The organism is Pseudarthrobacter kochi, from assembly GCF_055412805.1.
Genome location: NZ_JBVAYV010000014.1, coordinates 1 through 55,931 on the forward strand (window position 1 = coordinate 1; position 55,931 = coordinate 55,931).

The 55,931-nt window shown below is 68.5% G+C and carries 52 protein-coding genes and 3 pseudogenes (1 of these 55 running past the window's edge); 20 read left to right on the forward strand and 35 right to left on the reverse strand.

The features are described from left to right. Positions 1-393 precede the first annotated feature (393 nt). The 5 genes from ccsB to ACZY0Y_RS09080 are packed head-to-tail and all read right to left on the reverse strand — an operon-like array spanning position 394 to position 5,453. Positions 394-1,503: a c-type cytochrome biogenesis protein CcsB gene (gene ccsB, locus ACZY0Y_RS09060; protein ID WP_463883719.1), complete on the reverse strand. Its 1,110-nt coding sequence runs from the start codon at positions 1,501-1,503 to the stop codon at positions 394-396. After that, positions 1,503-3,392: a cytochrome c biogenesis protein ResB gene (gene resB, locus ACZY0Y_RS09065; protein ID WP_463957537.1), complete on the reverse strand. Its 1,890-nt coding sequence runs from the start codon at positions 3,390-3,392 to the stop codon at positions 1,503-1,505. The genes ccsB and resB overlap by 1 nt, the downstream gene beginning before the upstream one ends. After that, a complete protein-coding gene (locus ACZY0Y_RS09070) occupies positions 3,392-4,147 on the reverse strand; it encodes a cytochrome c biogenesis CcdA family protein (RefSeq protein ID WP_160663846.1) in 756 nt (251 codons plus the stop codon). Before ACZY0Y_RS09070 ends, resB begins: the two co-directional genes overlap by 1 nt. Before the next feature lie 17 nt (positions 4,148-4,164). After that, a complete protein-coding gene (locus ACZY0Y_RS09075) occupies positions 4,165-4,785 on the reverse strand; it encodes a TlpA family protein disulfide reductase (protein ID WP_160663844.1) in 621 nt (206 codons plus the stop codon). Between the two features lie 2 nt (positions 4,786-4,787). Then, positions 4,788-5,453 carry a histidine phosphatase family protein gene (locus ACZY0Y_RS09080; RefSeq protein ID WP_463957539.1) on the reverse strand — a complete coding sequence of 222 codons (666 nt, stop codon included), beginning with the start codon at positions 5,451-5,453 and terminating at the stop codon, positions 4,788-4,790. Positions 5,454-5,664: 211 nt separating this feature from the next. Here ACZY0Y_RS09080 and ACZY0Y_RS09085 point away from each other — a divergent pair, with 211 nt between their 5' ends. The 3 genes from ACZY0Y_RS09085 (at position 5,665) to ACZY0Y_RS09095 (ending at position 8,182) form a co-directional block, all read left to right on the forward strand. Further along, positions 5,665-6,213, forward strand: coding sequence for a YceI family protein (locus tag ACZY0Y_RS09085; protein ID WP_463883714.1), 549 nt, complete (start codon positions 5,665-5,667; stop codon positions 6,211-6,213). 251 nt (positions 6,214-6,464) lie between these two features. Beyond that, a complete protein-coding gene (locus ACZY0Y_RS09090; protein ID WP_463957541.1) occupies positions 6,465-7,151 on the forward strand; it encodes a hypothetical protein in 687 nt (228 codons plus the stop codon). A 212-nt stretch (positions 7,152-7,363) separates the two neighbouring features. Further along, the gene (locus tag ACZY0Y_RS09095) at positions 7,364-8,182 is read left to right on the forward strand and encodes a hypothetical protein (RefSeq protein ID WP_463957543.1); all 819 of its coding nucleotides are present in this window, start codon (positions 7,364-7,366) and stop codon (positions 8,180-8,182) included. Positions 8,183-8,265: 83 nt separating this feature from the next. Here ACZY0Y_RS09095 and ACZY0Y_RS09100 read toward each other — a convergent pair whose 3' ends face one another. Together ACZY0Y_RS09100 and ACZY0Y_RS09105 are read right to left on the reverse strand one after the other, a co-directional pair. Further along, positions 8,266-8,961 carry a redox-sensing transcriptional repressor Rex gene (locus tag ACZY0Y_RS09100; RefSeq protein ID WP_024365613.1) on the reverse strand — a complete coding sequence of 232 codons (696 nt, stop codon included), beginning with the start codon at positions 8,959-8,961 and terminating at the stop codon, positions 8,266-8,268. Positions 8,962-9,051: 90 nt separating this feature from the next. Then, a complete protein-coding gene (locus ACZY0Y_RS09105) occupies positions 9,052-9,312 on the reverse strand; it encodes a glutaredoxin family protein (protein WP_463957545.1) in 261 nt (86 codons plus the stop codon). A gap of 108 nt (positions 9,313-9,420) precedes the next feature. Here ACZY0Y_RS09105 and ACZY0Y_RS09110 point away from each other — a divergent pair, with 108 nt between their 5' ends. Further along, positions 9,421-10,239 carry an HAD family hydrolase gene (locus ACZY0Y_RS09110; RefSeq protein WP_160663833.1) on the forward strand — a complete coding sequence of 273 codons (819 nt, stop codon included), beginning with the start codon at positions 9,421-9,423 and terminating at the stop codon, positions 10,237-10,239. Between the two features lie 278 nt (positions 10,240-10,517). On the opposite strand, the gene ACZY0Y_RS09115 is transcribed toward ACZY0Y_RS09110, so the two are convergent. The 4 genes from ACZY0Y_RS09115 to ACZY0Y_RS09130 all read right to left on the reverse strand — a co-directional run bounded on the left by ACZY0Y_RS09115 (position 10,518) and on the right by ACZY0Y_RS09130 (position 13,266). Next, positions 10,518-10,616: a 30S ribosomal protein bS22 gene (locus ACZY0Y_RS09115; RefSeq protein ID WP_003792170.1), complete on the reverse strand. Its 99-nt coding sequence runs from the start codon at positions 10,614-10,616 to the stop codon at positions 10,518-10,520. A gap of 199 nt (positions 10,617-10,815) precedes the next feature. Next, positions 10,816-11,028, reverse strand: coding sequence for a helix-turn-helix domain-containing protein (locus ACZY0Y_RS09120; protein WP_024365616.1), 213 nt, complete (start codon positions 11,026-11,028; stop codon positions 10,816-10,818). A 189-nt stretch (positions 11,029-11,217) separates the two neighbouring features. Continuing rightward, positions 11,218-12,330: a 3-deoxy-7-phosphoheptulonate synthase gene (locus ACZY0Y_RS09125; RefSeq protein ID WP_463957547.1), complete on the reverse strand. Its 1,113-nt coding sequence runs from the start codon at positions 12,328-12,330 to the stop codon at positions 11,218-11,220. Between the two features lie 246 nt (positions 12,331-12,576). Further along, on the reverse strand, positions 12,577-13,266 hold the full coding sequence (locus ACZY0Y_RS09130) for a FadR/GntR family transcriptional regulator (protein WP_463883705.1): 690 nt from the start codon (positions 13,264-13,266) through the stop codon (positions 12,577-12,579). 137 nt (positions 13,267-13,403) lie between these two features. On the opposite strand from ACZY0Y_RS09130, the gene ACZY0Y_RS09135 reads away from it, so the two are divergent. Next, positions 13,404-14,732, forward strand: coding sequence for an alpha-hydroxy acid oxidase (locus tag ACZY0Y_RS09135; RefSeq protein ID WP_463883704.1), 1,329 nt, complete (start codon positions 13,404-13,406; stop codon positions 14,730-14,732). A gap of 33 nt (positions 14,733-14,765) precedes the next feature. Here ACZY0Y_RS09135 and gdhA read toward each other — a convergent pair whose 3' ends face one another. Beyond that, positions 14,766-16,103 carry an NADP-specific glutamate dehydrogenase gene (gdhA, locus tag ACZY0Y_RS09140; protein WP_463883702.1) on the reverse strand — a complete coding sequence of 446 codons (1,338 nt, stop codon included), beginning with the start codon at positions 16,101-16,103 and terminating at the stop codon, positions 14,766-14,768. 141 nt (positions 16,104-16,244) lie between these two features. Further along, on the reverse strand, positions 16,245-16,805 hold the full coding sequence (locus ACZY0Y_RS09145; RefSeq protein ID WP_463957549.1) for an ArsR/SmtB family transcription factor: 561 nt from the start codon (positions 16,803-16,805) through the stop codon (positions 16,245-16,247). 162 nt (positions 16,806-16,967) lie between these two features. Between ACZY0Y_RS09145 and ACZY0Y_RS09150 the strand changes: the two genes are divergently transcribed. Then, the gene (locus ACZY0Y_RS09150) at positions 16,968-17,474 is read left to right on the forward strand and encodes a hypothetical protein (protein ID WP_463957551.1); all 507 of its coding nucleotides are present in this window, start codon (positions 16,968-16,970) and stop codon (positions 17,472-17,474) included. Positions 17,475-17,491: 17 nt separating this feature from the next. Here the strand turns inward: ACZY0Y_RS09150 and ACZY0Y_RS09155 are convergent, their stop codons facing one another. Beyond that, positions 17,492-18,715, reverse strand: a complete 1,224-nt coding sequence (locus tag ACZY0Y_RS09155) for an acetoin utilization protein AcuC (RefSeq protein WP_160663821.1) — start codon at positions 18,713-18,715, stop codon at positions 17,492-17,494. Between the two features lie 103 nt (positions 18,716-18,818). Between ACZY0Y_RS09155 and ACZY0Y_RS09160 the strand changes: the two genes are divergently transcribed. Next, a complete protein-coding gene (locus tag ACZY0Y_RS09160; protein WP_463957553.1) occupies positions 18,819-20,249 on the forward strand; it encodes a TrkH family potassium uptake protein in 1,431 nt (476 codons plus the stop codon). Positions 20,250-20,289: 40 nt separating this feature from the next. Further along, positions 20,290-20,928, forward strand: coding sequence for a potassium channel family protein (locus ACZY0Y_RS09165; RefSeq protein ID WP_463883722.1), 639 nt, complete (start codon positions 20,290-20,292; stop codon positions 20,926-20,928). Positions 20,929-20,961: 33 nt separating this feature from the next. Here ACZY0Y_RS09165 and ACZY0Y_RS09170 read toward each other — a convergent pair whose 3' ends face one another. The 7 genes from ACZY0Y_RS09170 to ACZY0Y_RS09200 form a co-directional block, all read right to left on the reverse strand. Further along, positions 20,962-21,546, reverse strand: a complete 585-nt coding sequence (locus tag ACZY0Y_RS09170) for an HhH-GPD-type base excision DNA repair protein (protein ID WP_463957555.1) — start codon at positions 21,544-21,546, stop codon at positions 20,962-20,964. 54 nt (positions 21,547-21,600) lie between these two features. Then, the gene (gene proC / locus ACZY0Y_RS09175; RefSeq protein WP_463883692.1) at positions 21,601-22,434 is read right to left on the reverse strand and encodes a pyrroline-5-carboxylate reductase; all 834 of its coding nucleotides are present in this window, start codon (positions 22,432-22,434) and stop codon (positions 21,601-21,603) included. A gap of 232 nt (positions 22,435-22,666) precedes the next feature. Continuing rightward, on the reverse strand, positions 22,667-23,008 hold the full coding sequence (locus ACZY0Y_RS09180; RefSeq protein WP_463883691.1) for a YciI family protein: 342 nt from the start codon (positions 23,006-23,008) through the stop codon (positions 22,667-22,669). A gap of 115 nt (positions 23,009-23,123) precedes the next feature. After that, complete coding sequence (locus ACZY0Y_RS09185; protein WP_463957557.1) at positions 23,124-24,167, reverse strand: Ppx/GppA phosphatase family protein; 1,044 nt, start codon at positions 24,165-24,167, stop codon at positions 23,124-23,126. Between the two features lie 63 nt (positions 24,168-24,230). Continuing rightward, positions 24,231-24,680 carry an SseB family protein gene (locus tag ACZY0Y_RS09190; protein ID WP_463883687.1) on the reverse strand — a complete coding sequence of 150 codons (450 nt, stop codon included), beginning with the start codon at positions 24,678-24,680 and terminating at the stop codon, positions 24,231-24,233. A gap of 59 nt (positions 24,681-24,739) precedes the next feature. Continuing rightward, a complete protein-coding gene (gene topA, locus ACZY0Y_RS09195; RefSeq protein ID WP_463957558.1) occupies positions 24,740-27,478 on the reverse strand; it encodes a type I DNA topoisomerase in 2,739 nt (912 codons plus the stop codon). A 181-nt stretch (positions 27,479-27,659) separates the two neighbouring features. Beyond that, positions 27,660-28,340 carry an ArsR/SmtB family transcription factor gene (locus ACZY0Y_RS09200; RefSeq protein WP_463883685.1) on the reverse strand — a complete coding sequence of 227 codons (681 nt, stop codon included), beginning with the start codon at positions 28,338-28,340 and terminating at the stop codon, positions 27,660-27,662. Positions 28,341-28,529: 189 nt separating this feature from the next. On the opposite strand from ACZY0Y_RS09200, the pseudogene ACZY0Y_RS09205 reads away from it, so the two are divergent. Beyond that, positions 28,530-29,654: pseudogene (locus ACZY0Y_RS09205) on the forward strand (MFS transporter); the annotation flags it as partial. A gap of 90 nt (positions 29,655-29,744) precedes the next feature. Here the strand turns inward: ACZY0Y_RS09205 and ACZY0Y_RS09210 are convergent. Both ACZY0Y_RS09210 and ACZY0Y_RS09215 read right to left on the reverse strand, forming a co-directional pair. After that, entirely contained in the window at positions 29,745-31,415 is a 1,671-nt protein-coding gene (locus ACZY0Y_RS09210; RefSeq protein ID WP_463957560.1) for a DUF7059 domain-containing protein, read from the reverse strand. 36 nt (positions 31,416-31,451) lie between these two features. Continuing rightward, positions 31,452-32,186 (reverse strand): annotated as a pseudogene (locus ACZY0Y_RS09215) (MerR family transcriptional regulator); the annotation flags it as partial. A gap of 256 nt (positions 32,187-32,442) precedes the next feature. On the opposite strand from ACZY0Y_RS09215, the gene srmL reads away from it, so the two are divergent. The 3 genes from srmL (at position 32,443) to ACZY0Y_RS09230 (ending at position 34,859) form a co-directional block, all read left to right on the forward strand. Continuing rightward, the gene (srmL, locus tag ACZY0Y_RS09220; protein ID WP_463883681.1) at positions 32,443-33,600 is read left to right on the forward strand and encodes a PheS-related mystery ligase SrmL; all 1,158 of its coding nucleotides are present in this window, start codon (positions 32,443-32,445) and stop codon (positions 33,598-33,600) included. A gap of 93 nt (positions 33,601-33,693) precedes the next feature. Next, a complete protein-coding gene (locus ACZY0Y_RS09225; protein ID WP_463883679.1) occupies positions 33,694-34,197 on the forward strand; it encodes a DUF6023 family protein in 504 nt (167 codons plus the stop codon). A gap of 122 nt (positions 34,198-34,319) precedes the next feature. Continuing rightward, complete coding sequence (locus tag ACZY0Y_RS09230) at positions 34,320-34,859, forward strand: DUF6023 family protein (RefSeq protein WP_463957562.1); 540 nt, start codon at positions 34,320-34,322, stop codon at positions 34,857-34,859. A 48-nt stretch (positions 34,860-34,907) separates the two neighbouring features. Here the strand turns inward: ACZY0Y_RS09230 and trhO are convergent, their stop codons facing one another. After that, the gene (gene trhO / locus ACZY0Y_RS09235; RefSeq protein ID WP_463883676.1) at positions 34,908-35,801 is read right to left on the reverse strand and encodes an oxygen-dependent tRNA uridine(34) hydroxylase TrhO; all 894 of its coding nucleotides are present in this window, start codon (positions 35,799-35,801) and stop codon (positions 34,908-34,910) included. A 198-nt stretch (positions 35,802-35,999) separates the two neighbouring features. On the opposite strand from trhO, the gene ACZY0Y_RS09240 reads away from it, so the two are divergent. Continuing rightward, entirely contained in the window at positions 36,000-36,692 is a 693-nt protein-coding gene (locus tag ACZY0Y_RS09240; RefSeq protein ID WP_160663798.1) for a GNAT family N-acetyltransferase, read from the forward strand. Between the two features lie 81 nt (positions 36,693-36,773). Then, a complete protein-coding gene (locus ACZY0Y_RS09245; RefSeq protein WP_463957564.1) occupies positions 36,774-39,161 on the forward strand; it encodes a DEAD/DEAH box helicase in 2,388 nt (795 codons plus the stop codon). A 53-nt stretch (positions 39,162-39,214) separates the two neighbouring features. Here the strand turns inward: ACZY0Y_RS09245 and ACZY0Y_RS09250 are convergent, their stop codons facing one another. The 7 genes from ACZY0Y_RS09250 to ssd form a co-directional block, all read right to left on the reverse strand. Beyond that, positions 39,215-39,601, reverse strand: a complete 387-nt coding sequence (locus ACZY0Y_RS09250; protein ID WP_463883673.1) for an Rv3654c family TadE-like protein — start codon at positions 39,599-39,601, stop codon at positions 39,215-39,217. Beyond that, complete coding sequence (locus ACZY0Y_RS09255) at positions 39,598-39,981, reverse strand: TadE family type IV pilus minor pilin (protein WP_463957566.1); 384 nt, start codon at positions 39,979-39,981, stop codon at positions 39,598-39,600. The genes ACZY0Y_RS09250 and ACZY0Y_RS09255 overlap by 4 nt, the downstream gene beginning before the upstream one ends. A 119-nt stretch (positions 39,982-40,100) precedes the next feature. After that, positions 40,101-40,400, reverse strand: coding sequence for a DUF4244 domain-containing protein (locus tag ACZY0Y_RS09260; RefSeq protein ID WP_463957568.1), 300 nt, complete (start codon positions 40,398-40,400; stop codon positions 40,101-40,103). A 147-nt stretch (positions 40,401-40,547) separates the two neighbouring features. Continuing rightward, on the reverse strand, positions 40,548-41,159 hold the full coding sequence (locus ACZY0Y_RS09265) for a type II secretion system F family protein (RefSeq protein ID WP_463957570.1): 612 nt from the start codon (positions 41,157-41,159) through the stop codon (positions 40,548-40,550). Next, positions 41,156-41,983 carry a hypothetical protein gene (locus tag ACZY0Y_RS09270; RefSeq protein ID WP_463957572.1) on the reverse strand — a complete coding sequence of 276 codons (828 nt, stop codon included), beginning with the start codon at positions 41,981-41,983 and terminating at the stop codon, positions 41,156-41,158. Before ACZY0Y_RS09270 ends, ACZY0Y_RS09265 begins: the two co-directional genes overlap by 4 nt. Beyond that, positions 41,980-43,302: a TadA family conjugal transfer-associated ATPase gene (locus tag ACZY0Y_RS09275; protein WP_463957574.1), complete on the reverse strand. Its 1,323-nt coding sequence runs from the start codon at positions 43,300-43,302 to the stop codon at positions 41,980-41,982. Before ACZY0Y_RS09275 ends, ACZY0Y_RS09270 begins: the two co-directional genes overlap by 4 nt. Further along, positions 43,299-44,444: a septum site-determining protein Ssd gene (ssd, locus tag ACZY0Y_RS09280; RefSeq protein ID WP_463957576.1), complete on the reverse strand. Its 1,146-nt coding sequence runs from the start codon at positions 44,442-44,444 to the stop codon at positions 43,299-43,301. The genes ACZY0Y_RS09275 and ssd overlap by 4 nt, the downstream gene beginning before the upstream one ends. A gap of 117 nt (positions 44,445-44,561) precedes the next feature. Between ssd and ACZY0Y_RS09285 the strand changes: the two genes are divergently transcribed. Together ACZY0Y_RS09285 and ACZY0Y_RS09290 are read left to right on the forward strand one after the other, a co-directional pair. Next, on the forward strand, positions 44,562-46,283 hold the full coding sequence (locus ACZY0Y_RS09285) for a bifunctional 3'-5' exonuclease/DNA polymerase (RefSeq protein ID WP_463957578.1): 1,722 nt from the start codon (positions 44,562-44,564) through the stop codon (positions 46,281-46,283). Between the two features lie 56 nt (positions 46,284-46,339). Next, positions 46,340-46,513 (forward strand): annotated as a pseudogene (locus tag ACZY0Y_RS09290) (YegP family protein); the annotation flags it as partial. Positions 46,514-46,557: 44 nt separating this feature from the next. Here ACZY0Y_RS09290 and ACZY0Y_RS09295 read toward each other — a convergent pair. The 3 genes from ACZY0Y_RS09295 to ACZY0Y_RS09305 all read right to left on the reverse strand — a co-directional run bounded on the left by ACZY0Y_RS09295 (position 46,558) and on the right by ACZY0Y_RS09305 (position 49,523). Continuing rightward, positions 46,558-47,256, reverse strand: a complete 699-nt coding sequence (locus ACZY0Y_RS09295) for an NUDIX hydrolase (protein ID WP_463883657.1) — start codon at positions 47,254-47,256, stop codon at positions 46,558-46,560. After that, on the reverse strand, positions 47,253-48,023 hold the full coding sequence (gene nth, locus ACZY0Y_RS09300) for an endonuclease III (protein WP_463957625.1): 771 nt from the start codon (positions 48,021-48,023) through the stop codon (positions 47,253-47,255). The genes ACZY0Y_RS09295 and nth overlap by 4 nt, the downstream gene beginning before the upstream one ends. Positions 48,024-48,161: 138 nt before the next feature. Further along, entirely contained in the window at positions 48,162-49,523 is a 1,362-nt protein-coding gene (locus tag ACZY0Y_RS09305) for a hypothetical protein (RefSeq protein WP_463957580.1), read from the reverse strand. Positions 49,524-49,965: 442 nt separating this feature from the next. Between ACZY0Y_RS09305 and acs the strand changes: the two genes are divergently transcribed. The 4 genes from acs to ACZY0Y_RS09325 all read left to right on the forward strand — a co-directional run bounded on the left by acs (position 49,966) and on the right by ACZY0Y_RS09325 (position 54,766). Beyond that, on the forward strand, positions 49,966-51,996 hold the full coding sequence (gene acs / locus ACZY0Y_RS09310; protein ID WP_463957627.1) for an acetate--CoA ligase: 2,031 nt from the start codon (positions 49,966-49,968) through the stop codon (positions 51,994-51,996). 384 nt (positions 51,997-52,380) lie between these two features. Beyond that, on the forward strand, positions 52,381-52,692 hold the full coding sequence (locus ACZY0Y_RS09315; protein ID WP_463957582.1) for a hypothetical protein: 312 nt from the start codon (positions 52,381-52,383) through the stop codon (positions 52,690-52,692). A gap of 515 nt (positions 52,693-53,207) precedes the next feature. After that, positions 53,208-53,681, forward strand: a complete 474-nt coding sequence (gene aroQ, locus ACZY0Y_RS09320) for a type II 3-dehydroquinate dehydratase (protein ID WP_160663776.1) — start codon at positions 53,208-53,210, stop codon at positions 53,679-53,681. Between the two features lie 2 nt (positions 53,682-53,683). Continuing rightward, complete coding sequence (locus tag ACZY0Y_RS09325; RefSeq protein WP_463957584.1) at positions 53,684-54,766, forward strand: DUF2332 domain-containing protein; 1,083 nt, start codon at positions 53,684-53,686, stop codon at positions 54,764-54,766. 3 nt (positions 54,767-54,769) lie between these two features. On the opposite strand, the gene ACZY0Y_RS09330 is transcribed toward ACZY0Y_RS09325, so the two are convergent. Continuing rightward, positions 54,770-55,931: the 3' portion of a MarP family serine protease gene (locus ACZY0Y_RS09330; protein WP_463957586.1), read on the reverse strand. 23 nt of this gene lie beyond the right edge of the window; 1,162 of the gene's 1,185 nt are visible here — the last part of the coding sequence; its start codon lies beyond the right edge, outside the window; its stop codon occupies positions 54,770-54,772.

A 55,931-nucleotide genomic window follows, 5' to 3' on the forward strand; every position in this document is an offset into this window, starting at 1 on the left:
TCGATGAAGTGTGGCGGGCCGACGCAGGCCTGGAAAGCACCCCCGGACCGAACCCACCGTTGCTTCCGGACGCAGCCCCCATGCTCCGCCACCCATCTGACGCAAATGGCCCCTACCCAAGAATCCCATCACCCACCTGACGGGAATGGCCGCTAAGAGGGGCGTTGTAGCGGCCACTTGTGGTGAATGGGCGCTGAACGGGGTGGCATAACGGCCATTCGTGGCAAATCGATGAAGTGTGGCGGGCCGACGCAGGCCTGGAAAGCACCCCCGGACCGAACCCACCGTTGCTTCCGGACGCAGCCCCCATGCTCCGCCACCCATCTGACGCAAATGGCCGCCAAGCGGGTTGCTTAGCGGCCACCTGTGGCGAATCGACGGAGGTGGTGCGGGCTACAGCCCCGAGTAGGAGTGCAGGCCGTTGAAGAACTGGTTCACGATGGTGAAGTTGAAGACCACGCAGAGGTAGCCGACGATCGACAGCCAGGCCGCGCGGGTGCCGGTCCAGCCCCGGGTGGCGCGGGCGTGCAGGTATCCGGCGTAGACCACCCAGATCACGAAGGTCCAGACTTCCTTGGTGTCCCACCCCCAGAACCGGCCCCAGGCTTTCTCGGCCCAGATGGCGCCGAACATGAGCGTGAAGGTCCAGCCGACGAACGCGATGGCGTTGATCCGGTAGGAAAGGTTTTCGAGGCTCAGCGCGGACGGCACCAGGCGCATGAAGCCCAGCTTGTCCCCGCCGCCGGCAGCGATGGTCTTCTGCCGGTGCGACTGGACCAGCTGCAGCGCGGACATCGCGAAGGTCAGGGTGAACAGTGCGGAGGACATCACGGCGATGGAGACGTGGATGATGAGCCAGTAGCTCTGCAGTGCGGGAACGAGGTGTCCCACCGGCGTCCAGTAGGCCACCGAGGCAGCCACCAGCATGATGATCGCCAGGCCCACCACGAAGGTGCCCAGGAAGCGCAGGTCGCGGCGGATGAGGACCAGCAGGAAGACGGCCACGGCCACAAACGCGCCGGTGGTCAGGAACTCGTACATGTTGCCCCACGGCACCCGGCCCGCGCCGAGGGCCCGGGTAATGACACCGGCCGCGTGGATGGCGACACCCAGCACCGTCAGGGCGACGGCCACCCGGGCGGGCGTCCGGCGCTCGGCGGAGTAGCGCATGGCGCCGTCGGCGGTCTGGCCGATGCCTGCCGCGTTGCCGCCGACAGCCCCCGCCACGGACGACGTCGGGCGCTCGGCCCGGCCGATCGGTCCGGCAACGTCGGACTCGGCCCGGTCAACGGCCCCGCCGGAGGCCCCTACGCCGGCAGCGACCGGAACCCGGGCGGCCGCGGCACCCGACAGCTCGGCCGCCTTCAGGTCCACCGCACGCAGCGTTTTGCTGCTCTTGGCCAGGTCCCACGCGAAGGCGATAAAAGCCACCGTGTAAGTGCCGGCCGCGAGAAGCATGAACAACTCGCTGTACTGGCCCATGGTTTCGTTGATTGGGAACATTACTGATCCTTCTTTGACTCGGAAGAGCCTGCTGTGGACTGGATGAAGTCTGCTGCGGGGTGGTCCGGGGAGGCCTGCTCAGCACCGGCACCGGGCAGCCTGGTATCCGCCCGGTCATTATCCGCCCTCCCGCTGGGAGCCGACTGGGAGCCGTCGTCGAGTTCCCAGGCGGCGGTGAGCAGTTTGCGGATCGCGGTCGCCTCGCCGGCAAGCCGGTGGTCCTCGCCGCGGGCCAGGAGGCCGTATTCGACCATGGTGCGGCCGTCCTCGTGGGACCCGGTCCGGACCCAGACGCGGCGGCGGTTCACGTACAGCGAGGTGACCAGGCCGGCCACCGCCAGGAGCGCGAAGATCAGGGCGTAGAGCTGGCCCGGGTTGTGGTGGATATCGACGCCGACATAGCGCTTCACGCCGTCGAAGCTGATGGTCCCCTTGCCGTCCGGCAGGGTGTGGGTGGCCCCCGGCGTCAGGACAATGCCCTTGGTGTCGAGGTTCCTGGCGTTGAGCGGGGTCAGCTTCTTGACGTCGAGTTCGAAGACGTTCTGCGGGGCTCCGTCGTCCAGGCCGAGGTCCCCGTAATAGGAGTTCAGGGTCAGCTGCGGGTTGAACAGCTCAGGATCGCCGCTGAAGGAGACGCCCTCATCGGTGACGAAGGCCGTAGGCAGGAAGAAGCCGGCGAAGGCGAGCTGCTCCGGCTTGGCGTCCGGGACCTTGATGACCACGGAGGAGTAGTAGTTGTCGCCCTGGAGCTTGGCGACCACGGGGCCCTGCATGGCGATGTTCCCGGCGCCGTCGCGGACGGTCACGACGGGGGCGTAGCCGTTGCCCGTGAGGTACATGCTGGTGCCGCCCAGGGTGAGCGGGTCGTTGACTTTGAGCACCTCTTTTTTGGCCGGGGCGTCCGGGGTTTCCTTCGTGGTGACATCGGCCTTGAAGTCGATGGGCTGGCCGAACTTGCCCTTGGACTCGCGGTCAAAGGTGATCTGGAACTTGTCCAGCTGGACCGAGTACGGCTGCAGCTGGCTGCTCTGGAAGTTGGTGCCCGGGGTGAACTGGTCGTAGCCGACCAGCGTGTTCACGAAGGTATCGCCCTCCACCAGGATCCGCTGCCCGCTGTAGCCGAACAGGCCGCCAACCGCCACCGAGACCAGCACACCGATCAGCGAGGTGTGGAAGAGGAGGTTGCCGACCTCGCGCAGGAAGCCGCGCTCGGCTCCCACTGACGGTCTGGCACCGTCGCGGTCGCGGACGTCGACGCGGTAGCCGCGCTTCTTCAGCAGCCCGGCGGCATCCGTAATGGCGCGCGACGCCGGGATCCCGGCGTCGGCGGGAATCACCAGCGTGCCGTATTCGGGCAGCCGCGACAGCCGTGCGGGCGTCCGCGGCGGCTGGGACCGCATGGCCTTGTAGTGCGCGATGGCGCGCGGGACCACACAGCCGATCAGCGAGATGAACAGCAGGATGTAGATCGCGGAGAACCACGCCGAGGAGTACACATCGTAGAGCTGGAGCGAGTCGAGGATTTTGCCGTAGTCCGGGTGGTCCTTGATGTACTGCGTGACGATCGAAGGGTTGGCGGGCCGCTGCGGGAAGAGCGAACCGGGAACCGCGGCCACTGCCAGCATCAGCAGCAGGAACAGCGCGGTGCGCATGCTGGTCAGCTGGGTCCAGGCCCAGCGGAGCATGCCCAACGGGCCAAGCGTGGGAAGGACAGCTTCAGCCTTTGCAGCGGCGACAGGGCGGGCGGCGCCGGACCTGCCCGACTTGCCGGACTTGCCGGACTTGCCGGACTTGCCGCCCGGCGTGCCCTGTTGGGCCTCAGGGTCGGTGCCGCCAGGGGTGGTGCCGGGGGCCGGGGACTTCTTCTCTACGTTCACTCGCTCGCTCATCAGATCGGCAATTTCACATCGGTTTGGAACCAGTACTGCAACTCGGAAACCCAGGTTCCCCACACGCCGGTGGCCATCAGCAGGCCAAGCCCCACCAGGATTCCGCCGCCAATGCGCTGGATGGCGAGGCGGTGCTTGCGGAAGAAGGACATCACGCCAATGCCCCGGCGTACAGCCAGGGCGATCAGCAGGAAGGGAATGCCCAGGCCAAGGCTATAGACAAACGCCAGGAACGCCCCCTTGGCCGCCGAGGATCCGCCGGAGAGGCTCAACAGCTGGACCGCGGAATAGGTCGGGCCGATGCAGGGTGCCCAGCCGAGGCCGAAGGTGATGCCGAGCAGCGGCGCGCCCCACAGCCCGGCGGGCGGCTTCGACTGGATCTTGGCGTCGCGCTGGAGCCAGCCGAAGCCGCCCATGAACACCACGCCCATGATGATCACGAGGATGCCCAGCACCTGGGTGATCCAGGCGTTCTGCGAGCCGGTGATCAGCGTCCCCAGTTGCCCGAATGCCCCGCCGAGCAGCACAAAGATGACCGAGAAGCCCAGGACAAAGAGCCCGATCCCGGCCAGCATGCGGCCGCGCTTCTGCTTCTCGAGGTCGACGCCGGTCAGTCCCGTGACGTAGCCCAGGTACCCCGGGACGAGGGGAAGGACGCACGGGGAAAGGAAGGAGACAAAGCCGGCGAGCAATGCCACGGGGATGGCAAGCAGCAGCGAACCGCTCAGGATGGCTTCGGCGAAGGGGCTGTTCACGGTGGCTGGCCTGTCCGCTACTCGGCCACAGCAGCGGCGATGAGGGACTTGAGGGTGCCCTTCTGGATCTCGCCGAGGACACGGGACGCCACGCGGCCCTGCTTGTCGAGCACGAGGGTGGTGGGCACGGCCCCCGGCGGAACCAGGCCGGACACGGCCAGCAGCACGGCGCCGTCCTTGTCATTGAAGCTTGGGTAGGTCAGGTTGAACGTCTTGTCGAATGCTTCTGCGGTGGCCTTCTCGTCCCGGAGGTTGACCCCGAAGAACTGCACACCCTGGCTCTTGAACTCCTGGTGCAGCTCCTCCAGCGAGGGCGCCTCCACCCGGCACGGCGCGCAGGCCGCGAACCAGAAGTTGAGCACGGTCACCTGGCCCTGGAAAGCCTCGGCAGTCACCGCGGTGCCGTCGAAGAGCGTGCCCTTGATGGCAATGGGGCTCTTGCGGTCCGCCACGGCGAATTCCGTCACCGAACCGTCGCCGGCCACATAGTTCTTGTTATCGCCGGCCCTGGCCTGCTGGGCCAGGGCATCCTCCTGGGCGCAGCCCGAGAGACCCAGTACGACGGCGAGCGCCGCACCGCCCGCGGTCAGGACGCTGCGGCGGGAGACGGGTGACGCGTTTTCCTTGTTTCTGGTCATGCTCAAGCTCCGGGGGTGCTGGAGGCACCGGGAAGAAGGGCGGCCGCGGGCTCGCTGTACTCGACCCGCAGGAGGGTTCCGGCGTCGTCGAAGACCAGGGAGGTGACCGAGGTGAGGGTGCATTCGCGTTTGCGCGGATCATGCCACAGGGGCTTGCCCTCGGCGCTGAGCCGGGTGGCCCAGATGGGCAGTTGATGGCTCACGAGGATGGCCTCCGCGCCCTCGCCGCCGAGTTCTATGGCGCGCAGCCGGGCGTCCTGAACCGCGGCGATGACCCGGGCGGCCTGGTCCTTGTAGGGCTCGCCCCAGGAGGGCCGGAACGGGTTGCGCAGCATGGGCCAGTGCTTCGGCTTGAGGATCTCGGCCTTGTCGACGTGGAGGCCCTCGAAGTAGTTGGCGGCCTCGATGATCCGGTCCTCGGTGGTGACCTCGAGGTTGAGCGCCTCGGAGACGGGCTGCGCCGTCTCCTGCGCGCGGGTCAGCGGAGAGGCGGCAAGGTGGACGATCTTCGCTCCCTGCGCGGACCGGGCGCTGAAGTGCTCCGCCAGCATCCGGGCCATCTCCCGGCCGAGCTCGGACAAGTGGAATTCGGGCAGCCTGCCGTACAGGACGCCATCGGGATTGTAGACCTCGCCGTGGCGGAGCAAATGGACAGTGGCTTGGGGCATGTGTACCAGTTTCTCAAAGGGCAGGGGTAATGACGAAATCTTCTACAGGAAGTAGAACTCGAGAGTTTTCAGAAATGTTCCCCGGAGTTGGAATAAAAGATGCAAATGCATGTTTATACTGGGTGAAGCAGTTGGTTGAGACTTCAACAAATGAGGCTTCAACTGACGATTAGACCCACCGCACGACCCACCCGACTCAAGGAGCAACACCATGGCACTTCCCACCAACGTCACCACCGGCACCTGGACCCTCGACAACTCCCACAGCGAAATTGCCTTCACCGTCCGCCACGCGGGCATCAGCAAGGTCCGCGGCCAGTTCAAGGATGCAGAAGCCACCCTGGACCTCGCCGAGAACGTCGCGGACTCGAAGGTCAACGCCACGATCAAGACCGCGAGCTTCGACTCCGGCGACGCCAACCGCGACGGCCACGTCCGCGGCGAAGACTTCTTCGACGTCGAGAAGTTCCCGGAAATCTCCTTCGTTTCCAACAGCATCGTCCCCAAGGGTGACGTGTACGAGCTCCAGGGCGAGCTCACCATCAAGGGCGTTACCCGTCCGGTGGCCCTTGAGACCGAGTTCAACGGCGTTGCCGTCGACCCGTTCGGCATGACCCGCGCCGGCCTCTCGGCTGAGACCACCATCAGCCGCAAGGACTTCGGCCTGACCTGGAACGCGGTCCTCGAAGCCGGCGGCGTGCTCGTCAGCGACAAGGTTGCCGTCAACCTCGAACTGGCCTTCATCGCCCCCGCAGCCTAGTCGGCGACGCTTGGCCGGCCGGTCCCCAGGACCGGCCCGGCCGGCGGCTTCCGGCCGCCGGGCACCCCGCTCCGTCCGTGTGACGGAGCGGGGTTTTGCGTTTAACGGGGAGCTGCTGCCGCCACGGCAAATGCGTCTTCAGCGGCGCCCGGCAGGCCCGCGTCCAGGTGCGGGCCCGGGCACCCCGACATGCCCCGCAACATGCTCAAATTCCCTCGATACCGGCACATTCGCGGTCTACAGTGAGAGCCATGAGCAACCCTAATGAGGTACCTCCACCGCATCAGCCGGGTGCCCAGCCCCCGCAGGCGGGCAATGTTCCACCGGCAGGTTCCGAGCCGCCGCCAGTCACGCCCCCGCCGGGCTATCAGGCACCCCCGCCGGGCTATCAGGCACCGCCGCCGGGCTATCAAGCACCGCCGCCGGGCTATCAGACACCGCAGCCCGGCGGATTCCGCTTTGAGCTGCCCACGGACCGGCCGCAGAACTTCAACGACGTGATGCCCCGCGGCGGATTCGCCGGCATGTTCACGGTCACCTGGCTGCCGACCGAGCTGAAAGTGTCCTACTGGATCTGGCTCATCGGCGGGCTGCTGGGTTTGCTCGGCGGAGTGATCGGCCTCTTTGGGTCGTTCGTGCTCCTGGCCGTCGTTCCGGGCCTGGGGTTCGTGGTGCTCCTGCTGGTGCTGGTGGCACTGGCCCTTGCGGCGGCTCAGGTCATCCTGGCCATGAAGATGAAGGAGGGCCGCGAGTGGGCCCGCTTCGCCCTCACAATTGTTGCCGGCATTTCCTTGCTGCTTGCCGTCCTCAACACCAGCGCGGCGGAAGGCCGGGGCGGAGGCAGCTGGCCGAGCTTCATCGTCAGCCTGGCGGCCGCCGCACTGATGTGGATGCCCAACTCCCAGGCGTGGTTCGCCTCGCTCCGGGGCCGCATCTGATCCGCGCCCGCCCCGCGCCGGATCTAAGTTCGACCTGGGCCTGACCTGCCCTTGTGCAGCATCAGGCACCCGCCCCTTGTTCGCCGAGAATACTCCTGCGGAATGATCCGCGCGGGCGCCGGCCCGCGGTACGGTGGGAGTAAACCATGCTGGGGGCAGGGCAGGAATCTGTTTCCGGTATCCGAACCTGACCGCCACGCAAAGGAACGCCCATGAGCATCCCGCCAGTCCCGCCGTCGAACCCGGACTCCCCCGAGCCGGGCGCGCAGCCCGCACCCCGTTACGGCCAGAACGCACCCCAGTACGGCGAGCAGCCGCCCGCCGCCCCGCAGTACGGCCAGAACGCCCCGCAGTACGGGCAGAACGCCCCCCAGTACGGGCAGAACGCCCCCCAGTACGGGCAGAACGCCCCCCAGTACGGGCAGAACGCCCCCCAGTACGGGCAGAACGCCCCCCAGTATGGGCAGCAGGCCCCCCAGCCTCCGCAGTACGGCCAGAACCCGCCGCAGTACAACCAGCCCGCCTACGGCCAATCCCCCTATGCCCAGTACCCCTCGGGGCAGCCGCAGGCCGCGCCCGGCATGCCCAAACTCGTGAACACGGCCTTTTGGCTCATCGTTGCGTCCGGCGCGGTATGGGTCATCTCGCTGCTGCTGGCGATCGGAACGCTGGATTCCCCCGCCATGCGGGACATGTTCGAACAGCAGATGGCCGCGAGCGGTGCTGAAATACGGTTCGAGGACCTCCGGGGTGCCCTCGTCGGGAGCATCGTCGTGTTCGCTGTGATCAGCGCCGGACTCTACGCCCTCGTTGCCTTGAACGTGCGCAAAGGCAAGAACTGGGCACGGATCCTGGGCACGGTCTTCGCCGCCCTGTCCATTTTCAGCCTCTACCCGCTGAGCCTCGGCACGCTGGCAGTTCTCCTCGGCATCGCCGGCATCGTGATGCTGTACCTGCCGGCAACGTCGCCGTACTTCAGCAAGCAGCAGCCGTTCGCCAACCCGTACGGGCAGCCGGGCGGACCGTACTAACGGTCGACACCAAGTAGCCAGGCACCGGCAAGTAGCCAGGCACCGGCGCAGAGGGCGCGGGAGCCGGACGGGCTGACTGAAAGCTAGTCAGCATCCTCCGGGTCCTGCGCCCTTTGTGCGTGATAGGCGAGGATCTGGAGTTCGGTGGCCATATCCACCTTGCGCAGGTTGACCCCGGGCGGCACCTGCAGCATCACCGGGGCAAAACTGAGGATGCTCCGCACGCCGGCGGCAATCACCCGGTCGCAGACGTCCTGCGCCACGGCGGCCGGCAGGGCGAGCACCACCATGTTGGCGCCCGTCCGTTGCAGCACCGGTTCCAGGTCGGCAGCATCGCTGACACGCAGCCAGCCCACCTCGCTCCCGACCACCATCTGGTCGGCATCGAAAATTGCGACAATGTCGAAGCCCCGGGATTCGAAGCCGCCGTACCGGGCCAGCGCCTTGCCCAGGTTGCCGGCACCGACGATGGCGACCTTCCAGTCATGCGTCAGGCCCAACGCCGCGGCGATGTGCCGGTTGAGGTACTGCACTTCGTAGCCGACGCCACGGGTCCCGTAGGAGCCGACATAGGAAAGGTCTTTGCGGAGAGTCGAGGAGCTGACGCCCGAGGCCTCTGCCAGGGATTCGGACGAAACCCGGTCAACACCCTCGGCGAGCAGGGTGGTCAGGGCGCGCAGATAGATGGTCAGCCGGGACACGGCCGCGGGCGGAATCTGCTTGGCGGCAGTCCCGGATCCCCCCGGCATCGCGTCGGGGGATGAGTCCAGCGAAGTCACTATCTGCTCCATTGAGTCGCGTTGTGACTTCCACTCTAGGGCCCCCGGAGTTCGCCGGACAAAGCAGCCGGCTCCAACTGCCCCGGCCGGTCAGGCCTGCCGGCCCAGCGCCCGCCGTAACGTTCGCTCCAGCCGGGCTTCGTCGATCTTCCAGAAGTCCCGCTGGACACCATCCACCAGCACCACGGGAATCTCCTCGGCGAAGCGTTCCCGCAGTTCGACGTCGTTGTCCACCGGTTCCTCCCGCCAGCCGATCCCGAGGTTCTTTGTGACGCGGTCGACGGCGTCGCGCGCCGCCGAGCAGAGGTGGCAGTCAGCTTTGGTGATGAGGACGACGTCGGGGCGTGGCATGGTTCCACGGTAGCCCGGCGGCCCGTCCGGCGTCGACGCGCCGCAGCATCCGGGCGCCGCCGCGGCCCGGGGGACGGGACTGGCTCCGGCGTTGACTAGACTCGTGGCATGTCCGAAGAGAAGTACGCCGCTGTGGTCACAGATCCTGTTGCAGCACCACAGCACGGCGAAGCCGCGTTCTTCGACGTCGACAACACCCTCATGCGCGGGGCCAGCCTGTTCCATGTGGCCCGCAAGATGCACCAGCGCGGGGCCTTCACGATTCCGCAGGCGGCGGGGTTCGCCTGGAAGCAGCTGATGTTCGTGCTCCGCGGGGAAAACATGGACGACGTCCATGCTGTCCGCGACACCGCCCTGGCGCTCGCATCCGGCATCACCGTTGAGGACATCGAAGCCCTCGGCGAAGAAGTCTATGACGAAATGATTGAATCCCGGATCTGGCCGGGGGCCAAGGCGCTGGCCGAGCAGCACCTCCGGGTGGGCCGTAAGGTCTGGCTCGTGACCGCCACGCCGATCGAGGTGGCCTCGGTGATCTCCACGAGGCTGGGCCTCACCGGTGCCCTCGGCACGGTGGGCGAAATAATGGACGGCTCCTACACCGGACGGCTGGTCGGCGAGATCCTGCACGGCCCCGCCAAGGCCGTGGCAGTCACCGCCGTGGCCGAGGCCGAGGGACTGGACCTGGCGCGGTGCTGGGCGTACAGCGATTCGCACAACGACATCCCGCTGCTGAGCATGGTGGGACATCCCGTGGCCATCAACCCGGACTCCCGGCTCCGCCGCCATGCCCGTGATCACAACTGGCCGGTCTACGATTTCCGTTCCGGACGCCGCGCGGCAACCCTGGGCCTCAAGGCCGCCACCGTCGGAGGGGCGATCTACGGCCTCTGGCGGGGCTTCTCCCGCTTCCGCGGCCCCACGGTCTGACCCGCACGCCAGCTCGCCCGCCTCTTTCCGCTACGCTTTCGGCCGGGCGCTACGCTTCCTGCCAAGCGCTACGCGGATCCGCGTAGCGCCGGCCCAAACGCGAGTCGACGGTCCGAAAGCGCGTCCCTGGTCCGAAAGTGCGTCGCCCGTCCGAACGAGCGTCGTCAGCCGGACCGCGCGTCGCCCGTCGCCCGCACGCGCGTCCGCACCCGCGGCGAAGCCAAAGAAAATGCCCGCTGCCTGGAAGGCAACGGGCATTCACATGATGTGAAGTATCTCTACTTCTTATTGCGACGCTGGTGGCGCGTCTTGCGAAGCAGCTTGCGGTGCTTCTTCTTGGCCATACGCTTGCGACGCTTCTTAATAACTGAACCCACGAAAGTTCCTTACCGGCTAGATGCAGTACCTGCCTGTTGGAAAGGGTCCGCGGGCTAAGCAGCAGACTGTACAACTGACAGGTTCTTACAATGACGTAAAACGTTCCTTAACAGGGTACCGCCTAACGGGGGCACACCACGACCGCAGGCCGCGCTGGGCGCCTGCAGATTGTTATTCCGGCGTACAAGACGCGAAGAATCAGGCTGTTTCCGTGTGCCCGTCGACTACAGCACCCTTGAGGTACTGCTCGACGGCGGTTTCCGGCACCCGGTAGGAGCGCCCGAAACGGACAGCCGGCATCTCGCCGGAATGAACAAGACGGTACACGGTCATTTTGGACACGCGCATCACATCCGCGACCTCAGCCACGGTCAAGAAGCGCGCATTGGAGAAGTTAGCCTCCGAAGACATTTCCCTATTCCTTTACTCAAGCGAACGGCAGCCCCATCTGAACGACATGGCGGTGTGCCGATGCTGAGCCATCAAACAACCATGTGATAGATACTCTAGGGGCTGATGATGCCAATGTGAAAGAGCTGCGCGGGAATCTCCGGGCCTCCAGGCAGGATTTCCTCCGGCTCCGCCTGACCGCCGAGGCTCTTACCCGCGGGTACGGCGAACACGCGCGGAGGCCGCAAGTTGCGCCAGGACGGATGCCGTGACATCCCAGTCCATGCAGGCATCCGTCACGCTCTGGCCGTAGACGAGCTCGTCCGATCCGGCGGCGTGCTCGGCGACATCGAGGTTTTGCGCCCCGCCAACGAGGAAGCTCTCCAGCATGACGCCGGCAATGGCTCCCGCCGAGCTGCCGCCCCCCTCCAGTTGGGCGCCGATTTCGAAGGCGACTTCAGCCTGCCGGTGGTGGTTCTTGCCACTGTTGGCGTGGCTCGCATCAACGATCAGCCGCGGGTTGAGCTGCTTGGCGGCGAGCTTGGCGGTGGTGGCCTCGATGTCGGGGGCGGAGTAGTTGGGTCCCTTGCGGCCGCCGCGGAGGATGATGTGCGTGTCAGGGTTGCCTGCGGTGGAGACCAGGGCGGCACGGCCCTCGCCGTCGATCCCCAGGAACGCCTGGGCTGCCCCGGCGGCGCTGCACGCGTCGAGCGCGACCTGCAGGTCGCCGTCGGTCCCGTTCTTGAACCCGATCGGCATGGACAGGCCCGACGCCAGCTGGCGGTGGATCTGGCTTTCGGTGGTGCGGGCACCGATGGCGCCCCAGGAGACAAGGTCCGCCATGTACTGCGGGCTGATGGGTTCGAGGAACTCGGTGCCGGCGGGCAGGCCCAGCGCGGTGACCTGCTGCAGGAAGAGGCGCGAGGCACGCAGCCCGGCAGCGATGTCGTGGCTGCCGTCAAGCCGGGGATCGTTGATCAGGCCTTTCCAGCCCACCGTGGTGCGTGGCTTTTCGAAGTACGCCCGCATCACGATCTGCAGGTCTTCCTTGTGCTTTTCGGCCTGGCTGACCAGCCGGCGGGCGTACTCGAGGCCGGCCTTGGGATCGTGGATGGAGCAGGGGCCCACAATGACGAGCAAGCGGTCATCGACCCCGTCCATGATGGCGCGGACCTCGTCCCGGCCCCGGGCCACGACGTCGGCCAGGCCGGCGTCCAGCGGCAGCTCCGCGGCGATGTCCTGCGGGGTCGGCAGCGGGGTAAACTCGCTGACGCGCAGGTTAGAGGTGGACTGCTGGGATTCGGGGGCTGCTTCGATGCTCATGTGCGGGTCCTGTTCCGGGGTGCGGAGCGGGCCCTGGTCAGAACCCGCCGGGAAATGGCGAAGGGCAGAGAATGATCTCTGCCCTGTTGGCTCTGAAGGAAGGTTGGATGCGTGTCAGTTCGACGCGGGCCCCTCCAGAGCCAACGAAAAATACGCATACCAACGGTTAGTCATAGCTCGACGATAGCCCGGGGACCGCAGCCGCGGCAAAATCCGGGACGTAACATTCCGGCCCTGGGAGGCGGATCAGGCCCCGGAGCCCACGCCGGCCTCCGCGTAGTAGCCCTCGATGTGGTCGGCAACGAGTTGCGCCGCGCGGCCGCCGTCGCCGCTGGTGATGGCCGCCAGGATATCCCGGTGTTCAGTACGGAGCCGCGCCGCCGTGGCGTCCCAGTCGGGGAGGTTTCCGGTCAGCCGGCCGGCATAGTCCTGGATGGCTTCGCGCAGTGAGCCCATCATGGCGCTGACCACGGCGTTGCCCGCGGCATCCGCCAGCGCCAGGTGGAACCGCACATCCAGGGCCAGGAACTTCTCCGTCTCGGCGCAGGTGTCCATGTGCTCCAGCAGCCGGGCGGCCTCGGCGAGCGCCGGCGACTCCGGGCTTGCCCGGGAAGCGGCCCAGGATTCCAGCAGCACGCGCGTCTCCACGATGTCCTTGACGGGCAGGTGCGAGGTGGCGACGTGCAGCCGAAGCGCTGCGCCCAGCGCCGCGGTCGGGTCGGCGATGACGACGGTCCCCGCCTCCGGGCCCGAGCCCACCCCCGCCCGGAGCACTCCCATGGCCTCAAGGACCCGAATGGCCTCGCGCACGGACGTCCGGGAGACCTGGAGCTGCTCGGCGAGAGTCCGCTCGGCCGGGAGCCGTCCGCCCAGGGCGAGCTGGCCGCTGGAGAGCTGGCCCTCGATCCACTGCAGGACAAGCTGGTGGGTACGCATGGTCCAATCCTACTTGATGTGGATGGACCACACGCCTAGACTGTGGTTGGACCACACTCCCCGGTGGCTGAGTTTTAGGTTGCAGCCCGGCGGGGATCCCGACATCCAGGAACACGAGACCCTGCCCGGAGGCAGCAATGACGCAGACAATCGAGCCCGGCAACCCCGAGTCGCCCACCCAGCCGGAAGACACCGGCGCGGGCAGCCACCCCGCCGCGGCCACCCCGGGGATCATTCCCGCAGCCCTCAAGCGCCGCGTCCCCAGGTACTCGGACCTCGCCCCGCTGATGCAGTTCAAGAAGCCCGAGTTCAGCCGGGCCGCCAGGCTGCGCCAGGCCAGCACCATCTGGGACCTCCGGGACATGGCCAAGCGCCGCACACCGCAGGCACCGTTCGACTACACCGACGGCGCGGCCGAAGCCGAGATCACGCTGCGCCGCGCCCGCCAGGCTTTCCTGGACATCGAGTTCCGCCCCGGCATCCTGCGCGACGTTTCCCGGGTGGACCTCGGCACGCAGATCCTGGGCAAGCCCTCCCGGCTGCCGGTGGGCATCGCGCCCACGGGCTTCACCCGCATGATGCAGTCCGAGGGCGAATACGCCGGCTCCCAGGCCGCTGCGGCCGCCGGCATCCCGTACACGCTTTCCACGATGGGCACGGCCTCCATCGAGGACGTGGCCGCTGCCGCCCCGGACGGCCGGAACTGGTTCCAGCTCTACCTGTGGACGGACCGGGACCGCTCGCTGGAGCTGATCGAGCGCGCGGCCAAGGCAGGCAACGACACCCTCATGGTCACCGTGGACACCGCCGTCGCCGGGGCCAGGCTCCGCGACGTCCGCAACGGCATGACCATCCCGCCGGCCCTGACGCTCAAGACCGTCCTGGACGCCTCCTACCGGCCGGCGTGGTGGTTCAACTTCCTCACCCACGAGCCGCTGACCTTCGCCTCGCTCTCGCGCTACACCGGAACCGTCGCGGACCTGATCAACTCCATGTTCGACCCGACGCTCACGTTCGAGGACCTCGACTGGCTGCGGGACACATGGAAAGGCAAGCTCGTCGTCAAGGGCATCCAGACCGTCGAGGACGCCCGCAAAGTGGTGGACCACGGCGCCGACGGCGTGGTGCTGTCCAACCACGGCGGACGCCAACTGGACCGCGCCCCAATCCCGTTCCACCTGCTCCCGGAGGTCTCGGCGGCGCTCAAGGCGGACAACAGCGACGCGGCCATCATCCTGGACACCGGCATCATGAGCGGCGCGGACATCATCGCGGCCCTGGCCCTGGGCGCCGACTTCACGCTGATCGGCCGCGCCTACCTCTACGGGCTGATGGCCGGCGGACGGGCCGGCGTGGACCGGGCCATCGAGATCCTGGAAAAGGACATGCTCCGCACCATGGCCCTGCTGGGCGTCAGCCGGATCTCGGAGCTGACGCCGGACCACGTGCGGCTGCTCAAGAAGTAGCCCGCAGCGCGGGTCGCGCGCGGAAGTCCAGTCCTAGATGAGCCCCTGGGCGAGCATCGCGTCGGCCACCTTCACGAAGCCGCCGATGTTGGCGCCCAGCACATAGTTCCCCGGGTCCCCGTACTCCGCCGCCGTCGCGGCGCAGCGGTCGTGGATGCCGACCATGATCTCGGTGAGCCGTTCCTCGGTGTGCGCGAAGGACCAGGAATCGCGGCTGGCGTTCTGCTGCATCTCCAGCGCCGACGTGGCCACGCCGCCCGCGTTTGCGGCCTTGCCCGGTCCGAAGAGGATGCCGGAGTCCTGGAACACCGCGACGGCGTCCCGGGTCGAGGGCATGTTGGCTCCCTCCCCCACCGCCAGCAGTCCGTTGCGGACGAGCCTGGCGGCAGCGTCGCCGTCGAGCTCGTTCTGCGTGGCACACGGCAGCGCAACGGTCGCGTCGAGGTCCCACACGGAGCCGCCGTCGACGTACGTGACGTTGGAACGCCGGGCCTCGTAGTCCTTGAGCCGTCCGCGCTCGACCTCCTTGATCTGGCGCAACAGCCCGACGTCGACTCCGGCCTCATCCACGATGTAGCCGGAGGAATCGGAGCAGGCCACCACCGTGGCGCCGAGCCCCTGGGCCTTGGCGATGGCGTTGATGGCGACGTTGCCGGAGCCGGAGACCACCACGCGCTGGCCGTCGAAGGACTGGCCGCGGGTCTTGAGCATTTCCTGGGTGAAGATCACGGTGCCGTAGCCGGTGGCTTCGGGCCGCACCAGCGAGCCTCCCCATGAGATGCCCTTGCCGGTGAGGACCCCGGATTCGTAGCGGTTGGTGATCCGCTTGTACTGCCCGAAGAGGTAGCCGATTTCGCGGCCGCCGACCCCGATGTCCCCGGCCGGGACGTCCGTGTACTCGCCGATGTGGCGGTACAGCTCCGTCATGAAGGACTGGCAGAAGCGCATGATCTCAGCGTCCGAGCGTCCGCGGGGGTCGAAGTCGGAGCCGCCCTTGCCGCCGCCGATCGGCATGCCGGTGAGGGCATTCTTGAAGATCTGCTCGAAGCCGAGGAACTTCACGATGCCCAGGTTCACCGAGGGGTGGAAACGCAGGCCGCCCTTGAAAGGCCCCAGCGCCGAGTTGAACTCCACCCGGAAGCCGCGGTTGATCTGGAAGCGGCCGGCGTCGTCGACCCACGGGACCCGGAAGATGATCTGCCGTTCGGGCTCGCAGAGCCGTTCGAGGACTGCGCCTTCCATGAACTCCGGGTGGCGGTCGTGCACCGGTCCGAGGCTTTCGAAGACCTCGGTGACTGCCTGGTGGAACTCCCCTTCGCCGGGATTCCGTGCCAGTACCGTGTCCCGGATCGTTTCAAGCCGTGCGTCCATTGCAACTCCTCAACCTTGGCGCCACTCATCGGGCGCAGCAAACAAGCCTTTCCATGGTTGCACCGGGCGGGGAGGGATTTCTATTCGAGAGCCGGTGGGCGCCACCGTATGACGGGAACAGGGGCTCGGGCCGGGGCGTCGCTACTTCTTGCGGCCGAACTTCGGCAGGCTGGCCAGGAGATCAGCGGCCCGGGTCGCGGCGCGGCCGACGGTACGGCCGATCTGCTGCGGCATCTTGTCCTCGCCTGCCGTGCCGACCGGGAGGACGACGGCGGGGCTCAGCGGGCTGCCGGCAGGCCGGCCGGCGAGCACCGCGGCCGGGACCGCAGGCGCCGTGGCATCCGACGAGTTCGCGGTGGCCTCTGCGGCCAGCGTGTCCGGGACGGGCTGGAGCCGGGGTTCGGCCGTCCGCGCCGGTGACGTTTCGGCTGTGGCGGCACCGCCGACGTCGAACGTCTCCAGCCAGCTGATGATCCCGGCCAGCGGCTTGGGGTTGAGCGTGTAGTAGCGCTTCTGGCCCTGGGCACGCATACTCACCAGGTCCGCTTCGCGGAGCACTTTCAGATGCTTGGAAATGGTGGGCTGGCTGGCCTCGAGCTCCTGGACCAGCTCCCCCACTGCTTTGTCCCCCTTGCGGAGGGATACCAGAATGTCACGCCGGGTTGCCTCAGCAATGACGGCAAATACGTCGTCTGTCACCATGTCCTCCACACTAGCGACATATACGCCGGATGGCATCCACTAATTGCGGCCCTGACTGCATGCGCCGGGCATTGCCCCGTACCCGGCGCGGTGCTAGAACGGGACCCACCGCCTGCCCGGCGGGTGGGGCCGCAGCCTGCCGACGCAGAGGAGTGCACGACCATGGGCGACATCTTCCGGAAACAGCTGTTCAACATCATCGCTGCCGTGTTCCTGGCCCTCTTCGTGATCGTCTGGGGCAACGTGCTGATCCAGGTCTGGGTGTTCCTCCCGGAGGTCCCGGGCACGCCGCCCAAGCTGAACGGCGCCGTCGTTTGTGCCGCCGGGGCGCTGTCCACGTCGCTGAGCTCGCTGACGGCCTCCGCGCTCGGCTTCACCATGGCCGAGGTGCGCCGGGAGGAACAGGCCGGCGGCGGGTCCGCCGGACAGGCCAGCGAAGGCATCTTCGACGCCGGCGGGATCACCACAAAGCTGTCCGGCCGGGTCATCACGGCCTTGATGGTGTACCTCGTGATCGGGATGCTGGTACTCGGTGTGTGGCTCGTTAAGGGCACCGCGTCCACCGACTTGATCGGGGCGTTCTCGCTCTCGCTGCTGGGCTGGATCATTGGCGCGGCGGGGGTCGTGTTCCAGACCGAAAAGCCCAGTCCCCAGCCGTCCGCAGGTTAGCCGCAACTGCCGGCTACCTAGTCGAACCAGGGGTCCAGCCCGTAGAGCGGGAAAACTTCCTTGCGGGTGGCCATGACCGTCCGGTCCACTTCATCGTTCGGGTCGAAGCCGACTTCCCACGAGCGCCACCAGAGGTCGACGTCGTCGCCCATCATCTCCGGTGCGTCGACGCCGTACTTGGCCCCGTATTTTTCCTTGACATAGCTGCGCCAGTCCTCCGGCACGGGGGTGCGCAACGGGACAGGGCGCCCGGCAGCGATCGCGATCAGGTGGCTCCACGACCTCGGCACCACGGTGATGACGTTGTAGCCCCCTCCGCCGGTGGAGATCCAGCGGTTGTCGCAGTAGCGGGCTGCGAGGTTGCCGATGGCGGTGGCGGCCTCCCGCTGGCCGTCGACGCTGATGTTCAGGTGGGTGAGCGGGTCCAGCCGGTGGGAGTCGCAGCCGTGCTGGCTCACGATGACCTCGGGTTCGAAGGCCCCCACGAGCTGCGGTACGACGGCATGGAAGGCGCGGAGCCAGCCGCCGTCGCCGGTGCCGGCCGGCAGCGCCACGTTCACGGCGCTGCCCTGGGCGTTGGGGCCGCCGATCTCGTTGGCGTAGCCCGTGCCCGGGAACAGGGTCAGCCCCGTCTCGTGCAGGGAAATCGTCAGGACCCGCGGATCGTCCCAGAAAATGCTCTGCGTTCCGTCGCCGTGGTGGGCGTCGATGTCGATGTACACGACACGCTGCATGCCGCCGTCGAGCAGCCGCTGGATGGCGAGGGCGGCGTCGTTGTAGATGCAGAAGCCGCTCGCGCGTTCGCGGGCCGCATGGTGCATGCCCCCGCCGAAGTTCACCGCCCGGACGGCGCTGCCGTCCAGGATGGCGGCGGCGGCCAGCAGCGAGCCGCCGGCCAGCCTGGCACTGGCCTCGTGCATGCCGGCGAACGCCGGGTCATCCTCGGTGCCGAGGCCGCGCTCCAGGTCCGGGGTCCCCGGATCCGCGCTCACGCGCCGCACGGCGGCGACGAACTCCGGGCTGTGGACCGTGCTCAGCTCCGCGTCGCTGGCGACGTCCGGGGCCGAAACCGTGACGTGCTCCAGATCCAGCAGACCGAGGCTTCCGGCCAGCCTGGCGGTGAGTTCCATCCGCTCCGGGGCCATCGGGTGGCTGTGGCCGAAGTTGTAGGCCGTCATGGCGGGATCCCACACCACCGTCGTTGGCAGTGCGGTCTTTGCGAGCCCCGGCAGGTATGTCATCAATCACAGGCTACCCGAGCGCGGGGCGCCTTTCCCCCGTCATTGCGCGGGGTTTAGTGGTTTACTACTGAAGGAAGCAGTTTCAAGCGAGGATAAGCCACACATGACGCAGAGCCAGTCGAGGTCCAAGAGCCCGGCAAACTGGCACCCCGGCGCACCGGAGCGGGAAGGCCTGTGGATCTTCACACGCCTTCGCGACTTCATCGACAACATCGCCAACACGTCCCCGGCCCGGCTCGCGCTCTCCGCGTTCGGCATGGTGATCCTGGTTTTCACGGCCCTGCTGTCCCTGCCGGTCTCCTCGGCCACCGGGGATTTCACGCCGCTGCACCAGGCGCTGTTCACTGCCGTGTCCGCCGTCTGCGTGACCGGCCTGACCGTGGTGTCCACGGCCGCGCACTGGTCCTTTTTCGGCCAGCTCGTCATTCTGATTGGCATCTTCGTCGGCGGCCTGGGCACCCTGACCCTTGCCTCGCTGCTCGCCCTCATGGTGAGCAAGAAGCTGGGTGTCCGCGGCAAGCTGATCGCCCAGGAGGCCATGAACGCCGGCCGCCTCGGCGAGGTGGGCACCCTGCTGCGGATCGTCATCGTCACCTCGGTGGTGATCGAAAGCACCCTCGCGCTGACGCTGATCCCGCGGTTCCTGACCCTGGGCGAAAGCTTCGGCCAGTCCGTCTGGCACGGGGTGTTCTATTCGATTTCGGCCTTCAACAACGCCGGCTTCACCCCGCACTCGGACGGGATCGTGCCCTACGAGACAGATTTGTGGATCCTCGTCCCGCTGATGGTGGGCGTCTTCCTCGGCAGCCTGGGTTTCCCCGTGGTGATGGTGTTGCAGCAGAACGGGCTGAACTGGAAGAAATGGAACCTGCACACCAAGCTGACCATCCAGGTCTCGCTGATCCTGCTGGCGGCCGGCACGCTGCTGTGGGGGCTGATGGAATGGGAGAACCTGAGGACCATCGGCGGTATGAACGTCGCGGACAAGGTCATCCATTCGCTGTTCGCGTCCGTGATGACCCGTTCCGGCGGCTTCAACCTGGTGGACCAGAACCAGATGGATTCCACGACCATGCTCCTGACCGACGCCCTCATGTTCGCCGGCGGCGGCTCGGCGTCGACCGCCGGCGGCATCAAGGTGACCACCATCGCCGTGATGTTCCTGGCGATCCTGGCCGAGGCCCGGGGTGACTCCGATGTCAAGGTGTACGGCCGGACCATCCCGGAGGGGACCATGCGGGTGGCCATCTCGGTCATCGTCGCCGGTGCCACACTGGTCGCCGTGTCGGCCATGCTCCTGCTCCAGATCAGCGGGGCGTCCCTGGACCGGGTGCTCTTCGAAACCATTTCAGCGTTCGCCACTGTCGGCCTCAGCACGAACCTCAGTGCCGAGCTCCCGCCGTCGGGCGTCTACGTCCTCACCGTCCTGATGTTCGCAGGGCGCGTCGGGACCGTCACCCTTGCCGCTGCACTGGCCCTGCGCCAGCGCCGCCAGCTGTACCACTACCCGGAAGAGAGACCGATCATTGGCTAGTTCCTCAGGCGCCGTCAACCGCCCCGCCCACAACGCCCCCGTGCTGGTGATCGGCCTGGGCCGTTTCGGCGCCTCCACCGCAGAACAGCTGGTCAAACAGGGCCGCGAGGTGCTGGCCATCGAACGCGACCGGAACCTGGTGCAAAAATGGTCCGGCGTCCTGACGCACGTCGTCGAGGCCGACGCCACCAACATCGATGCGCTCCGCCAGCTCGGCGCGCAGGAGTTCAGCTCCGCCGTCGTCGGCGTGGGCACCTCCATCGAGTCCTCGGTGCTGATCACCGTGAACCTCGTGGACCTCGGCATCGAGCACCTGTGGGTCAAGGCCATCACCCCCTCGCACGGCAAGATCCTGACCCGGATCGGTGCCAACCACGTGATCTACCCGGAGGCCGACGCCGGTGTCCGCGCCGCGCACCTGGTCTCCGGCCGCATGCTGGACTTCATCGCGTTCGACGACGACTTCGCGATCGTGAAAATGTATCCGCCGCGTGAAACCGTGGGCTTCACCCTTGACGAGTCCAAGGTCCGGTCCAAGTACGGGGTAACGATTGTGGGCGTGAAGTCCCCGGGCGAGGACTTCACCTACGCCCGGGCGGAGACGAAGGTTTCCTCACGGGACATGCTCATTGTTTCCGGTCATGTGGACCTGCTGGAGAGGTTCGCCGCCCGGCCGTAGCGCACCGGGGTCGCTGGCTTAGCTACCGCAGGATCAGGGCCCGGCGGTCTTCGCCGCCTTCGCGGCGGCCTTGCTTGCCTGCTTGCTGGCCCGCACCTTGCTCAGCGACTCCGGATCCACAATGTCAGCGACGGACAGGAAGGCGTTCTCCTGCCCGTAGTGGCCGGCGGCCTCGCGCCAGCCCTCAGCTTGAAGTCCACACTGCTTTCCCAGCAGCGCCAGGAAGATCTTCGCCTTTTGCTCGCCGAATCCCGGCAACGCCTTGAGCCGGCGCAGCACCTCCTGGCCGTCGGGGTCGCCCTGGGTCCAGATGGCAGAAGCATCGCCGTTCCAGTCACTGTGCACCGTCTCGGCAAGTGCTTGGACGCGGCCGGCCATTGATCCGGGGAACCGGTGGACGGCCGGGCGTTCTCTGAACACCTCGACGAACGCTTGCGGATCGTATCCGGCGATCGCGGCGGGGTCCATGGACCCGATGCGCGTCCGGATCTTTTCGGGACCGGCAAAGGCCGATTCCATGGTCACCTGCTGGTCAAGCAGCATGCCGGTGAGCAGGGCAAACGTGTCATCGCCGAGTAGTTTGTCCGCCGTGGGATCCCCTGTGATGTGCAGTTCCATGGGTCCTATCCTGCCACCCGGTCCGGTCTGCGTCATGGGTGCACCTCCGTTGGGCTAGCCGAGCTGCGTGGTGATCTCCGCTGCCCGTTCGGCGGCGGCGCGGGCGCCGTCGGCGATAATCGCGGGCAGGCCGCGCGCGTCAAAGGTGGCGATGGCGCGTTCGGTGGTGCCGTTGGGGCTGGTGACGGCCTTGCGCAGCGCTGCCGGATCGACGCCAGGCTCAGCGAGCATAAAGCCTGCCCCGGCGACGGTTTCCCGGGCAATCAGCTGCGACAGCTCACGGTCAAGCCCCAGTTCGACGCCGGCGTCCGCCATGGCCTCGGCCAGGTAGAACGCGTACGCCGGGCCTGAGCCGCTGATCGCGGACAGCGCGTCGACCTGGTGCTCGGGAATCTCGACGACGGTGCCGGCGGCCGCCAGGATGTCCTTGGCCAGCTGGAGCTGCGCCGGGGAGCAATGCGTGCCCGGCGACACGGACACGACGCCGCGGCCCAGCTTCGCCGGGGTGTTGGGCATGGTCCTGATCACGGGCTGGCCGGCCGGCAGGGCCGCTTCCAGCTGCGCCAGCGACACGGCGGCAGCGACGCTGATGACGATTGTGTCCGGTGCCAGCGAATCGCCGATCTCGCGGGCCAGGTCCGCGATGCCCACGGGCTTCACGCCCAGGATTACGACGTCGGCGCCGGTGGCGGCCTGCTTGTTGTTCTCCGGCTCTTCGGCGCCGGCGATGGCCGTGATCCCCGGATGCCGTTTGGCGAGTTCATCGGCTCGTTCGGCGCGCCGGACCGTGGCGACGATGTCCGCGGGGTCAGCGCCGCCCGCGATCAGTCCGCCAAGGATGGCCTCGTTCATTGATCCACAGCCCAGGAATGCGATTCGGTTGCTCATGCCCCCATCATTGCAGTCCGGCCTGATTCACAGCCAGCTCACATCCTCAGGTCAGCGTCTTCACAAACTCCGTGACTAACGTAGTGGTTACCTCATTGAGGGTGCGAGTGATGCAGCAGGCATGCGGATGCCTGCCCGGCACCGGTCGTCTGCAGCGGGTTTCCCCCATTTTCCCGCAGCGGACGGCCGGTGCCTTCGCAGTTAATGCGCGGTCCCCTCCCGCATGCGGCGCCTAGTGCTGGATCGGCCGTACTTCGATGGGAAGGGTCGTGGCGCGCGCCAGCTTGCCGGCCCAGCCGAGCGCGGCGTCGAGATCCTCGGCCTCGATGACGGCGAACCCGCCCAGATGCTCCTTGGCCTCAGCGAAGGGACCGTCCGTGATGAGCACCTCGGAGCCCTGCTGCCGCACGACCGTGGCGGTTTCGGTGGGATGGAGTCCGGCGGCGAACACCCAGGCCCCGGCGGCTTTCATTTCGCGGTTCAAGGCCTCGAGGTCCTGCATGATGGGCTCAAGGATTTCCGGGGCGGGGGCGGGGCCCACGGGCTGGTAAACGCTGAGCAGGTACTGTGCCATGGTGTTGTCCTCCTTGACGACACGGCCGGTTCCTTACCGGCCTCTCACCTTCCAGACGAACGGCCTGCGTCCGGATCGACACTCCCTCGCCGGGAATCAGGCCCCTGCGGATCGCTCACCGGGCGTCCGCTGACTGGGGCTTCTTGGCGTCGGGTGACTCCGGGTCCGGTGACTGCGGCTCGGCGGGGTGGCCGGACCGGGTGACGTGGGGGGCTGGCTCCAGCGGACCCTCGATGACCAGCTGATCCAGCCGGCGGAGGATCAGACCCTCGCGGAGGGCCCAGGGGCAGATCTCCATGCTCGGAAACTCAAACATTTCCAGCGCCGCTTCGGCCACCAGGGCGCCAGCCAGAAGCTGGGGGGCGCGGGCTTCGGAAACGCCGGGCAGGTTCAGCCGGTCCTCCACCTCCATGGCAGAGATGCGCTGCGCCCACAGTCCCAGGTCCGTGGCAAACAATTCCCGCTTGACGTAGGGCCCGGCGCCGCTGGGTGCGGCCCCGGCGATGCGGGCCAGCGAGCGGAAGGTCTTGGAGGTGCCTGCCACGTGGTTGGCCTTGCCGAGCTTGGCGAAGTCGCGCACCACCGGCTTGAGCGTGGTCCGGATATAGCGGCGAAGGTCTTTGACACTCTTGGCCGAGGGCGGGTCCTCCTGCAGCCAGTCCCGGGTGAGGCGGCTCGCCCCGAGCGGGACCGACGTCGCGAGTTCGGGGAGTTCATCCTCCCCGTAGGCCATTTCGAAGGAACCTCCGCCGATGTCCAGGTTCAGCATCGGCCCCGCGCCCCAGCCGTACCAGCGGCGGACGGCGAAGAACGTCATCGAGGCCTCTTCGCTGCCGGTCAGTTCCCGGAGCGTCACGGTGGTCTCATGCTTGACGCGGGCCAGCACGGCGGACCCGTTGGTGGCCTCGCGGATGGCTGAGGTACAGAACGCCAGCAGGTCCTCGGCCTTGTGCTTGGCCGCGAATTCCCACGCTTCGAGGACAAACTCGATCAGCTCATGCTGGCCGGCGTCGTTGATGCTGCCGTCGCTCTCGAGGTACTGCACGAGGGACAGCGGGCGTTTGTGCGAGGCGAATGGCACAGGGCGCGCACCAGGATGGGCGTCCACGAGCAGGAGGTGGACTGTATTTGAGCCAATATCGAGGACGCCAAGACGCATACGGCCATTATTCCCCCGGGAACGCGGCCCGCCTAACGGGCCGGCCGCGCCCCGAGCATCGTTTTAGGGCTGTCCTGCCTCGCTGGCGGCCTCATCCGGCTCGTCGGAAGGCTTGAAGTCGCGGCGGATGTTCCCCACGCCTTCCGGATCGATCTCGAAGCCGAAGGCTGCGCCGGGGTTGATGACCATGCCGAGATCGTCGCCAAGGTTTCCGAGGATCGCGGCACCCTGGGTGCCGAGCACGTTGGGGGCGGCGGCCAGGTACTGCTCGGTGACGCGGCTGGGGTGGGAGAACACGGCGAGGACGGGCTTCCCCGCGGAGTTGGCCAGCACCAGGGGCTCGACCTGGGAATCGGCTCCTTCGAGCACATCGGAGCTGACGATGTACACCTCGTTGTTGAGGAAGGCCAGGATGACGTCAACGGGGTTGGCGTCCGGCTCCTCCCCCCGGGCAAGCTTCTCTTCGAGGTCGTTCAGCGGCTGGAGGTCCAAGTGATCGGGCTGTTCAGTCATGCTCCTACTCGATCACGTTGTGCCCGGGTCCGCAATTCCTAACTCGTCCCCGGCACCCCCTACTTCTTGGCGGCGGCCTTGCGGGCCGGCGGCTTGCGCGCCGTCGTCGTGCGCTTGACCGGGCCCTTGGCGCGCTTCTCCGCGAGGAGTTCCACGGCCTGTTCCCGGGTGAGCTCCTCCAGCGAGGTGGAGCGCGGCACGGTGATGTTGGTGACGCCGTCGGTGATGTACGGGCCGAAGCGGCCTTCCTTCACCACGATGTTCTTCTCCGACACCGGGTCCGGGCCGAATTCTGCCAGCGGCGGGACGGCGGAACGGGCACCGCGCTGCTTCGGCTGCGAGTAGATTTCCAGGGCCTGCTCCAGCGTGATCGTGAAGATTTCCTCTTCCGAGCCGATGGACCGGGAGTCCGTGCCCTTTTTCAGGTACGGGCCGAAGCGGCCGTTTTGCACCGTAATCGGGTTGCCGTCGGCGTCCTGGCCGAGCACCCGGGGCAGGCTCATGAGCTGCAGGGCCTCGTCCAGGGTGATGGTGTCCACGCTCATCGACGCGAACAGCGAGCCAGTGCGGGGCTTGGCCTTCACGGGTTTCTTCGGCGGCTTGGGCTTGCCGTTCTTGTAGTACTCCACCGGTTGGTTGGCGAGCTGTTCCTCGGTCATTTCCGGGATGACCTCGGTGACGTAGGCGCCGTAGCGGCCGTTCTTGGCGACGACGGTGTGCCCGGTGTGAGGGTCCGCGCCGAGCACGCGCTCTTCCGGGGCGGCTGTTTCCATGAGCTCCACGGCCTTGGCCGCGGTCAGCTCATCCGGTGCCAGGTCTTCGGGGACGTTGGCGCGGGCAGCCTCAACCACTTCGCCGGTCTTCGGATCGACCGTCGGGACGGAGCTTTCCAGGTAGGGGCCGAACTTCCCGACCCGCAGCGTGATGCCCTCGGTGATGGGAATGGAGTTGATTTCGCGGGCGTCGATCTCGCCGAGGTTGTTGACGATGCTCAGCAGGCCGGGCTCGGAGTCCTCGCCGAAGTAGAAGTGCTTGAGCCAGGCCGGTCCCTGCGCCTGGCCGTTGGCGATCTTGTCGAGGTCCGCTTCCATGTCGGCGGTGAACTCGTAGTCGACGTAGTCGTGGAAGTGCTGTTCGAGCAGCCGGATCACGGAGAACGCAATCCAGCTCGGGACCAGCGCCGAGCCCTGCTTCCGGACGTAGCCGCGGTCCTGGATGGTGGAGATGGTGGAGGCGTAGGTGGACGGGCGGCCGATGCCCTTCTTTTCCAGCTCGGCGGTCAGCGACGCTTCCGTGAAGCGCGGCGGCGGGGAGGTCTCGTGTCCGACGGCGACGATCTCCGAGGCGGTGAGCGCGTCGTCCTTGGCCACGTTGGGCAGCCGGCGGGCTTCCTCGGAGTCCTCATCGCCGCGGCTTTCATCCTTGCCTTCCTCGTAGGCGGCGAGGAAGCCGGGGAAGGTGATGACGGTGCCGGAGGCCGAGAACTCGGCGTCGCGGCGCTCGGCAGCGCCACCGACGGTGACCGCGCCGAGGCGGATCGTGGCGGTGGAGCCCTTGGCGTCGGCCATCTGCGAGGCGACGGTGCGCTTCCAGATCAGTTCATAAAGGCGGAACTCGTCGCCGGAGAGCTGCTTGGCCACCTGGGCCGGGGTGCGGAAGGAGTCGCCGGCGGGACGGATGGCCTCGTGGGCCTCCTGCGCGTTGGCTGCCTTGCCGCTGTAGACGCGCGGGGACGCCGGGACGTACTCGGGGCCGTACAGCTCGGAGGCCTGGCGCCTGGCGGCCGTGACGGCCTCGTTGCTCAGCGCGGAGGAGTCCGTACGCATATAGGTGATGTAGCCGTTTTCGTACAGCCGCTGGGCCACCTGCATGGTGCTCTTGGAGGAGAAGCGCAGCTTGCGGCCGGCTTCCTGCTGCAGCGTGGAGGTGGTGAACGGCGCGGCCGGGCGGCGGGTGTACGGCTTGGTGTCGACGGAGCGGACGCGGAAATCGGCGTCCTGCAGGCCGGCGGCGAGGGAGGTGGCGAGTTCCTCGTTGAGGTGCACGGCGTTGCGCGAGGTGAGCTCGCCGCTGTCGTTGAAGTCGCGGCCGCTGGCGACCTTGGCGCCGTCGACCATGGCCAGTTTGGCCTTGAACGAACCGGACCCTGCGCCGAACTGGCCGGTCAGGTCCCAGTAGGAGGCCGCCTTGAAGGCCATCCGCTCACGCTCGCGGTCCACCACCATGCGGGTCACGACGGACTGCACGCGGCCGGCGGAGAGTCCGCGGGCCACCTTGCGCCACAGCACCGGGGAGATCTCGTAGCCGTAGAGCCGGTCCAGCACACGGCGGGTTTCCTGCGCGTCCACGAGGTCCTGGTCGACGTCGCGCAGGTTGTCCATGGCGCGGTGGATGGCTTCCTTGGTGATTTCACCGAAGGTCATGCGGTAGACCGGCACCTTGGGCTTGAGCACTTCCAGCAGGTGCCACGCGATGGCCTCGCCCTCGCGGTCCCCATCGGTTGCGAGATAGAGAGCGTCAGCATCTTTGAGCTGGGCCTTGAGTTCGGCGACCTTTTTCTTCTTGTCCGGTGACACCACGTAGTACGGCTTGAAGTCGTTATCAATGTCGACGGCGAACTTGCCCACCGAGGTCTTCTTCAGTTCCGCCGGCAGTTCCGAGGGCTGCGGGAGGTCCCGGATGTGACCAATGGAGGCCTCCACGATGAAGCCCTCGCCGAGGTACTTGGCGATGGTCTTGCTCTTGGCGGGAGACTCCACAATCACGAGTTTCTTGCCGGTTTTGGCCTTGCTTGGCACGGTGCTCCTACAGAAAAAGGTTGCTCGGGCAGATGCGCCCATACCCGCCTAGTTCACCATATTTTGCGGATTCCCGCGCATCCAGCCTGAAACGGCGGGCTCCCGGGCCCGACTTCCGGACGTAATGAACCTCCGCCCGGCGTCCGTTCGCAGGACGCCGCAAAGGCGCCCCGGGATGCTGTCAGGCGGAACTTTCGGGAGGGCTGTCAGAAGGGTTCGCCGGGGGCTGTCCGCGGTCATCCGGGATCATCGACCACATGGTCGCCATCCGCACGGCCCCTTCGGGGACCTGATCCGGATCGTCCAGTTCGTAGTCCCGCAGCAGGTCGAAGAGCCGGTTGTTCAGCTCTGCCCGCTGGGCCGGCGTCAGGTAGAGCAGGTTGCTGGCCAGCACCACGGAGGAAGGCCCGTCCGCCGCGTCGCCGCGCCGGCGCTGCTCGTCGCGGGTCCTGGCGTACGCGTTGACGCGCCGGCGGTAGGCGTCCAGTTCGAGGTCCAGCACGGCAAACTCGGGGCTCGCCACTCCTCCGCCGGAGTTGATGGTGAAGTCGGTACCCGCGGCCTTCCAGCGGCGCTCCCGCGCGTCGCCGGCAGTGGCTGCCGGCACCACGATGCCCCACTTCTGCAGGGCGCGCAGGTGGTAGCTCATGGCGCTCGGCGTGAGGCCGGTCTGCGCGGCGAGTTCGGTGGCCGTCCGGCTCACCTGGGTTGAATACAGTTCGGAAATGACTTCCAGCCGGGCGGCATGCGCGAGCGCGCGGATCGCCTTCGGGTCAGTGATTTCCACTTTCTTCTCCGGACGCTGCCGGCGTTTCGCGGCCGGCGGGACCGGTGACTCCGCCATTGGGGTTTCTGCATTCACACCACCAGTCTACCGAGCGGTGCCAAACTATGAAAGATATGCTTGACACTGCGGTCCGCACGGGAGTACCTTGCGACTATGAAACAGATACTTCATAAGTTGCCGGACGACCCCGGGGCCGGGCAGCCCCTCTGGCGCACCAGGGATTTCCTCCTCGCCAGCAGCGCCCGCTTCATTGCCACGGCCGGCATGGGCGCCGTCATTATCAGCGTCATGCTGCACCTGCAGAACCTGGCCGCCGCCGGCCTGACCCAGGTTGCCGGGCCCTGGCTGGTGGCGGCGTATCTGCTCTGCTCGGCGCTCCCGCTGGTGCTGCTGGCGCCGTGGGCCGGCCGTCTGGCCGACACGCGGGATTCCAGGACGCTGGCGACGGCGTCCTCCGTGGTCAGCGCCGCGGCAGTCGCCGGCATGGGGCTGGGAATGCAGTATCTGGACAACTACCTTCCGGCGCTGTTCGCCATGACCTTCCTCCTTGACGCCGCCCAGGCGGTGGCGGGGCCCACCTGGCAGGCCCTGCTGCCCCGGATCGTGGGCGAGGAGCGGACGCCTCGGGCGCTGGGCACCATGCAGGCAACCATCATGATTGCCGCCATGGCCGGCCCGGCGGCAGGCGGGCTGCTGAGCGGCTGGGGCGGATCCGGCCTGGTGTTTGCCGTGGCCAGCGGCTGCTATCTGGCGATGGCTGCAGGCGCCCTGCTGATCCGGACCCGCCGCGGCACGGCCACCGAACGCGCGGGCAAGGAGAAGCCTGCCCTGCTGGACGGGCTGCGCCTGATCCGGGCGGACGGCCTGGTCTGGTCCCTGGTCCTCGGCGCGCTCTTCTTCATCACGGTCGGCGAGGCGACCAACGTCCTGGAAGTGTTCCTGGCCCGCGACGAACTCGGCGCCACCGAAACGCAGTACGGGCTGCTGGCTGCGTCGTTTGGTCTCGGCATGGCGTCCGGGGCGGCACTGGCCGGGCGGATCAGGACCCCGGCAGCACGCCTGCGCATCCTGCTGGTTTCGATGGCCCTGACCTCGGCCTTCCTGGGGATCATGGCCCTGGTGCCGAGTGTGGAACTGTTGCTTGTGGCCTACACCGCGATGGGGGCGGCCTGCGGGGTGCTGAACGCGTGTTTCGGGGCGATTGCCATCCTGCGGATCCCGGAGGGCGGCCGCGGCCAGGCGATGGCTATCCTCGGGGGCCTCACCCGGGCCGTCTCCATTGGAGCCTTGGCGCTGGGCGGGCTGCTTGGCGCCCTGCTCCCGATTCGGCTGAGCTTCCTTGTCACCGGGGTGGGCGGGGTCCTGGCGGCCCTGGCCGTCACCGCGTATGTCCTGCCGCGTTTCGGCGGCGAGGGCGCGACCGGCCCAGCGGTGCCGGGCGCCCTCGCGCCGGCGCCCGGGTCCGTCCCGCCGGCCGTCTTAGGCAGGGAGCAGGAAGCCGTCGCGGACCAGGTTCCCAACCTCCGTGAGGAGCCCGCTGCGGAAGGTCCCGCTGTCCCAGTCCTCGCCTCCACCCAGCAGCGCCTCAAGGGCGCCGATGATCTGCCCAACGGACAAGTCGCCGTCGCACGCTGAGACAAAGCCGGCCAGTTCGGTGCTCAGCAGGTTGGTGCGCCGCAGGCCGGCACCCTGGCGCAGCAGGATGACCCCGGGGTGCTCAGCGCCGGGGCGCTGGTGCCGTTCCTCGGTGACGTCCTCGGCCACAAGCAGGTGAGCGGCCGCCAGGTCGTGGCCGGCCAGCCAGTCGGCGCGTTCCACGGCGGCACCGAGGTGCGGGCCGACGGGCTGTTCGATCGGATAGGTGATCTCCTCGAAGCGCCTCAGCACCGGGGGGCCCTGGGCGGGCCGGCGCAGCCAGATCATCCCGAAACCGATGGCCTGGACACTGCGGGCGGCGAAGTCGTCCAGGTACGCGGCGTACGAGTCCTGGTAAAGGCGCCGGTCGCGGGCCTCGGAGGCGTCCTGCAGCCAGGTCTCGGCATACTGTTCCGGGCTGACCTGCTCGCGCTGGATGAACCAGGCGTCCGCGTCCGGACTGGCCCAGTTTTGCGGCCGTTCGGCCCAGTCGGCGCCCGCCGGGATCTCCCAGTTGCCCAATAACTGGGCTGTTCCGCCAGGGGTGAGGGCCGAGGGAAGGTCCCGGACCAGGGCGGCGACGATGTCATCGCCCGGCAGGCCGCCGTCGCGGTAGGTGAACTGGTCCGCGGCGGCCTCCCCCGGGCTGCGCGGCGTGATCACGAACGGCGGGTTGGAGACCACCAGTTCGAACTCCTCGCCCGCCACCGGATCCAGCAGGGAACCCTGGCGCAGGCTCACCCGGGCCTCCAGATCGGCGGGGTCCAGGTGCAACTGGCCGGCGTTTAACAAAAGGTTGAAGCGTGTAAACGCCAGCGCACGCCCGGAGATGTCGGTGGCGGTCACATGCTCGGCGTGGTGCAGCAGGTGGAAAGTCTGGATGCCACAGCCGGTGCCAAGGTCCAGGGCGCGGGCCACATGCCGGCGGGCGGTGACCTGTACCAGCGTGGTGGATGCCTGCCCGATCCCCAGCACATGGTCGTGGCGCAGAACGCCGGGGCGCTGGTGGGCGGCCAGGTCGCTGGCCACCCAGAGCTCCGCGCCGCCGCTGCCGGCAGTGTTTTCGTTTTCCTCCTGGGTTCCGTCCCCCTGGGTGCCGTCCCCGGGGGTTCCGTCCCAGCCGTACGGCCGCAGATCCACCTTCGCCTGAACCAGGCCACCCGCGGACGGCTCCACGAGGCCTAGTTCCAGCAGGCCCGCCGTGCGGATGCCGGGAAGGGAGGCGTCGAGAGTTGCGGCGGGCTGCGGTTCGGCCAGCAGCCAGAACCGGACGACGGCGGCGAGCGCCGCCGTCGTCGGCTCCCCGTGGCGGGCGGCCTCGGTGACGATCAGCGCGGGGACGAGCTGGTCGCGGCTGAGGGCGCTGTGCGCGGCCGGGCCGAGGAGTCCGGCGACGCCGTCAACCGTGTAGCCGATGCGGCGCAGGTCCGCCGCCAGGGCTTCGAGCAGGCCGGGGAGGTCGCTGCGCGGCGCATCGGTGGTGTTGCCGGCCGTGAAATGCGTTGAGAGAGTCACCGGTCAAGTTTAGTCCCGGTCCCGGCGCCGCCGGTCCTAGAGGTGCCTGCCGGCGTAGATCCGGAGGACGTCGCGGACGAAGGATGCACCGGCTGCGCCGCCGTAGTTCGCGGCGAAGCGCGGATCGGTAACGTACATCTCGCCGAGGCCGGTGACGTAGCCTTTCACGTCGCCGTTGCCGCCGGTGGCGGACGCTGAGGCGGGCGTGCCCGGGATGCCGGCAAGCCATTCCACGTGCCGCCGGGCCAGCTCCTGGGCCTCGGCGCTGTCCGCCGGGATCCCCGACTCCGCGGCTGCGGTCCAGTCGCTGCCCAGCTGCCGGGAACGCAGCTTCCAGGCGTCCTTCCCGGCCGGGCTCATCCGGCGCCACCAGGCGTCGCCCGCCGCGTACGAGTCCCTGCCCCAGCGCTCCTCCACCTCGTCCCTGAACTGGGTGTGGTCGAAGCCGTCGAACATTTTCTCCGCCATGATCTCTCCTCCTGCTTTCAATGTGTCAATCGTCTGCCGGACCGAAGCGATCTGGCGGGCCAGCCGGGCCTGTTCCTGCCACAGCCAGTCGAGGTGACGGCCGGGCGCCTGTTCGGCGTCGGGCTCGTGGCCGAGAACCTCGGCGATGGCCGGGAGGCCGAGCCCAAGGTCCCGCAGGAGCAGGATCCGCTGCAGCCGCACGAGGGATGCCTGGTCGTAGAACCGGTAGCCGTTCCCGCCTGTCCGGCTGGGTTCGAGCAGTCCGATGCCGTCGTAGTGCCGCAGCGTCCGGCTCGTGGTGCCGGTATCCCGATGCTAGGGGTTGACGCTGCGTCAAGGTCAAGGCCTGCGTATGACGGCCCGCGGGGACGCTGGCGGGGACGCCGGCGGCCTGGCGTAGCATGGGAGGCATGCACACGCAGCAGCGATTTATCAGCCCTCGGCCGCTTTCCGGCCGCACGGGCTTCTTGTCGCGCGCATAACTGCAGCCGCCGGGGTCCGTCCGGTGCAGCGGCTGAGGGTGAAGCTCCCCTCCCGCACCCACAGCCAAGGACCCCTCATGAAAAACTATTTGACCCCCTCCGAGCTGCAGGCCGCCCTGTCGCTCCGCGACTTGTCCGATCCCGCGCAGGGCCCCCACGCCATGTCCCTGCTGCTGGCGGAAATCACGACGGCGCTGGAACGCCTCTGGAGCATCGCGGTTGAGACGCACCGGCTCAGCCTCCTCGTCGCAACCGCCGACAACTACGACCGGCTGGGCTACTCCCCCGACGACGTCACCCGCGATTCGCGCTACTCCCGCCATGTCAGCCCGTCGGTGATGCTGCGGAGCCACACCTCGGCGGGGGCCCCGGCCCTGCTCGACTCGCTGCGCGGGGAAATGGGCCACTACGACCGGCTGCACGCGGTGCCAGGCCTGGTGTACCGGAGGGACGCGATCGACCGCACCCACGTGGGCGCCCCGCACCAGGTGGATCTCTGGAGACTCAAAGCGCGCGGGCTGCTGGGTTCCGCCGATCTGGACCAGATGATGGCGGCCGTAGTGGAAGCGGTCCTTCCGGCCTCCGTCTGCCCGGACGTGCAGTGGCGCTCGACCCCGGCAACCCACCACTACACGGATACGGGCAGGCAGCTCGACGTGCTCGTCACCCAGCCGGACGGCAGCCGGGAATGGCTGGAACTGGCCGAATGCGGCCTTGTCGCCGCGCAGGTCCTCCGCGGCTCCGGGCTCGATCCGCGGCGCTGGGCCGGCCTCGCCCTCGGCTTGGGGCTGGACCGTGCCCTGATGCTGCGCAAGGGCATCCGGGACATCCGGCTCCTGCGCTCGGAAAACCCCGAAGTCCGGGCCCAGCTGATGGACTTGAATCCCTACCGGCCGGTGTCAGTCATGCCCGAGGTCAGACGCGATTTGTCGCTCGTGCTGGGCTCCGCGGCGGAGGCCGACGTCGAGCTGCTGGGTGACCGTGCGCGGGCGGCCCTCGGGGCGGAAGCCGAGATGCTGGCCGCGCTGGAGATCAGGGCGGTGACCCCGGCGTCGGGTCTGCCGGCCGCCGCCGTCGAACGGCTCCGCGTCACTCCGGACCAGGTGAATGTGCTGCTGCGGCTGGTGCTGCAGCCGCTGGACCGGACGCTCACGGACGGCGAGGCCAACCTCCTGCGGGACCGCGTGTACCTTGCCCTGCACCGGGGCCGGGTGCTGGAGCTGATCTCGGGGTAGGGGCGCGGGCCGGGGCCAGGCCCGGGACGCCAGCAGGTGGCACCGGGCCGCCGCTGGATCAGCCTCGGCCCCCAACGACGGTAAGTTGGAGGCATGCTTTTCCTTATCCCCGGCCCCCAGCGTGCCCGGATCCTCCGGCAGCGTACCCGTCCTATCGGGCGCGCCGCCTGGCCTTTCAGCCGCGCCGCCTTCGGCGTTGCGGCCGGCGCCGCCGTCGTCCTGGCCACAGCAGCGTGCTCCCCGGTCGGCTCCGTCGAGTCGGCCGATGTGCCGGCCTGGAAGGCCACGGCTCTTCCCTCTGCCGAGGGGATCGTGCTCGAGGACTCGGGAAAGATCCTCAACCGGGATCCGATCGTCAAAACCGCCCCCGGGATCGGAGCGGGCACCTACCTGCTGACCATGAGCTGCGACGGCGGCGGCAAAGCCTTCTTCGAGGCCTCCCTCGACGGCGCCAGGCTGAACGAGGCCGGGGCGGCCTGCAACGGCAGCCGCGAGACGGCCCGCGTCAAAGTCCCCGCCGCCGGCACGCTGCAGATCAGCACCTCAAGCGTTGACGCTCCGCTCATCTACGCCTACCAGCTGACGCCCGCGGAGTAGCAGCCGGACGCCGCCGGGGTCCGGATCGGTTTCAGCGGGCTTGGGCAGTAGGCCCGGAACAGCGCTTCCGCGCGGGCCGTTGGCCTCTGGCGCGCCGCCCACCACGGGGTTAAAGTCGGGACATGCCCACTGTTCCGGTGTCGAGCGTGTCCCGGACTCGCACGGCATCTGCCGTGGGGCTCCTGCTCGCGCTGCTGCTGGGAACTGCCTTGACCGGCTGCGCCTACGAATACGACGACGGGTTTGCCAGCGTGACGCCGACCGCCTCCGTCCCGGGCTCATCCGATGCGGCCCTGCCGCGCGATCCTACGTTTAACCAGCCCGTCACCGGAGCCGAACTGGACTCATGGGTGGCCCAGGTGCTGCCCGGAGCCGAGGGACAGGTGTTCCACAGCAACTACGGAACCCTGGCGGCAGCCGAGGAACGGGAGGAAGACACAGCGAACCTGCCTGAGGGCAGCTACGCCCTGACGCTGTCCTGCCGGAGCCCGCGGCGGGTGTCGTTCAGTATCAGCCATGACGACATTGAACTGGTGGACCTGGACCTGCGGTGCGGGTCCTCCCGGGTAAACGTGGTCTATCTGCCCGCCGACGTCGTGCTCCATATCAAGGTGGAGGCGAAGGAGGGCGCCAATTTCGCCTACCGCGTGAGCCGGATCTGAGTCCCGGGCCCGTCATACGGACCGGTACGGGGGTGGGACGGCGGAGTGTCAGGCCGCGCAGCCGTCCGGGCAGCGGAGCGTCTCCGGGCTGGCGGCGCAGGCCGAACAGTAAAGGGTGAGGGTGCGGCAGGACGGATTGGAGCAGTTCTCAAATTTGCTCGTCGGCGCCGAGCAGCGGACGCATTCGCCGATGGTCTTTGCGTCCTCGCTGAATTCAAGGTGCATGCGTTTGTCGAACACGTAGAGGGAGCCCTCCCAGAGGCCCTGGTCCTTGAAGGTTTCGCCATAGCGGACGATCCCGCCGTCGAGCTGGTAGACCTCCGTGAAGCCGCGGTTCACCATGAGGCTGGAGAGCACTTCGCAGCGGATCCCGCCGGTGCAGTAGGTGACCACCGGCTTGTCCTTGAGCGCGTCGTACTTGCCGGAGTCGAGTTCCTTGATGAAGTCGTGGGTGGTGGCGACGTCCGGGACGACAGCGTCCTTGAATTTGCCGATCTGGGCCTCGAACCCGTTGCGGCCATCGAAGAAGACCACCTCCTCGCCGGCCTCCTTCTTAGCCTCCACGAGGCTGTGAAGTTCCTCGGGCAAGAGACGCGTGCCGCCGCCGACGACGCCGTTGGCATCAACCTTGAGTTCCCCGGGGGCACCGAAGGACACAATCTCGTCGCGGACTTTGACGCTGAGCCGGGGGAAGTCCGCGGCGCCGCCGTCGGACCATTTCACGTCGATACCGTGGAAGCCCTTGTATTCGCGGGTGGTCTTCACATACTGCTTGACCGCGTTCAGCTCGCCGCCGACGGTCGCGTTGATGCCGTCCTTGGAGATGATGATGCGGCCGGTCAGCCCGAGCTTCTCGCACAGGGCGCGCTGCCAGAGCCTGACGGCATCGGGGTCCGCGAGAGGGGTAAAGCCGTAAAAGAGCACAATTCTGTTCAAAGCCACGTTTTAAGGGTACTGGCTTTGACCGAACGCCGGGCGCCGCGAGACTAGCTGCAGAAAGCCAGTCGCGCGGGCCAGGGCCGCGGTCCGGGCCCCGGTGCAACGGCTTCCGGCGGGCGCACCGGTCACAATGACGTAAGCAAGTACTGTTCCAGAACCCGGCCCCTGTTGCTTGTGGCGGGGCTGGAATACGCTCATCACATGAGTCTTGAGGCCATGGTTGAAGACACCACCCATCTGCTCGAAACCTGGGTCACCGGTTGGGCCGGCTGCCGGGGATATGAGACACGCAGGGAGGGCCGGTTCCCTGCGGCCTTCAGGGCCGACACCACCCACGAATGGGAATTTTTCGCCCATGATCCCTCCGACGCGGAGTTCGCGGCGCTGGCCGCCGCCACCCTTGAAGTACCTGCCCGGATCCTTACCATCCTCACGAACGACGCCGCCAGGTACACCTTCCTGGCCCAGCAGCACGGGCTCAACGTCACCTCCGCCTCGCAGACCATGATGATCGTGGATATGGAGACCCAGGACTCCGAGGATCCCTGGCTTCCGGATGATGACCTGCGGTGGGTGCCGTCGCGAACCGACGGCATCCACCATGCCGTGGTCTACGCCGGGGACGAGGTGGCGGCGAGCGGGCGAGTGTTCGTGGTGGGCCACACGGCAATCTTCGACAAGATCGTTACGGAGCCCGGATACCAGCGCCGGGGCCTGGGCAGCTTCATCATGCGGGCCCTCGCCGCCCAGGCGTTCGAACACGACGTCGAATCCGGGCTGTTGCTCGCCTCGCTGGACGGGCAGAAGTTGTACTCGCACCTCGGCTGGACCACGGTCTGCCACGTGCTGATGCTTTCCGCCTCGGGCGAGGGCTCGGACCTCTCGGTGGGCTGAGGCCCTGGCTGCCGGGTCCCGTGCCCTCTGCCCCGTGCCCCGTGCCCCGGACGATTTGAGGCCGGGTGAAAGAATGTTCGAGTGAACCCACATGAGTCCCTGATTCCGTTGCTGGGCCGCGGCCCGGACCCGGAACAGCTCCGTCATGTGCGCACCATCGCTGCCCGCCAGGCCGTGCACGCGCCGTGGCCCGGGTGGACCCATCCCGATCTGGTGAACGCCTACGGATCGCTCGGCATCCACGAGCCCTACCGCCACCAGATCCAGGCCGCCGACCTCGCCCACGCCGGCGAGCACGTGGTGATCGCCACCGGCACCGCCTCCGGAAAGTCGCTGGCCTACCAACTTCCGGCGCTGGACGCGATCCACCGGTCCGAACTGCGGGTCCTCGCCGATCCCGGCAAGATCCACGACGACGGCGCCGTCACCCTGTATCTCTCCCCCACCAAGGCCCTGGCTGCCGACCAACTGGCTGCCATCCGGGCACTGAAACTCCCCACCGTCCGGGCAGAGACCTACGACGGCGACACCGACCCGGCGTCCCGCCGCTGGATCCGCGACCACGCGAACTTCATCCTGGCCAACCCGGACATGCTGCACTTCGGGATCCTCCCCAACCACGCCTGGTGGGCACGGTTCTTCCGCCGGCTGCGCTACGTGATCGTGGACGAAGCCCACAGCTACCGCGGCGTCTTCGGATCCCACGTGGCCAATCTGATGCGCCGGCTGCGCCGCATCTGCGCCTACTACAGCCCGGACGGCTCCGGGCCGGTGTTCATCGCCGCCTCCGCCACGGCGTCCGAGCCCGGAACGTCCTTCGGCCGGCTCATCGGCGCTCCGGTCCGTGCCGTGTCCGAGGACTCCTCGCCCCATGGCTCCACCACCGTCGCATTCTGGGAGCCTGCCCTGACCGAGCTCCGGGGCGAGAACGGCGCCAAGGAGCGCCGCACGGCTGTGGCGGAAACCGCAGACCTGCTGGCGAATCTGGTGTCCTCGCGGGTGCGGACCATTGCGTTCATCAAGTCCCGGCGCGGCGCCGAAACCATTGCCACCATCACCAAGCGCCTTCTCGACGAGGTGGATCCGAGCCTGCCGCAACGGGTCGCGGCCTACCGCTCGGGCTACCTGCCGGAGGAGCGGCGGGCCCTGGAGAAAGCGCTGCGCTCCGGCGAGCTGCTGGGCGTCTCCAGCACGTCGGCCCTGGAACTCGGCATCGACATCTCCGGGCTCGACGCCGTGCTCGTCGCGGGCTGGCCAGGAACCCGGGCCTCGTTGTTCCAGCAGATCGGCCGGGCCGGCCGGGCAGGGCAGGACGCCATCGCCGCCTTCGTCGCAAGCGATGACCCGCTGGACACCTACCTGGTGAACCACCCCGAGGCGATCTTCGACGTCTCGGTCGAGGCCACGGTCTTTGATCCCTCCAATCCTTATGTGCTGGGTCCGCACCTGTGTGCCGCCGCCGCCGAACTGCCGCTGGGGTTCGCCGAACTGGACCTTTTCGGGGCCACATCCGAGAAGCTGCTGGACCAGCTGGTGGCCCAGGGATATCTGCGCCGGCGCCCCGCAGGGTGGTTCTGGACCCACCCGCAAAGCGCCGCGGCCATGGTGAACCTGAGGGCCGACGGCGGCGGCCCGGTGAGCATCGTGGACGCCGACACCGGGTCCCTGCTCGGGACCATGGATTCCCCGCAGACGCATTACCAAGCCCACACGGGAGCCATCTACGTCCACCAGGGAGAGAGCTACGTGGTGGAAGACCTGAACGAGGACGACCACTGCGTAGTGGTGCGGCGGGCGAACCCGGACTACTACACCACCGCCCGTGACGTGACCCAGATCGAGGTGCTCGAAACGCAGCGCACCACCCAGTGGGGCGACGTGGCCGTCCATTTCGGGGATGTGAAAGTAACAACGCAGGTGGTCTCCTTCCAGCGCAAGGCGCTGATCTCCAACGAGATCCTCGGTGAGGAACCGCTGGAGCTGGGCGCCCGGGACCTGTTCACCAAGGCGGTCTGGTTTGTCATGGACAACCGCTCCCTGACCGGTGCGGGGCTGATCGAGGCGCAGTTCCCGGGTGCCCTGCACGCTGCGGAACACGCCGCGATCGGGCTCCTTCCCCTGGTTGCCTCCAGCGACCGCTGGGACATCGGCGGCGTGTCCACCGCCATCCATGCCGACACCGGAGTGCCGACCATCTTTGTGTACGACGGCCACCCCGGCGGGGCAGGCTTCGCCGAGCGCGGTTACGACAAGGCCCGGGTCTGGCTCGCCGCCACCCGCGACGCGATCCAAGCCTGCGAATGCGAGGCCGGCTGCCCGTCGTGTGTGCAGTCGCCCAAGTGCGGCAACAAGAACAATCCCCTCGACAAGGACGCCGCCGTTACCCTGATCGACGTACTGCTCAAGGACGCGACGGACCAGATGCACACCGGGGAGACTGCCCACGCCGCTACACAGTGGCAGGCGTAGCCGCGGCCGCAGGCACCGGCTACGGGGGCATCGTGGCCGCCGCAGGCACCGGCTTACGGGGGCGGTCCGGCTCTGGCCAGCCCGGTGGCCCCGCCCAGGGGGGTGCGGACCTCGAGCTCGGTGCGGACCTGGACCGTGCTCCCGGCGCCCTCCGCGCAGCTGAGCACCCTCGCGCCGTTCCGGTGGGCGACCTCCGCGGCGACGGCGCACGGTTCTCCCGGAGCGATTCCCCGGGCGGCATCCGCGGCTCCCAGAGCGGCCAGGTCTGCGGCCGCAGCCGCCCGGGATGCCATTGCAGCCGACTGCGACAGCAGCGCCACCAGGACAGCGGCGAGGACGACCAGCAGTCCCAGCCCGAGCGCCAGGACGGTGCCCGCGCCGCGCTCCGGGTCCGTCGTGTACCCGCCTCGCCGCGTCGTGGGGATATCCGGCCGGCTCATGCGGCCAGAGTCTGCAGCTGAAGGCGCCACGTCCGGGGAACCCGGACCACGGCTGACGGCCCGGACGATTCGCCCCGGGTCCAGGCACGGGCCGTAAGGGTCCAGGGAAGCAGCGACCCGACGGCGCCCGGCACCTTGCCGGAGACCGTGACGCTGAGCCATTCGCCATCGGATGCCACGGCCGAAGCGGCCGAGGGACCGGCGAGCCGGCGGACGATCACGTCCACGGCGGCGGCGTCCTCGCCCCGGGCCAGGGCGCGGGCGCCGGCCCTGGCTGCTTCCTCCAGCCGCAACTGGGTCACTCCCGCCGCTGAACCGGCCAGCAGCAGGGCAAGCAGGAGCACGACGGAGGGCAGCGCCACCGCGAATTCGGCCGTCACGACGCCTCGGCACGTGTCGCCGGAGCTCCTCTCGCCGGAAACCGGCCGCCACCGTGCGGTAGCGGGTTGGCGTGTGGACACCGCTGCCCGGTTTACCCGCCCGGCCGGCCATCGGCAGCTCATGGCAAGGCGAGCGCCGTGCGGATCAGGTTCAACAGAAAACCCCGGACCTCGTCACTGCGCATGATGAACACCAGGATGCCGGCAAACCCCACAGCGGCGAGCGTGGCAATGGCGTACTCGGCCGTCGCCATTCCTTCCTCGGAGCCAAAGAGCCGGCTGAGCCTTCGTGCCCGGCGCGGGGCAGGAATGCTGGCCCCGGGATAGATTTCCCGGATCCCGGCGTTCCCGGTCGCGGTCCCGGCATGGATCTGCTGGGCCCTGCGTGTACCGGCGGGCCGAGTGTGATGGATTGACATGGACTTTCCTTTCCTTCGCTTCCGGCGGGGCCGCCGGCTGTTCCTAGACTCTTCCGGCCCGGACGGTGACGCGTAAGTGGCCCTTCCCTCCAAGTGGAAAACCCCTTCCGGACACGCACTGTGGAGGAAGGCTTCCCACCGCTGGGGTCAGCCCGGGAGCATCGCCAGCAGGACCGGTATGACACCCAGGCATACGAAGGCCGGCAGCGAGCACAATCCGAGGGGAACGACGAGCTTCACTCCGAGGGCGGCGGCTTGTTTCTCCGCGGTCCGGAACTGCCCGCGCCGCATGCGCGCCGCCTGGGCATAGAGAATGGCGGAGGACGGGGCTCCGGTGAGCGCGGCAAATCCCAGCGCATCGCGCACGGCGAGAAGTCCCGGCGACCGGACATCGGCGCCGCGCCAGGCCGTGTCCCAATCGGCGCCGATCGTGAGCGCCGCCACGACCGGGCGCAGCGGACCACGGATGTCGGGTGTTGCCAGTGCGGCCAGCAGCGCCAGGGCCCGGCAGAGTCCGGCTCCCGCATCGAGCATCGCGCCGACCAGCTCGAGCATCATGGCGGCATCATCGAGCCCGTGCCCTCCGGATGCCCCGGGCAGCTCAACCCCGTCGTTTATGCTGCCCCGGCTTCCGGCGCCGGGGGCACGCTGCGTCTGGCGCCGGAGTCGCCGCCTGGCCATGCCACTGTCGGAATACGCGGTGGCGGCCGCGGCCACCAGAACTGCCAGCACCGCAAGGCCCGCGGCGTCTGCCGTCACGGCCGAGCTCCTTCAGCCGCCCGGACAAGCCGGGCCGACCAGATCCGGCCAGCCATGGTGAGGGCGAGCCCCGCCGTGAGCGCCGCGGCTCCCCACGGGGTTCCCAGCACCTCGACAGGATCCACTCCCAGCAGCACACCCAAACCCAGCCCGAGGAACGGAAGCCACGTCAGCAGCCGAACCGTCGCACGGGGCCCCGCCAGCGCCGTCTGGCGGGCGGCCTCGGCGTCGTCCTCGGCCTCCAACTGGGCCGCAAATCGCGTCAACACGTCCGCCAGCGGGGAGCCCGCGGCCTCTGCTACGTCAAAGCACGCGGCGAGCTGGAACCAGACGCGGCGCTCACGCACTCCGGCGCCTGCACGGCTTCGCCGGATCTTCCCGGCGCCTGTCCCACCGGACGCGGCTGCCCCGGCGGAGCGGATGGCCGACCCCACGGGAGACCCGCGCATGGCTGCCGCACGGGCCGCAGCCAGCATCCGCACGGATCCGGGGGCCAGCGCCGACGTCCGGCCCGAAGCTCCCTCCCCGGGCAAGGGCGCAGAGGATGCCCCCACATGCAGGAGCCACAGCTCGTCCCATAACCGCGAGGGGGTCCGGCCGCCTTTCAGCAAAGCCGACATCTGCTGCACGAGCAATGTCATCGGGACCGGGGGCGCCTCCCGGCGCCGCCAACGGCGAAGTCCGCGGAGAGCCGCTGGGGAGCCGCTGGCGGGGACACGCCGTACCCCAGCCAACGCCGCACGGATCCGGCGGCGCGGGGCTCCCGGAGCCGAGAGCGCCAGGAACACCGCGAGCGCCAGGACGGCTACAACTATCACGGTCATTCAAGGCCCCTGCCCGGGTCCTTGCGCAACGCCCCGTCCTGTGTCCGGGCTGGCCCGGACTCCACTCCCCCGGGGCCGGCGGGGTCCGTTTCCCAGGGGTCCATTCCGAGACGGCCCGCCAACCGCGGCCAGGCGGGCCCGCAACGGACCGCTGCGGCGGAAACGTCCAGCGCGGAGCTGACCACCAAGCCGCCCGGGCCGTCCTCGAGCACCCCGATGCAGGCAACGGTCCGCTCATTGTTCATCCGTGCCACGTGGACCACGGCGTCGAGGGCGCTGGCCGCCTGCAGGCGCACCGCGTCCTGGGACATCCCGGCCAACGCACCCAAAGCAGCCAACCTCGCTGGCACGTCAGCCGCGGTGTTCGCGTGAATGGTTCCACCGCCTCCGCTATGGCCGGTATTCATGGCAGCCAGCAGCTCCCGCACCTCGGCCCCGCGGCACTCGCCCACCACCAGCCGGTCCGGCCGCATCCGGAGGGACTGCCGCACGAGCTCGCCCAAATCGACGACGCCGCCACCTTCCAGGTTGCCGTGCCGCGCCTCCAGCGACACAACGTGCGGGTGGACCGGATTGAGTTCCGCGGCGTCCTCAAGCAGGACCAGCCGTTCACCCGGCGGACACAGGCCCAGGAGCGTGGCGAGCAGGGTTGTCTTCCCCGACCCGGTGGCGCCGCTGATCAGGAAGCTCAACCGGTGTGCCATCATGCGTTCCAGCACGGTCTGCAGCAATGGCCCGAACATGCCGCTCCGCCGCAGCTCATCCATCGAGAAGACCCGGTCACGCCTGATCCTGATGCTCAGGAGTGTTCCCGCCGTGGAGACCGGCGGCAGGACAGCATGGACCCGGAAGCCGCCGTCGAGCCGGACGTCGACGCAGGGGGAACCGTCGTCCAGGCGCCGCCCGCCCGCCGACACCAGCCGGGCCGCCAGTGCCCGGACCTGCGGTTCACCGGAGAACCCGACCGGCGCCCGTTCGAGTCCGTGACCGCGGTCCAGCCAGACCGAACCTGGGCCGTTGACGAAAACGTCTGTCACAGCCGGGTCCCGGACCAGCACCTGCAGGGGGCCGAGGCCGTTGAGTTCCGCGCTGATCCCCTCGACCGCGGCCAGGGCTCCGGCCGTGCCCAGCAGTCGTCCGCTCGCCTGCACGGCGGCAGCCACGCGCGAGGGTGTCACCGGCCCGGCGTCGGACAGGACGGATGCGCGGACGGACTCCAGCAGACGCGCGTCAAGGGAGGCGCGCGCGGGCGGCCGGTAGCGCGGGGCGCCCGGGCTGGCACCGGCGTCCGGGGGCCCAGGTGCCGAATGGGCGCTCACCCGGGCGCTCCGGCGCCGAAGCCAAGGACCATGCCGGCAAACCGCTGCACCTTGCGCTGACGTCCGGTGTCCAGCAGACGCCCGAGCTCCGTGGCGGCCGCGGCGCGCCTGACGTCCGGCATCACCCCGGCCAGGGGTAACCCCACGGACTTGGCAATCAGGTCTGCGTCCAGGCGGGCCCCGGATTTGCCCCGCACCACCAGCACGGTCTCGACCGCGGGAAGGTCCTGCAGGAGCCGGGCCGTTGCCACGGCAGCCCGCAGCAGCGCGGGCGCGACGACGATCAACCGGTCGCAGTCCCAGGCGAAGGTCCGCAGGGCTTCCCGTCCCCGGCCAATGTCCACAATGACGAGCTCGTAGCCGCGCCGGGCGGCGTCCAGCACGCCGGCCACAACTCCGTTGTCCACTCCGGCGTGGCGCTCTTTGGTTCCGGGCCAGGACAGGAAGGGGAATCCGCCGGCCAGGGGCAGCGAATCGGCGAGCTGGCGGGGATCGATCGTGCCCCTGGCATCGGCCAGATCCGGCCAGCGGAGGCCGGGTGTTTCCTCGGCGGCGAGCGCCAGCTCCAGGCCTCCGCCCCACGGGTCGCCGTCCACAAGCAGGGCCCGGACACCCTGCCGGGCCGCAGCGTGGGCGATCCACACGGCTGCTGTGCTGGCCCCTGCGCCGCCGCAGCCGCCGACCAATCCGAGGACGAGTCCGCCGGGCTCGGGAGTGCGGGAGCGGCTGAGGTACTCGGCGAGCCAGGATGCGGCATCGGGCAGCACGGCGACCCGTTCGGCGCCGATGGCGGCGGCCAGATGCCACAAGCCGTCGCCGTCGCCGCTGAGGCCAACGAGCACGGCCGGCGAACGTCCCCGCGGCGGCAGCTCGCGGATGTCGCTGCCGAGCAGCACCACCGCGGCCGCGTCCCAGAAGGGCGCCGCCTCCCTGATGTCCGCCACCGTGCGCAGCTGGCCGCCGGACGCCGCCGCGACGTGCTCGACTTCACCGCGCAGCACTTCGAGTCCTGTGATCAGCAGCGTCTCCGTCGGCTCGTCCGGCAGCCACGGCGAAGGCCCCGACCCGGGATTTGGCCCGGCAAACGACCCAGTGCCAGGCCCGGGATTGGGCCCGGAACGTGATCGCTGGTGCCTGCTCATGCTGTCACTCTTCCGTTCGTCCGGAGCCGCCGTAACCCGCGCCGGCCGCTATGTGGACAAGCGGACTCTTCAAGCCACGTGCACGGGGACTCCGTCCGGCAGGGCAGAATTGTCCCTATGTACCTGCTGCTCGCCGCCCACGCTGACGGCGCAGCCCTCCAGGAACTCACGGCGGAGGGCGCCCCACACCCGGCCACCCCGGAACCGCGCGTCGTGAGCGCCGCCCGGCTGGCCGGCGTCGTGCGTGAACTCGAACAGCGGCGGCCGCGGTGGATCTGGCACCGCACCCAGGACTGGTACCCCGCCCTGCTGGCTGCCGGGGTCGAGCTGGAACGCTGTTACGACCTCACATTGTGCGGCGCGATCCTGGCGCACTCGGAGTTCACCGCCCACACCGCGTATGCGCAGAACGCCGAGAAACTGACCCAGGATGATGAGCTGCTGCCGCCGCGGTCACTTCAGCCGCCCCCGCCGCCGGCCGACCAGGGTGCCCTGTTCGAGGATCCCGGCCTGCGCCGGACGCCCAGCCGCAGCCCCGAGGACCTCCGCGCCGAATACGCCGCCCAGCAGGAGGCCCTCGGCCAGGTGGGCGGGACCGGCGTCGAACGTCCCGGCGACAACCGCAGGCAGCGCCTCCAGCTGTTGCTCGCGGCCGAGTCGGCCGGTGCCATGATCGCGGCGGAGATGCAACACACCGGAGTGCCGTGGCGCGAGGAACTGCATGAGCAGATCCTCGCGGACCACCTCGGCCCACGGCCTCCGCTGGGGCACCGTCCGGCCAAGCTGGAGGCGCTCACCGCACAGCTGCGGCAGCTGCTGAATTCCCCCTCGCTGAACCCGGACTCCCCGCAGGAGCTCATGCGGGCCCTGCACCGGAACGGCATCGAAGTGAAGACCACCCGGCAGTGGGAACTGAAGGAATCCAGCCACCCGGCGATCGAGCCGCTGCTGGCGTTCAAGAAGCTTTCACGCCTGCACGCCGCCAACGGCTGGGCCTGGCTGGATGCCTGGGTAAACAACGGCCGGTTCCAGCCGGAGTATGTGGTGGGCGGAGTGGTCTCCGGACGCTGGGCTTCCCGCGGCGGCGGGGCGCTGCAGATCCCGCGCCAGATCCGTGGCGCGGTGCATGCCGATCCGGGCCACAAGCTGATCGTCGCCGACGCCTCCCAGCTCGAGCCCCGGGTGCTCGTGGCACTGGCGCAGGACGCCAAAATGGCTGAAGCTGCGCGCGACAAGGACCTGTATGCCGGCATCGCCGCACAGGGCTTCGGCGGCGACCGCGCCAAGGCGAAGGTGGCGCTGCTCGGTGCCATCTACGGGGCAACAACCGGCGAATCCGGACGCCTGATGCCGCAACTGACCCGCACCTACCCGCGTGCCGTCGGTTTCGTGGAGCAGGCAGCCCGCGAGGGGGAGGCCGGCAGGACGGTCACCTCGCGGCTGGGCCGCAGCAGCCCGCCGCCATCCGACCGCTGGCTGCAAAGCCAGCAGTCCACCAGCGCCGAGGAACAGCGCCGGGCCGATTCGATCGCCCGCTCGCGCGGCCGGTTCACCCGCAACTTTGTGGTCCAGGGTTCCGCGGCCGATTGGGCGGCCTGCTGGCTGGCAGAACTGCGACGCCGGCTCCGCGCCATGCGTGCGGACGGCAGCCCCGCCGGGGAACTGGTTTTCTTCCTGCATGACGAAGTCATGGTGCACTGCCCCGAGTCCGCGGTGGCCGACTGCACCCGCGCCATCGAGGAAGCGGCGAGCGCCGCGAAGGAACTGCTGTTTGGCCGGATTCCCGTGGAATTCCCGGTGAGCGTCGCCGTTGTGGACTCCTACGACAACGCCAAATAGTCGTCCGGAGCCGCCCGCCGTAACGTACCCGTCAGTAGCGTTGTGCACCCGATGGAACGGTAGTCGCCGTTTCACCGCTGTTCAACACGATCAAGGGCGCAGCCGCAGGTATCAACGCAGTGCGGGAGAACGCCGCGACCGGGCTGATCGTCGACAAGGCCCGGGCCCACGGCCAGTCAGCCCAGCGGAAGGCCGTTGCACGGCCCGGCGTCACCCTGGCCTCCAGGTAGGGACTGCGCTGGCCTCCAGGTAGGGACTGAGCGGAGGACCTGCCTCAGCCGTGCAGCCTGCTCCAGGTATCCACGCTGAGCAGGCTCCCGCGGTTCCACGGGACCGCCCACCCCAGCTGGTCGAAAAGCTGGTTGAGGATCATCCCTGTAAAGCCCCAGACCACCACGTCGTTGACGGTAAAAGCAGGGCTCTGGAAGGTCTGCCCCGCCCGGGTCACGGTGGCCATCACACGGTTGTCCGGATCCAGCAGGTCCCGGACCGGGACGCGGAAGACCTGCGCGGACTCGCCATAGTCCACCACCCGCACGGGCGACTGGGACGCCCACCAGCCCAGGACCGGCGTCACCAGGAAGTTTCCGCGGGGAAGTGCCAATTCCGGCATCACACCGAGGACCTCGACGCCGGCGGGATCCAGCCCGGTTTCCTCTTCCGCTTCCCGCAGGGCGGCCTCGATGACGGATTCGCCCGGGTCGATGCCGCCGCCGGGGAAAGCGACCTGCCCCGGATGGTCATCCAGGGTCTGGGCCCGCTGCAGCAGGAGGACATCCAGGTCCGCGGGGGCGAGCAGTTTGACCGAGGTCGCCGGGACATCATCGAGCGAGCCGAAAAGCATCAGCACGGCCGCGCGGCGGATCCGGTCGCCGGGCTCGACCACGAGTTCCTGCCAACGTGGATCGGGGGACGGCGCCGTTCCGGCTTCCACCGCGGCCACCAGATCAATGAGGTCCTGCCGGGCGGTCACAGCGGCTTCCTCTGGGATTCCATCCGGATTTCTGCTGCACGGTGCGTCTCGGCGAGGAGCTTCGACAGCAACTCCTCCTGCCCCGGCGCCAGTTCGTACTTCAGCAGCTTCCTGGCCTTCTCCGGATCCGTCTCCCCCATCCCATAACTCGGGCACCAGTTCGCGACGGCGCAGGCCCCGCAGGCAGGCTTGCGGGAATGGCACACACGCCGGCCGTGGAAGACCACCCGGTGCGAGAGCATGGTCCAGTCGCGGGGCCCGAACAGCTCCGCGACGTCCGCCTCGATGCGGACCGGGTCGTCGGACCCGGTCCAGCCGAAACGCCTGGCGAGCTGGCCGAAGTGGGTATCCACCGTGATCCCCGGGACACCGAACGCGTTGCCGAGCACCACGTTCGCGGTCTTCCGCCCGACGCCGGGAAGCGTCACCAGATCCTCCAGCCTGCCGGGTACCTCGCCGTCGTACTCATCCACGAGCCGGTTGCACAGCGCCATCAGGTTCCGGGACTTGGCCCGGAAGAATCCGGTGGGTTTGATGATGGCCTCCAGCTCGGCGGGGTCCGCCTCCGCCATGCTCCGCGCGTCAGGATAACGGGCAAACAGCAGGGGCGTGATCTGGTTGACCGTCACATCCGTGGTCTGCGCCGACAACACCGTGGCCACGACCAGCTCAAACGGGCTGCGGAAATCGAGTTCCGCATGGGCGTACGGATACTGCTCCGCGAGCGCCTTGTTGATCCGTCGGGCGCGCCGTTTCAGCGCCAGCAGGGACTCCCCCGCGGCCCGAGGGACGGCACTCTGGGCGCCAGCGCCGTTGGCGCCGGCCCTCCTGGTGCCGGCGTCTTTGGTGCCGGGTGTGGCGGTGGCGGGGGCCGGGTTGCTGGACTCGATGGCCACTGGGGCGGGCTAACCGCGCTCGATGTTGCTGAGGTCGCGGAGCACGCCGACCCGCCCGTCGGTGTGCTGGACCAGGAATTCGTGGCCACGGTCCTCAAGGGCAAGCACCCAGCCGCCCGGTTCAATCACGAAAGCCGGTGCGCCGCTGTGTTCATCCACGGCGGTGCGGGGCTGGGCGACGGCGAACCAGAATGCCTCATGGACGGGCTGGCCGCCGTGGTCCGCGGGACGGCTTGCCGGGTCGACGGTGGCGCCGATCAGCTCCTGCTGGCGGACCCGCGGATTCACCGTGGTGGGGGCGCTGCTGCTGGACGTTGCGGGAACCTCCGCGGCGCGGGTTTCCTCGGCGGCTGCGGCGGCACGGGCCTGTGCCTCCGGGGCCTGCTCCCCGGCCGGGGCTTTAGCGGCGGGCACGACGGCGGCTGCCGGCGCCTCCGGTGCGGAGGCGGCGGGCACGATGCCCGAGACCTGGGTCTCCGGGGAGCTGACGACCGGAGTGGGTGCGGGACCCTCGGCCGGTGATCCGTGGGCGGGGGCCGGCGTCGGGACTGCAGTACCGGCCGGGGCACCGGCCGCGGCCGGCGCGGCACCCGGAGTTGCCGCGGCACCGCTTGCTGCAACTGCGCCGGCGGCACCCGCTACGCCTGCCGCGTGCCCGGCGTCGGACTGACCGCCGGAGGTCATCCGCTTGGCCCAGCCCGCGACGGCGCTGGTTCCGGCGGCTTTGGGCGCCGTCTCGTCGCTGGCTTCCTTTGGCGCCTTGGGGGCGCGGGGTTTGCGGACAGGGACCGCTGACTCGCGGGCCACGACGTGGGCCGGCACTTCTGCGCGGCCCAGGAAGTCCCCGGCGAAGAAGGGGATCAGGCGGCCCAGCACGGTGGCCGCAAAAAGCCCGAGGGCGCCGACGAGCGCGAGCAACATTCGGGGGTCGTAGGCGCCTGCGACGGCGAGGAAGAAGAACGCGACAGCGAAGGAGGCCACCACGGAACCGAACTGGTCCACCGACAGGGAGCCGATCCGGATCTTCGTTTCGGGGCTGAGGCGGCGCGCCACGAACAGGGCGGCCACAATCACGGGCAGCAGAATTCCGAGGCCAAGGAAGAACAGGCTTCCCAGATTCCACAGGTTGTAGCGGACCGCAAACATCGGGAGCAGGGAGGCGACAAAGAGGATCAGCGTCGAGCCGAAAACAGTGAGATCGCGGATGGTGAACGGTCCGAGGACCGCCTCGTTCTTCTTCCCGGCCGTCTTCCCGTTTGCCTTGTCCACCGTGAAACGGGGTGCTTCCCCATAATTGCCGGACCGGTCCGCGCCACCGTTGCTCTGGCTTTCGGCAGGCGGCTTAAGCTGGCCGTTTGTTTGCTCGTTCATTCGGTTCTCCTTAGCATGGCGGCACTCTGGACAGCACCGTCTAACGGCAGGCCAAGCGGGGACCGCGAGCGGTCCCGTCGCCTCCATCGGATGTCACAACTTCATCTCAGCCTAGTCAAGTGGCTGGCCGATCACTAGCTGACAAGCCGGGGATGAGGGTTCAGAATCAGGCCCCGGCAGACTGTGCCGGGCCAGCGTCACATAGGACGCGCGCTGCGCGCACAAGGCCCGCGGCCGCCATTCGGCGCTTAACAAACACCGCTCACGGTTCGCCGTGTGACGCGGCACACGTTGCAGACGGCTCAGGCGTTAGTGTGTATTTCGGAACAGCTCTTTGCGGTACGTCCGTGACCAGCCCATGCCCGGCGCCGCGCAAGCGGCCCGGCCGTGCGGCGGAACGGGGGTCCCGCGCAGCAAGGATCGATGAATGATGAGGTTCACCATGTCCCAGCAGACCCCCGGCTCCACGACGACGCAGGCCCCGCAAGGCGATGCCTTCGAAAACCTGTCGCAGGAGAACCGCAAGTTCGCCCCCGCCCCCGAATTCGCCGCAAACGCGGTGGTCACTGCCGCGGACTACGCCGAGGCAGACGCCGACCGGCCAGCGTTCTGGGCGAAGCAGGCCCGCGAGCTGCTGACCTGGAGCAAGGACTTCAGCCAGGCCCTGGACTGGTCCAACCCGCCCTTCGCCAAGTGGTTCGTCGGAGGCGAGATCAATGCCGCCTACAACGCGCTGGACCGCCACGTCGAAAACGGCCACGGCGACCGGGTGGCGATCTACTTCGAGGGCGAACCCGGCGATACCCGCACCTACACGTACGCCCAGCTCACCGAGGAGGTCAAGAAGGCCGCCAACGCCTTCGAGTCCCTCGGCGTCGCCAAGGGCGACCGCGTCGCCGTGTACCTGCCGATGATTCCCGAGGCCGTCATCACGCTGCTGGCCTGCGCCCGGATCGGCGCCATCCACTCGGTGGTATTCGGCGGCTTCTCCGCCGAGGCGCTCCGCTCCCGGATCGACGACGCCGAAGCCAAGCTCGTCGTCACCGCGGACGGCACCTACCGCCGCGGCAAGCCCAGCGCGCTCAAGCCGGCCGTCGACGAGGCGCTCGCCCATGAGGGAGACGGTTCCGGCCACACCGTGCAAAACGTCGTCGTCGTCAAGCGCAACGGCCAGGACGTCGACTGGCACGACGGCCGTGACCACTGGTGGGATGACACGGTCGGGACCGCCTCCGCCGAGCACACCGCCGTCGGGCACGACTCCGAGCATCCGCTCTTCATCCTCTACACCTCCGGCACCACCGGAAAGCCCAAGGGCATCCTGCACACCACCGGCGGGTACCTCACCCAGGGCGCCTACACACACAAGGCCGTCTTCGACCTGCACCCGGAGACCGACGTCTACTGGTGCACGGCCGACGTCGGCTGGATCACCGGCCACTCCTACGTCGCCTACGCCCCGCTGATCAACGGCGCCACCCAGGTGATCTACGAGGGCACCCCGGACTCCCCGCACCAGGGCCGCTGGTGGGAGATCGTGGAGAAGTACAAGGTCTCCATCCTCTACACCGCCCCCACCGCCATCCGCACCTTCATGAAATGGGGCAAGGAGATCCCGGCGAAATCCGACCTCTCCTCGATCCGGGTCCTGGGCTCCGTGGGCGAACCCATCAACCCCGAAGCGTGGATGTGGTACCGCGAGGTCATCGGCGGCAACGCCGGCAAGAACGGCGAACAGAAGGAAACACCGGCCCCCATCGTGGACACCTGGTGGCAGACCGAGACCGGCGCGCAGATGATCGCCCCGCTGCCGGGTGTCACGGCCACCAAGCCCGGCTCCGCCCAAGTCCCGCTGCCCGGCATCGCCGTGGACGTCGTGGATGAGGCCGGCGAGTCCGTAGCCAACGGCTCCGGCGGCTACCTCGTGATCCGCGAGCCGTGGCCGGCCATGCTGCGCGGCATCTGGGGCGACCCGGAGCGTTTCAAGGAAACCTACTGGTCCCGCTTCGAGACCATGTACTTCGCCGGCGACGGCGCCAAGAAGGACGAGGACGGCGACATCTGGCTGCTCGGACGGGTCGATGACGTGATGAACATTTCCGGCCACCGGCTCTCCACCGCGGAGATCGAGTCGGCGCTGGTCAGCCACCCCGCGGTGGCCGAGGCCGCCGTCGTGGGCGCTGCCGACGAGACGACCGGCCAGTCGGTCGTCGCGTTCGTGATCCTGCGCGGGGACGCCGTGGACACCGGGGACGCGATCGTGCAGGAACTCCGGAACCACGTCAGCAAGGAGATCGGGCCGATCGCCAAGCCCAAGACCATCCTCGTGGTGCCCGAACTGCCCAAGACCCGTTCCGGCAAGATCATGCGCCGCCTGCTCAAGGACGTCGCGGAAGGCCGCGAGGTCGGCGACGCCACCACACTGGCCGACAACACCGTGATGGCCCAGATCGCGCACTCGCTCCGGAAATAGCCGGTCCGGCCGGGTACGGTTCGACGGCGGCGCTGCCCACCTTTGGTGGGTGGCGCCGTCGCCGGTTAACCCGTACTCAGCCGCCGGCGTCGTGAATTTCGCGTTGACCAGGGCGAGGGTATCGCCGAACAGCGCCGCCGTCGTCGGGACGTCGAAGTTCTTGCTGGTGATGACTTCCTCCACGTGGCCCCTGCCCAGTGAGCCGTTCAGTTCGATCCTGCTTACCTGGTTGGAGAGGTTCTGCACGGCCCAGAGCGTGCTGCCGCGGACGACGATGCCGTCGACGTTCGCCAGCGTGACCGGGGCACCGGAGGCGTCCGTGACGTCGATCTTCTTGTTCGAGCCGTCCTCCGGGTCCACGGCGTACAGTGCGCCGCGGCCGGTGTGGGCGACGATCAGCTTGTCGCCTTCGTCGGCGGCGGCGATTCCGTTGAGGTTGAACCCGTCATCGACGGTGCCGGCGGGCGCCCCAGGCGCCAGGGTCCGGACCTCGCCCGGTTTCCCGTCGCGGCTGAGCGGGATCCGGTAAAGCTCGCCGGCGCGGGAGTTGGTGAACCACGCGCCGTCGCGGGTCAGGGTGACATCGTTGATGAAGCTGGTGCCGCCCGGCGCCAGCTCGTAGACCTTTACGGTCTTCTTCGTCGCCAGGTCGTACACATAGGCCTGGCCGGTGGCTCCGCCCGCCACGAAAAGTAGGTCGTGGTCCCGGTCGACCTTCATGCCGAGGGCTGCCCGGCCTTCCGGCGCCTTGATGAACAGTTTTGCACTGCCTGTGTCGATGTCCCCCCGGAAGATGTTGCCGTTGAGCCGGTCGCCGGCGAAGAACGTGCTGCCCTCGCCGGCGGCGATGCCTTCGGCACCGGTGGCGCCGGGCAGCCTGATCACCGGGGACCGGTCGTCCCGGTGCGTTCCGGAGGCGGTGGCCAGGGGCGCCGGCACGAAAAATGCCGCGAGGGCGAGGAGGCCCACAGCGGCCCGGCGGATTGATTTTCCTGCATGGATGTTGCGCATGATGTGCTCCGAGATCGGGCTTCCGCGCGGGCTTACCAGTACGGGAGGTCCGCACGATGGTCCTTTGAGTCTAGGCAGGCCGGCCGGTGCTTGCCAGAGGCCGGTGCAGCGCCGGCCGGTGGCTTCCCGGGCTGTCATCCGGGTGTCCTTTCCGCGGTTGGGTGCGGCGGCCCGCAACACAACGCGATACATTGGCAGACATGAGTGAAGCCACCCCCGACGGCGCCGGCCGCGGCACCATCCTGGTCCTGAACGGGCCCAACCTGAACCTGCTCGGCACCCGCGAACCCGAAAAATACGGCACCGCCACCCTGGCCGACGTCGAACAGCTCGCCAAGGACGCCGGCGCGGCGCACGGCCTCGCTGTCGAGTGCTTCCAGTCAAACCATGAGGGTGCCCTCGTGGACGCCATCCACGCCGCCCGCGGCACGGCCATCGGCATCGTTATCAACGCCGGCGCCTACACCCACACCTCAGTGGCCATCCGGGACGCGATCTCCGCGGTGCAACTGCCCGCCGTCGAGGTCCACATCACGAATGTCCATGCCCGCGAGGAGTTCCGGCACCATTCCTACCTCTCGGACATCAGCAAGGCCGTGATTGCCGGCGCCGGGATCCTGGGCTACCGGTTCGCCGTCGAGTACCTCGCCGGTCTGCAGGCCGGCCGGGACTGAGCATGTCCTCCCGTGGTGCCGCCAGCGGCGAACCGGGTCGAGCGGAGTCGGGCGCTGCGGAGTCGGGCGCACGGGAGTCGGCCACTGCGGAGTGGTATCGGCACTTCGGCACGGTTGACGCGCCCGGCAACTCCGAGTGCTACGCCGCGTGGTCGGTGGGCATCGCGGAGGACCCGGAGCTGATCCGGCGGATCGACGAGTGGCCGCACAACAAGCGCCAGCCCCTGCTGATGCTCGCCGCAGCCCGGTTCCTCGGGGCGCACATCAGCCCGTACCCGGGCTTCCGGGCGTTCCTGGACCACCACTGGGAGGACGTCTCGCGGATCGTGCTCAGCCGCGCCACCCAGACCAACGAGGCCGGGCGCTCCGCCACCCTGCTGCCGTCCCTGGCGCAGATCGCCGCCGCCGGCGGGCGCCCGCTTGCGCTCATCGAGGTCGGGGCCTCGGCCGGGCTCGCCCTGTTTCCGGACCGCTACGGCTATGAGTACGACGCCGGCGCAGCGGTCACGCGGCTGGTCCCCGCCGGCGCCGCTCCCGGCAGTTACCCGGTCCTGGGCTGCGCCCTCTCCGGCCCTGTCCCGCTGCCGGCGGCACTCCCGCAGGTGGTGTGGCGTGCGGGGATCGACCTCAACCCCCTCGACGTCCGGGAACCCGACGACGTCGCCTGGCTGGAGGCACTGATCTGGCCGGAGCAGGATTTCCGGCGCGAGCGGCTGCGCCGGGCGATCGCCATCGCGCAGGCCGACCCGCCCCTCCTCGTGGCCGGGGACCTCAACGACCAGCTCCTCGCCCTGGCCTCGCAGGCGCCGTCGGACGCCACGCTGGTGGTGTTCCACAGCGCTGTCATGGCCTATCTCGATGCGGCCGCCCGGGACCGGTTCCGCGGCACCATATCCCGGCTCGCCGTCGAACGCGGCTGCCATTGGCTCTCCAACGAGGGTCACACGGTGATCATCCAGGCGGATGGCTCCAGCGTGGTCCCCGAAATGGACGAGTCCCGGCTCCGCGGCCGGTTCCTGCTGCTGCACAACGGGAACCCGGTGGCGATCGCCGGACCGCACGGCCAAAGCCTGGAGTGGCTCTAGCAGCTACTTCTGGATGCACTGGCCCGGGGAAACGGCGCTGCCCAGACCCGGCGCCCGCGCGGCAACCGGCCCCAGATCCGCCATGGTGATGGCGTAACCGAGCGAAGACTCCGCCGTCGCCTTGGCGAAGACCACGCCAGCCACCTGGCCGTCCATGGTCAGCAGCGGGCCACCCGAGTTGCCCGGCTGGACGTCCCCGGCGAGCCGGTAAACATCCTCCGGTGCGGGGTTGTTGCCGTAGATGTCCGGGACCAGCACCGTCGTAATGTCCTGCACCGTGGCCGGTTTGGACTGGAACGGACCGCCATGGGGGTAGCCGGCAAACGCGGCCGGGCTTCCGGGAGGCAGGTCGGAGCCCAGCGGCAGCGGTGCCGAGCGCAGGCCGTCCACGGCCACCACAGCGAGGTCATGCTGGGCGTCGAAGTACACCACCCTCCCGGGCAGGGCGCCGCCGCCCGGGATCTCCACGACCGGTTCCGGCACCCCGGCCACCACATGGGCGTTCGTGACCACCCGGCCGGGCGAAACCACAAAACCGGTTCCGGTCTGGTTCTGTCCGCACTGGTAAGCAGTTCCCGCGATCTTCAGTACCGAAGCCGCGGCGTTGTTCAGCGCCGGCGTGTCGGTGCTGGTGTCCGGGACAGCCACCGGCTGGCCTTGTCCGATGCCCTCAAACAGCGTCGGAATGCCCCCGCCAATCACGGCGGACCGCAACTGAGCCATGGAGGTCTTCACCGGGACGGGGGTCACGCCGTCGATGAAGCCGATCACCTTGGACTCGGCGAGCGGCTGGGAGACAAAGGGAACGCCGAGCGCTCCGATGCTGAAGGCCAGCATCGACATGACCAGGGCGGAGACCACAACGTTGACGCCGCCGCCGGCCAGGCGGTCCACGGACCGCAGCGGCCTGATCCGGACGACACTGCGGACCCTGCGACCGATGGCCGTGCCCAGGCCGTGGCCCAGGACCATCAGCAAAACGGCGGTGGCAATGATCGCCGTGAGGCGCCAGCCGCTTTCCGCCACGAGGCCGCTGACGATGGGGACGGACACAAACGCCGCCACGGCACCCGCGGCGAACCCAGCGATGCCGCCGACCGTGACGAGGAAGCCGTTGCGCAGGCCGTGGAACAGGTAGGACAACAGCGTCACAATCAACACGAGG

Bases quoted from the DNA above. Each gene is read 5' to 3' on its own strand.
- ccsB (WP_463883719.1), bottom strand. From the start codon at position 1,503: ATGTTCCCAATCAACGAAACCATGGGCCAGTACAGCGAGTTGTTCATG.
- resB (WP_463957537.1), bottom strand. From the start codon at position 3,392: ATGAGCGAGCGAGTGAACGTAGAGAAGAAGTCCCCGGCCCCCGGCACC.
- ACZY0Y_RS09075 (WP_160663844.1), bottom strand. From the start codon at position 4,785: ATGACCAGAAACAAGGAAAACGCGTCACCCGTCTCCCGCCGCAGCGTC.
- ACZY0Y_RS09080 (WP_463957539.1), bottom strand. From the start codon at position 5,453: ATGCCCCAAGCCACTGTCCATTTGCTCCGCCACGGCGAGGTCTACAAT.
- ACZY0Y_RS09085 (WP_463883714.1), top strand. From the start codon at position 5,665: ATGGCACTTCCCACCAACGTCACCACCGGCACCTGGACCCTCGACAAC.
- ACZY0Y_RS09090 (WP_463957541.1), top strand. From the start codon at position 6,465: ATGAGCAACCCTAATGAGGTACCTCCACCGCATCAGCCGGGTGCCCAG.
- ACZY0Y_RS09095 (WP_463957543.1), top strand. From the start codon at position 7,364: ATGAGCATCCCGCCAGTCCCGCCGTCGAACCCGGACTCCCCCGAGCCG.
- ACZY0Y_RS09105 (WP_463957545.1), bottom strand. From the start codon at position 9,312: ATGCCACGCCCCGACGTCGTCCTCATCACCAAAGCTGACTGCCACCTC.
- ACZY0Y_RS09110 (WP_160663833.1), top strand. From the start codon at position 9,421: ATGTCCGAAGAGAAGTACGCCGCTGTGGTCACAGATCCTGTTGCAGCA.
- ACZY0Y_RS09120 (WP_024365616.1), bottom strand. From the start codon at position 11,028: ATGTCTTCGGAGGCTAACTTCTCCAATGCGCGCTTCTTGACCGTGGCT.
- ACZY0Y_RS09125 (WP_463957547.1), bottom strand. From the start codon at position 12,330: ATGAGCATCGAAGCAGCCCCCGAATCCCAGCAGTCCACCTCTAACCTG.
- ACZY0Y_RS09130 (WP_463883705.1), bottom strand. From the start codon at position 13,266: ATGCGTACCCACCAGCTTGTCCTGCAGTGGATCGAGGGCCAGCTCTCC.
- ACZY0Y_RS09135 (WP_463883704.1), top strand. From the start codon at position 13,404: ATGACGCAGACAATCGAGCCCGGCAACCCCGAGTCGCCCACCCAGCCG.
- gdhA (WP_463883702.1), bottom strand. From the start codon at position 16,103: ATGGACGCACGGCTTGAAACGATCCGGGACACGGTACTGGCACGGAAT.
- ACZY0Y_RS09145 (WP_463957549.1), bottom strand. From the start codon at position 16,805: ATGGTGACAGACGACGTATTTGCCGTCATTGCTGAGGCAACCCGGCGT.
- ACZY0Y_RS09150 (WP_463957551.1), top strand. From the start codon at position 16,968: ATGGGCGACATCTTCCGGAAACAGCTGTTCAACATCATCGCTGCCGTG.
- ACZY0Y_RS09155 (WP_160663821.1), bottom strand. From the start codon at position 18,715: ATGACATACCTGCCGGGGCTCGCAAAGACCGCACTGCCAACGACGGTG.
- ACZY0Y_RS09160 (WP_463957553.1), top strand. From the start codon at position 18,819: ATGACGCAGAGCCAGTCGAGGTCCAAGAGCCCGGCAAACTGGCACCCC.
- ACZY0Y_RS09170 (WP_463957555.1), bottom strand. From the start codon at position 21,546: ATGGAACTGCACATCACAGGGGATCCCACGGCGGACAAACTACTCGGC.
- proC (WP_463883692.1), bottom strand. From the start codon at position 22,434: ATGAGCAACCGAATCGCATTCCTGGGCTGTGGATCAATGAACGAGGCC.
- ACZY0Y_RS09180 (WP_463883691.1), bottom strand. From the start codon at position 23,008: ATGGCACAGTACCTGCTCAGCGTTTACCAGCCCGTGGGCCCCGCCCCC.
- ACZY0Y_RS09185 (WP_463957557.1), bottom strand. From the start codon at position 24,167: ATGCGTCTTGGCGTCCTCGATATTGGCTCAAATACAGTCCACCTCCTG.
- ACZY0Y_RS09190 (WP_463883687.1), bottom strand. From the start codon at position 24,680: ATGACTGAACAGCCCGATCACTTGGACCTCCAGCCGCTGAACGACCTC.
- srmL (WP_463883681.1), top strand. From the start codon at position 32,443: ATGAAAAACTATTTGACCCCCTCCGAGCTGCAGGCCGCCCTGTCGCTC.
- ACZY0Y_RS09225 (WP_463883679.1), top strand. From the start codon at position 33,694: ATGCTTTTCCTTATCCCCGGCCCCCAGCGTGCCCGGATCCTCCGGCAG.
- ACZY0Y_RS09230 (WP_463957562.1), top strand. From the start codon at position 34,320: ATGCCCACTGTTCCGGTGTCGAGCGTGTCCCGGACTCGCACGGCATCT.
- ACZY0Y_RS09240 (WP_160663798.1), top strand. From the start codon at position 36,000: ATGAGTCTTGAGGCCATGGTTGAAGACACCACCCATCTGCTCGAAACC.
- ACZY0Y_RS09250 (WP_463883673.1), bottom strand. From the start codon at position 39,601: ATGAGCCGGCCGGATATCCCCACGACGCGGCGAGGCGGGTACACGACG.
- ACZY0Y_RS09260 (WP_463957568.1), bottom strand. From the start codon at position 40,400: ATGTCAATCCATCACACTCGGCCCGCCGGTACACGCAGGGCCCAGCAG.
- ACZY0Y_RS09270 (WP_463957572.1), bottom strand. From the start codon at position 41,983: ATGACCGTGATAGTTGTAGCCGTCCTGGCGCTCGCGGTGTTCCTGGCG.
- ssd (WP_463957576.1), bottom strand. From the start codon at position 44,444: ATGAGCAGGCACCAGCGATCACGTTCCGGGCCCAATCCCGGGCCTGGC.
- ACZY0Y_RS09285 (WP_463957578.1), top strand. From the start codon at position 44,562: ATGTACCTGCTGCTCGCCGCCCACGCTGACGGCGCAGCCCTCCAGGAA.
- ACZY0Y_RS09305 (WP_463957580.1), bottom strand. From the start codon at position 49,523: ATGAACGAGCAAACAAACGGCCAGCTTAAGCCGCCTGCCGAAAGCCAG.
- acs (WP_463957627.1), top strand. From the start codon at position 49,966: ATGTCCCAGCAGACCCCCGGCTCCACGACGACGCAGGCCCCGCAAGGC.
- aroQ (WP_160663776.1), top strand. From the start codon at position 53,208: ATGAGTGAAGCCACCCCCGACGGCGCCGGCCGCGGCACCATCCTGGTC.
- ACZY0Y_RS09325 (WP_463957584.1), top strand. From the start codon at position 53,684: ATGTCCTCCCGTGGTGCCGCCAGCGGCGAACCGGGTCGAGCGGAGTCG.